Origin of the sequence: Dysosmobacter segnis (assembly GCF_014297285.1) — a bacterium.
Lineage (GTDB): Bacteria > Bacillota > Clostridia > Oscillospirales > Oscillospiraceae > Oscillibacter > Oscillibacter segnis.
Genome location: NZ_JACOQI010000012.1, coordinates 1 through 54,634, shown reverse-complemented (window position 1 = coordinate 54,634; position 54,634 = coordinate 1). Strand labels below are relative to the sequence as shown.

The window sequence follows — 54,634 nt, the reverse complement described above, 5'->3', positions numbered from 1 at the left end:
CGGAAAAGGATTTCGGCGGGAGGATGAGATGCACCTCCGCATGTATCCTGCAGGAGCCATGAATGGCACAGCCGCAGACCTGCTTCTGTTTGCCGAGTGGCTGGCAAAAGCGCCAGGAGAGGAGACACGACTCTTCAAAAGCCCGGAAACAAAGGAGCGGTTGTTTAAAGAGACATGGTGCTCCTATGGGGCAAACGCCGGACTTTCTCATGGCTTCTGGCAGTATGCGAATCATCCCGGAATACTCGGGCATGAGGGTGGAACCTATGGCTTCAAGACGCAGTTTTGGGTGGAACCGGAAGCTGAATGTGCAATCCTAATCCTGACCAATGTGATGGAAACGGATTACTGCTCCGCCATCATGGAGGCAGTCATCGAGCAGGATGCGCGACCGCCGAAGCAGGAAGTAGGGTCACGTGACTTCTCTATGCTATTTGGCGACTATCTTCCGGCACGATCCGCATGGTCATATGCAGGCAAGATACAAGCACGAATGCAAATAATCCAAATCTCAAAAGAGGGAGAAGAAAATCTCCGGCTGAAAACGCCCCTTTCCGATAAGGATTTACTGTACGAGCCTGTGGGAGAATATCAGTTCTACTGTGCCGAGGCGATACCGGAGGAAAGAAGCCTTGCTTTCTCTGTATTGGACGGTAGGGTGACGAGCATGACGTTCCGACTGGCTCATGACTATGTTCCCGCGGGACCTCTAAACGGCTTTGCCGGCAGCTTTCTGTCATTGGGAAGTTATATCCTGCTGATGGTTCTGTGGCTTGCCATTTTGATCATATTGGGCTCAAAGATCGTTTGTAAACGCAGCTCTTTTCAATGGCAAAGGATTATACTTCCCATATGTGGGCTCATTCTTGGTGCGGCGGGGATTGCCGGAATGTTTCATTGGTTTTCTCTTTACACAATTATTTCGACGGAGCTGAACATAGTAGCAGGTATAGGAATTGCAGCGGCCATCTGCGGGATTTTCACGGGATTCAGCTATGTTGTAAAGAGAAAAAATAGAGCATCGGTACTTACGATTGTTTTATTTGCATTGCAAATTATATCTGCGTGGATGCTCGGATTCTTAACAGTAGTATAAATTAACAGAAAACGGAGGAATGGATTTATGGACGAAAAGAAAAAGTGGACGGTTAAGGATGTTATTACAACGGTATTGCTCTCCGCAGTGCTGATCGTGATCCAGTTCGTCGTCAATATGGTCTGCATGGCCAACGACTTTGTCAGCATGGTGCTGTCGGTGGGGATCACCATGTTCCTCTGCGCGCCGGTCTATATGCTCATGGTCAGCCGGATCGGAAAGCGTTTTGTGACGCTGATCTATATGACGATCCTCGGCGTGATTTTCCTGCTGATGGGAAACTGGTTCTTGCTTCCTTATTATGTTCTCGTGGGAATCCTCTGCGAGGCGATTCTCTGGAAGGAAGGCTCCTGCCAAAAACCGAAACGGCTGACCGCCGCCTGGACGGTGGCGAGCCTGCTGTACAACGGGGTCAATCTGCTGCCCATCTGGTTCTTCTGGGACACCTACTACGATTTTGCGCTGGCAAGCGGTATGGAGCAGAGCTACATCGATTCCTATGTGCGTTACTACACCTCTCCCGGCTGGCTGGCCTTTATTCTGCTGTTCACGACACTGATGGGCTTTTTAGGCTGCATGGTGGGCAGCCGGCTGATCCGCAGGCATTTTAAGAAGGCCGGCGTTCTATGAGAGCGGACGCATCCTTTGCGGTGCCGGTCAAGCTATGGGCGCTGCTGTGCGTCTTTGCTGGAGTGACGATCGGCGGGAATGTGCTGCTCACCTGCATCCTGACCGGCGGTGCACTTCTTTATCTCGTCCTACAGCGGAATTTCCGCCTTGCCGCGTCCTATGGCTGCTTTTATCTGCTGCTGGCGCTGCTGCTGTACGGCATCCGCTTCCACGGGCTGCACATGCCGGTCTTTTCGGAATTTTATGTTCTGATGTTCTGGAATCTGTCGCCAATCTTTCTGGTGTCATGGGATCTGATCACCACGCCGCCGGGGATGCTCTCCGCGTTCTTATCCCGCCTCCGTATGCCCACCCCGTTTATTCTCGGGCTTCTTGTGGTCTTTCGCTTCTTCCCTACCATGCGGACGGAGCTGAAAGGCATAGGCAGGTCCATGAAAAACCGAGGGCTGACCGCAGCGGGACAGCTGCTCGCACATCCCGTGCAGAGCATGGAGTATGTGCTGGTTCCGTTTCTTCTTCGGGTGTTGCAGCTTGCGGATCAGCTTTCCGTTTCCGCCGTTGCAAGAGGCGCGGAGCGCCCAGGCGTGCGCGGCAGCTATTATGAGAAAAGGGCCGGGGCGCGGGATCACATCGCGGCAGCCGCATGTGCGATAGTCACGGCTTCCTATTTGGTTTTGGAAAGGAGCATGGCATGATCGAGCTTACACACGCTTCCTTTCAATACGAAAACTCAGACAGAGGCGTGCGGGACATTTCCCTTTCGGTAAAAAGCGGCGAATGCGTCGTGCTGACGGGGCTTTCCGGCTGCGGCAAGACCACCGTGACAAGGCTTGTCAACGGGCTTGCGCCGTCCTATTACCCCGGAGCCTTCAGCGGAAGCGTGAGGATAGACGGCAAGGATATATCAAGGCTTTCCACATGGGAGATCGGGCGTTTGGTGGGAAGCGTTTTTCAGGACCCCAAAAGCCAGTTCTTTTCCTCCGAGCTTGCCGGAGAGGTCGCCTTTCCCTGCGAGAATTACGGCTTATCCACTCAGGAGATACGGGAGAGGACGGACGCTGCCATAGAGGCGTTGAAGCTGTCCCATTTGAAAGACAGGGCAGTTGACATCCTCTCAAGCGGAGAAAAGCAGCGGGCGGCCATTGCGTCTGTATATGCCATGAAGCCAAAGGTCTTTGTGTGTGATGAGCCGACGTCCAACCTCGATACCGCCGGGACAAGGCAGCTTGCGCAGACCCTCCGACAGCTCAAGGAACAGGGCTTTACCCTGCTCCTCGCGGAGCATCGGATCGACTGGCTGATGGGGATCGCAGACCGGTTTTTATATCTGCGGGACGGCAGAATAGCGGCCGAGTATGCGCCGGAGGATTTGCTCCTTCTGCCGGAAGCAGATATATTAGGTATGGGCCTGCGCTCTCCGCACGAGGGAAAGAGCCTTCCCGCTCCCTCCGTATCGGACGAAAGCCCTGCCGTCTTGAGGACAGCAGGGCTCTCGAAAAGAATACGCAGGGAAGTCATTTTCGATGATATTTTCCTCTCCTTTCCGAAAGGCAAAGTGACCGCCATAACGGGACAAAACGGCGCGGGGAAAACCACCCTTGCGCAGATCCTCTGCGGGCTGGCAAGGCAGACAAGGGGACATATCCTGATAGATGGGAAAAAAGCAAGAGCCGCAGTCCGGCGCAGGGAGATCTATTACTGCGGCAACGACACGTCAACGCAGTTTTTTACGGCGAGTGTGGCGGAGGAGCTGCTGCTGAATACCGAATTGACAGAAGAAAGCAAAGACCGTGCCAGACACTTGCTGAAGGAATTTGGCCTTTACGAGTACAGGGACACGCACCCGTCCACCCTGTCCGGCGGACAGAAGCAGCGGCTTGCCATTGCCTGCGCCATCTTTTCCGGCCGCGGGATACTGATTCTCGATGAGCCCACCAGCGGCCTTGACGGGCAGAATATGCGCCTCGTCGCGGAAAGGCTGAGAAGCGAAGCGCGGAACGGCAGAACCATTCTCGTGATCACCCACGACAGGGAACTGATCAAGAGCTGCTGCGATAATGTTGTGGAGGTTGGTACAAAGCCCAGCGAGGTACAGTGAATGCCTTTTGCCAGTGAGCCCAAATGGGTCAAATTCACGAATGTTAATTTGCATTGCTTGCCGCAACGGCGATGTTCCTGCTAAAATATGCGTGAAATCTTTAGAGAAAAAAGGTGTTTCCGTGCTTCATGAAAATCTTCGGTTGAAGCGAAAAGAGCGAGGTCTTTCACAGGAGGAATTGGCATCACGCCTTCATGTTGTCAGACAGACCATTTCAAAATGGGAAAAAGGAATGTCTGTTCCTGATTCTGAACAGTTGATAAAAATTGCCGTCATTCTCGAAACGACCGTAAGCGAGCTTCTTGGAACCCAGGTGGAAAACGAAGAGGAACCGAACCGGTTGGCAAAAGAACTGTCTCGCATCAACACGCAGCTTGCCATCAGAAACCATCGGACGCGGCGTGTGCTGAAAATCATCGCTGTTGCTCTGCTCGTATTTGTAGCTTTGATTTTTGCAATTATGGCGTTGAGTTATGCGCCTATGCCGCAACTGAAATAACGCATTTTCAAAAGGAGTGCAGCTATGGGCAAGAAAAAGAGAATGGTGTTGTTGGTGTTAGGTATAATCATTCTTGGCATAGCTATATACCAATATCCATTACAAAAAGCATTTGCACAAAAAGCCTTCGAAACTTATATAGATAAACAAGGAATAGATCCTGACAATATCGCCATTAAAAAGCCGGTTAAAGACTGGAAGCAAGGAGGATATTTGATAGTTGTCACTTTTAATGATGATATAAACAACAAGTATTATTATCATTATGAGGTATGGACGCACAAAAAAGGTGAACCATTGCGTTTTAATAGAATGACATTGACTATTATTGACGAGAAAAACTCTGTTGTGTTAGAATATCCTTATGATGGTAAGTGTAAGTACCCTCCTATTAAAGAGTGATATACAAGGAGTAAATCATGAAAAAGCTCATGAAACGGAGTCTTATTGCAAGGCTGCTTGCCACTGCCGCTGAGACCGGCCTAATTGCGCTATATCTTCTGAATGTAATAAGCACAGGTACCTTTGTTCCGTTGATAGTAATCGTTTCCCTCCTCTTCTGGAGCTTTGGCGTGAAGAGAAAGCCATAAACCACCAAACGGTTTTGTTGTTACAGGTTGTCAATATGAAAATGAAAAAACTGATATGCGTTATGGCTCTCGTGTGTATCGGAATGCTTCTGGTGTCGTGTGGGTCAAAACGCCTTGACAATCCCAAGGCACAGTTTATTCGGGATTTTGGCTTGAACATTGAAAAGAAAGACTGTGTGCTTGAGGAACTCTTCAATAACTATGAAGGGGTTCCTTATGAGGGAATAGCACTATATAAGCTGACCATTGGGGAGGACGTGCGTCAGGCGTTCCTGCAATGGGAACGCTTTCCCTTCTCCGAAAAGGCTGAGTGCTTTTTGGAGAGCCTTTCCGCCTATGCGGAGCTGCCCCCGATCGCGGACGGCTACTGGAAAATGCGCTCTTGAATTTAATTATCTCTATTCAAGAGAAAAACAAAAAGTAAGACTTTCTAAAGCACAATTCATGCTAACGCTTGCAGACGGAGTTCCGGTACGAGGAAGACACGGAGTATTCCGAGCCGATGGCAAACTGGGTAGAGTTTGAAGTAAAAATGAATCTGCCGTATAAGGAGGCACAGCCCTCCGACCCAATCACCATACCGGAGCTTCAGGTGAATGCCATGTCTGGGGCAATGGGTGAAACAGATGAAATCACGGCTTCCCCCTGCGCCTACTACTGGCAGGCCCCGGAACCGAATGAGGATGGAACCATGAGCTCCATCATTGGATGCGGGCCTGCGATCGGCGAAGAGACTTCTCTGCCGGAGATCACGGCAGCCGCCGAGGGACTGATTTCCCACAGAAAGTCAAACGAAATCTGGTTATATTTCGAGGTGCAGCCGGATACAGTGCGGATACAATGCGTCCCCCAAAACGGCGGTGAGGTTGAGACAATCACAGACATTCTTCCGTATGACGGAGGATGTGCGTTCGATCTGAAAAGCGGCAGCTTTGTTTACCGTGTGATTGCAGAATGGGGCGATGGCAACCGTGTGGAATATGGCTTCATCGGGAAGTGGTTGTGATCCCGCGGCAATCAGAATAAAGGACTGACTATGATAAAGATACTATTGGTAGAAGACGATAAAATTATCGTTGCGAGCTTGAGCGAATATCTGAACAGCGAAGGGTATCTTGTGCGAAGTGTATCCGGGCAGGCGGCGGCCATGAAGCTGCTTGCGGAGGAAAAGGCGGATCTTGTGCTGCTGGATGTGTCTCTGGCGGAGGGCAATGGCTTCGCGGCGTGCAGAGCGATCAAGGCCGAGTTTGATGTCCCCGTTATTTTCCTTACCGCGTCCGGCGACGAGTTCAGCACCGTTACGGGCTTCGACCTGGGCGCCGACGATTACATTCCAAAGCCGTTTCGCCCACGAGAGCTTATCTCCCGCATCCGAAATGTGCTCCGACTCACCGGCAGCATGGGCAAAACGGTGAAGCTCGGTGATGTGGTGGTGGACACCGAAAAGGGCACGGCGGTGAAGAACAGCAGGGACCTGTTCCTCTCAGCACTGGAATACCGGCTTCTGCTGTTTTTCATCAACAATCGGGGAATCGTGCTTACCCGTGAGAGGCTTCTTGACGCCATCTGGGATGTTGCCGGCGAGTATGTCAATGACAATACGCTGACGGTGTACATCAAGCGGCTGCGGGAGAAGATTGAGGACGACCCTGCCGACCCGAAGATCATTCTGACGGTTCGCGGGACAGGATATAAGGTGGACGCATGATCAAGCTGCTGAAAAACAAAGAGGTGCGAAAGGCACTGCTGTGGCAGCTACTGCTCTCCGCAGCCGCCTGCGCCGTCTGCTTTTTCTTCGACATTCGCGCCGGGCTGACAGCCGCAGGGCTTTCTCTGCTCCTCATGCTGGCCTTCTGCATCAGCACTTATAAGAGGTATCAGAGGATTTCTTCCCTTGCGGATGATATCAATCAGGTTCTGCACGGCGACAGTTCGATCGATTTTGACAGCTATTCAGAGGGTGAGCTGAGCATCCTCCACAGTGAGATCTATAAGATGACCATACGCCTGCGTGAGCAGCAGCAAACGCTGACAAGGGAAAAGGCATATCTTGCCGATTCCATCGCGGACATCTCTCACCAGATCCGCACGCCCCTGACCTCTATCAATCTGCTGATTGGACTGCTGTCGGAGCCGAAGCTGACCGACGCGCGCAGGCAGCAGCTTATCCATGAGCTCTACGAGCTGCTCTCCCGCATCGACTGGCTGATCACCACACTTCTGAAGATCTCACGGCTGGACGCCGGCACGGTGCAGTTCAAGCAGGAGCAGGTCAGTCTGGAGGAGCTGCTCAAAAAGTCCTGTGTGACCCTGCTCATTCCCATGGAGCTGCGCGGGCAGGCGCTGCTCATCCATGCGGACGGGGCTTTCCGGGGAGATCTCTCGTGGACGAGCGAAGCCATCGGCAATATCGTGAAGAACTGCATGGAACACACCCCAGAGGGGGGCAGGATCGAAATTGACGCAGCCGAAAACGCCCTGTATTCTGAAATTATAATTAAGGACAACGGCACGGGCATTTCTCCGGAGGATCTGCCGCATATCTTTGAGCGCTTCTATAAGGGCAAGGATTCCGACGGCAAAAGCTTTGGGATCGGGCTTGCGCTGTCGCGCATGATCATAACCGGTCAGGGGGGAACCGTAAAGGCAGAGAACCGCAAGCCCGCAGGAGCCATGTTCACCATCCGATTTTATAAGGGAACCGTCTGACCGGCGGCTCCCTTTTTTATGAAGTGACGGATCCGTCACCTGAAAGTCACCGCCGTGTCACCTTGACAAAATAGAATGGGGATGTAAAAAGTGAAAGGAGTATCCCGATATGGAGATTTTGAGAGTGGAAAACCTGACAAAGGTATATGGCAAGGGCGAGAACGAGGTGCGGGCACTGGACGGCGTTTCCTTTTCGGTGGAGAAGGGGGAGTTTGTCGCCGTGATCGGCCCCTCCGGCTCGGGCAAATCCACACTGCTTCACATCCTCGGCGGCGTAGACCGGCCTACGGGCGGCAAGGTATTTATGGATGGCAAGGATGTGTATGCGCAGAACGAGGAGCAGCTTGCCATCTTCCGCCGCCGTCAGGTGGGACTGATCTATCAGTTTTACAATCTCATTCCGGTGCTCAATGTAACGGAAAACATCACTCTCCCTGTCTTGATGGACGGGCAGAAGGTCAATCAAAATCGACTGGCTGAGCTGATGACCACTCTGAAGCTTACCGGCCGGGAGAACCACCTGCCGAACCAGCTCTCCGGCGGCCAGCAGCAGCGGGTGTCCATCGGCCGGGCTCTGATGAATGCGCCTGCGGTGGTGCTTGCCGATGAGCCCACCGGAAATCTTGACTCCAAAAGCAGCCGGGAGATCGTGGAACTGCTGAAGGTTTCCAACGAAAAATACGGGCAGACCCTCCTTGTCATCACCCACGACGAGAGCATCGCACTGCAGGCGGATCGAATCCTTTCCATTGAGGACGGGAAAATCACCAGAGACGAGGTGATCCGCAGATGAATGTTTTCAACAAGGTAACATTAGAGAGCCTGAAGAAAAACAGGACGAGAACCATCGTCACGATCATCGGCATTATGCTCTCGGCGGCGATGATCTGCGCGTCCACGACCCTTGTCTCCAGTATGCAGAATTTCGTGCTGCGTTGTGCGATCCACATCGACGGGGACTGGTACGGAGCGGTTTATGACGCCGCATATAAGGACTATGAGGACATCCGCAATTCCGACAGGGTTTCCTCCACAGCCTACGCGCAGGTTCTGGGTTACGCGAAGATCGACAGCGCCAACGAGCGCAAGCCCTATCTGTATGTGCTTGGCGGCGATGTGGCCTCCGGCTATTTTAAGACAATGCCGGTGCATCTCATTTTAGGTACGCTGCCGAAGGACTCCACGGAAATTATTCTGCCGGAGCACCTGACATCAAACGGCAAGGTGAATTATAAGCTCGGCGACACCGTCACGCTTGACGTGGGGGACAGGACACTTGACGGCCGGAGGCTGGGACAGGACACGCCCGTATACACCTATGACAGCGAAACGCAGGTGGAGATCATGAGCGGCGAAAGGCTCGAAAACACCGAACCAAGAACCTACACGGTGGTCGGTATCTATGAAAGGCCTACCTTTGAGGACTATTCCGCGCCCGGGTACACAGCGCTTACGGCAGCGGACACCAAATCCGCCGATCAGTCTCCGATTCATTGTTATTTCAAGCTGCACAAGCCCGCCGGGGTGTATGACTTCATGAAGGAAATGGGCTATACGCAAGAGTATCGCTATGCCTACAATACAAAGGTCCTGCTGTATTCCGGCACGGCTCCGTTCGATTCCTTCCTTACCGCGTTTTACAGTCTTGCCGCCATCATCATCGCGCTGATCGTGTTCGGCTCTGTATCGCTCATCTATAACGCATTTTCCATTTCTGTTTCGGAGCGGACAAGGCAATTCGGCCTGCTGTCCTCGGTGGGCGCCACCAGAAAGCAGCTTCGAAGAATGGTGCTGTTTGAGGCGCTGGCGGTCAGCATTGTCGGCATCCCACTGGGCATTCTGGTGGGTATCGGTGGTATCGGCATAACGCTCCTCCTGATCGGAGATAAATTTTTCTCCATTGTCCGTGTGGACATTCCCATGCGGCTCTGTGTTTCGTGGCAGGCTGTCGTCATTGCTGCGGTCATTGCACTTGTCACGGTTCTGATCTCGGCATGGATTCCCTCAAAAAGGGCAACCAGAGTTTCCGCCGTGGAGGCGATCCGCCAGAGCATGGACATCAAGGTAAGCGGCAGACCCGTCCGAACCTCGAAGCTCGCCTACAAGCTGTTCGGACTCCCCGGCGTCCTTGCCGGCAAGCACTATAAGCGCAACCGGAAAAAATACAGAACCACCGTCGTCAGCCTCTTTATGAGCATCGTCCTCTTTGTTTCTGCGGCGGCCTTCACCGACTACATGATGGAATCCGCCGAGGGAGGGCTGGCCTCCGATCAGTTCGACCTGATCTACGCAGCGGAGTCAGACGCTTCCTCCGCCATGACACCCGATGCGCTTCTGGAACTGCTTTTCTCCGAGCAGAATGTCACTGGCGGTACCTATACCAAGAAGCAGTTTTTGCAGGGCGATATCTCCCGCGAATATGTCACGGCAATGTTTGCCGACCGTTTTGCCGACTTCGGCATGGAGCGTGAGGACGCAGCGCCGAAGAATCTCAGCATCTCCGGTTATCTGTACTTCGTTGCGGACGCCGAGTTCAACAGGTTACTGGAAAAGTACAACCTGAAGGAAGCGGATTACTATGACCGGGACAACCCCCTGGGCATTGCCCTGGATCGCAACATTGAGCTTGACCGCCGGCTTGAGAAGTATGTCACGCTGGACACGCTCAAGGGCGATGGGTGCGTGATCGAGGGTCTTTACTATGTAGAGATCGACGGATATTACAGAAAAGACAGCCGGATCGATGAGAACGGCAATAAGGTCGTCCTCTATCAAAACAGAGACAATGAGAACGACATCATCGAGCTGCCCTATGAGGAATCCTTTGCAAAATACACGCTGCGGTCCGAAAAAACCATTGAGGAGGCTCCGTTCTTTGTCAGCCGCAGCACGCCGGTGGCCATCAATATGATCTATCCGTACAGCATGCTGGAGAGTGTGGTTCCCGAGGCGGCGCTGAATCAATTCCGTAATACAGAGTATTTCCTTACCTCGAGCAATCACACCGCAAGCTTTGAAAATCTGGCACCCGTGCTGACGGAAAACGGTCTCAGCAGCCGGCAGCTCTTCGACTATGCCGCAAACGCCGAGACAAACCGGAATGTTGTGACCATTGTCCGGGTATTCGCCTACGGCTTTATCGTGCTGATCTCCCTGATTGCCGCGGCCAATGTGTTCAACACGATCTCCACGAATATCAGCCTGCGCCGCCGGGAGTTTGCCATGCTGAAATCGGTGGGCATGACGCAAAAGGGCTTTCGCAGGATGATGAACTGCGAGTGCCTGCTGTACGGCTCCAAGGCACTGCTTCTCGGCTTGCCGGTGTCCTGCGGCATTACATATCTCATCTACCGCGCAGTCACAACGGCCTATGAAACCTTCTTCCATCTGCCGTGGGCGGCCATCGGCATCGCCGTACTGAGCGTATTTCTGGTCGTATTCGCCACCATGATATACGCAATGAGGAAAGCGAAAAAGGACAATCCCATCGACGCCTTGAAAAACGAGAATCTGTAAGGAGGAAAAGAATATGCACAACAATGAAGCAACCGCACATGGGAAACTCAACTTGAAATCCCTGCCGATCTGCTGGCTGATCATTCTCGGCGGATACCTTTTGATCCGTATGGTCTTTCTTGTATTCGGGCTGCAGCTGCACCTGACCGCTCAGGGCATCTGCCTTGCGCTGCTGCCGTACTGCTTTGGGGCGCTGTATCTATGGAGGTGCTGCAAGAATCGGGAACCGCTGTTTTACGCGCTTGGTATTCTGCTCCCGGCTATTGTCGAGAAGCTGACGCTGTATTTCCTCGGAGCGTATCTATGCGGGGTCAGTCCGTTCCGTGTCACGGCAGTCATGGAGGCAATTGGAACGATTGAGCCGTATGCGGTGCTCTTTACACGGATGCCCATGCGGTATGCAGTCAATCTGCTGTTCTTTAACTGGATATACATTCTTTGCGGCATCGCCTTCTCTGCACTCTGCTTTTTGGGCTTGTCTCTCTTTCAAAAGCGGGTGGGGGATGAACCATAGGCAAGATATAGGGGCGGCAAAATGTTATCAGGGCAATATGCGACCTCTTGCTGTCACAGTGTTTGCGAGTAAGTTAAGAAGGAGTTGTTGATGCGTCCCTTGGTGTCACCCTCGCCAAAGGCCAGAGGAGTACCGGCGATGATACGCCGCCCGGTGGCCAGAGTCAGAAGCGAAGCAGAATAGTCCGCACGAACATCGCCGCCGACTTTGTGGATTACGGCTTCGTCGCAGCTCATTTCCATATCCTTGCTTGCCAGTATAAACGCTGCCCAGACAAGAGGGTTGAACCAATGAATGGCCAAAGCAAAAAACGCCAGTGCTTTCATAACATGGTCGAGTCGTTTGATGTGGTGCTGCTCATGGAGGATGATATACTCCTGCTCCTTGTCGCTCAAATTGCAGGGTAGATAGATTTTCGGACGGAACAGGCCGACCACAAAGGGAGACTTGATATCGTCTGCGATGAATATATTGTCTCGAAGAGGAACAACCACCGACAGTTTACGCCGCAGCCGGATGTAGGAGACAATACTGTAGATTACCATGACCAACACGCCAATCATCCAAACATAGGTAGCAATGGACATTGGAGCTTCGAGCGGGTCGGCAACCAACTGTTCCCGTCCTTGCGGTAATGCCTCGTTGATCGCATCACTGATGCCCGGAACAGGCCGCGCAACAGAGGGATACTCTGTGTGAACAATGTTGCTCGGCACATATTCGATGACGCTGGTAATTGTTCCAGACTCTTGGGCTGGGGCATCGAAAAGATTGTAAACGGAAAAGCTTGAACCAATCGACACCGGACACAGGAGACGAAACAGGACCACGCCCCACAGCGCATAGGAAATGACCTTGGGTGCTTTTTTCAGAAGAAGGCGCAGCAGGATTACAAATACAATAGCCACGCTTGCCGTCAGGCTCATGTTGAATAGCTTGGGCATGAATGTATAAAAGAACATAGGGTCACCTCCTCATTCCATCAATGACCTTCTGCAGCTCGTCGATCTCCTGGTCAGTGAGTTTTTTCCGTGTCCCGAATGCAGCGAGGAACGCAGGCAGAGAACCACCAAAGGTTTCCTCCACATACTGCTCACTATGTCGGGCGTAGTATTCCTCCCGTGAGATCAGCGAAGTAACAGTGCCATCTTCATTCTTAAACAAGCCACGCTCACACAGGCGTCGCAAAACAGTGTGAGAAGTGCTTTTCTTCCAGTTAAATTCTTCTGCGCCGATCTTGGCCATTTGACCGGATGTGATCGGCTCCCGTTCCCAGATAATATCGGCAAACCGGGCCTCGGCAGTTCCCATTTTCAAATCAGACATTAAAGCGCACCTCCGTGTTACAGCTTGTAGCGCCACTTATATACTACAGCTTGTAACACGAAAAGTCAATATGGCAGAGCCAATGTTCATAAAAGCTTCAAAAGTGAAAGTGCGCCGGTTGTCCGACGCACTTTCTTGTTTCTCATACCTTTGATTGCAGTCGCTTCCTGCGGCTCGGCAGTTCCTTGTTATGCAGCCAGTAGATCAAGACGAACAGCAGATAGGCTCCCAGACATACTGCGAATATGTAAATGGGTGTGTTGACATACCAACCGAACCATTCGGAGAACTGTTTGAACACAATGATGGGAGAATTACCAGGGCCAACGAAGAACATATTCATATCTCTGCCGATTCCAAACTGCACGATGCAGTTCAGGGCAAAGGCCACGCCGCAGAGAAGGGTGAAGATCCAAGTCGCAGAAGCATAGTCGCTCTTCTGGTTGCCGCCTCGCTTGGACACGCAGAGGAACAGTCCCACAAACACCAACAGCATGTGCCACACGCAAGAGTGGGCGGTAAGGAACAGGTGGCCATGAAGCAGGCCGGACGGCTCGGTAAAGGCAATGGCTCCTCCCAAGAGATTATACAGCACCATGAAGCTATACAATGCCCGACGCAGTTTTCCCAGCTTCAACCAAGGAACAATCAGGCACAGATACATTGGGATGCTGCACAACTGGAATGGGAACTCGCCCCAGTGATAGGTGCCGTCCGCGATCACATAGTAGCAGAAGAATTGCTTAAATACTTCCGACAGCGTCAATACCAAACCGCAGGCAAACAGGATATGACATGCTGTTTTGTCGCTGACATTCCGCAGCTTCCATGCCGAGAAACCGCAGACAGCAAAGCCAATCAGGGTAAACAGAATATGGAATGCACCGTAGGCCGGTGGCGGCTCCATGGGCCAGGAAATAGATTCAAAAAAGGTTGCTAACATTTGCTTTGGGACATCTTCTTTCTTTGGAAACGCACGGGTGTGGATTGCTTCTTTTTAGCTGATGGTCGGGAACCGCAGAACCACCTTAAACAGATCGCCGTCAGTAGTCAGCTCCATGGTGCCGTTTTGCAGTTCGGTCAGGCTCTTTGCAATAGACAGGCCCAGACCGTTGCCTTCGCTCTTTCTGGAGTTGTCGCCCTGAACGAAGCGCTCCAGCAGCTCGTCAGTAGACAGGTTGAGGGGTTCGCGGGAGATATTCTTAAAGGAGATGATTGCCTCTCCGTTTTTCTCCTCCAGCGTCAGATAAACGCGGGTGGAGCGCTGGGCATACTTGCAGACATTGTTCATCAGGTTATCGAACACGCGCCACAGGCGGCGACCGTCTGCCATAATTTTAATAGGCTGCTCCGGCTGGCTGGTGAACAGAACCAAATCCTTCTCTTGAAGCTTCTGCTCATACTCACCGGCAGTCTGTGTCAGCATCACACCAACTTCACAGGGAGCCAGCAGCACCTCCAGATTACCCGTGGACGCCTTAGAAGCCTCCACGAGATCGTCAATGAGCCGCTTCAGGCGGTCGGACTGACGATGGAGTACACCGGCATATTCTGTAATGGTGGGGTTGTCGCACTGCTCTTTTTCAATCAGATCCGCGTAGTTGATGATAGAAGTCAGCGGAGTCTTGATGTCGTGAGAAACATTGGTGATCAGCTCAGTCTTCATGCGTTCACTTTTCAGACGTTGTTCCACCGCCGCTGTCATGCCAACGCCAATGCTGTTCAGATTCTCGCCGTGGCGCTTGAAATCCCAGAACATTCTCTTGGTGTCCACCTGATATCCAAGATCACCGGTGGCAAGAGCCTTGCCACCTGCCTGGAGCTTTCGGAGCATCAACGCCACATAGAGAACCAGCGGGACAAGCACAAGGTGCTTCACGAACCAGAAGGTCAGCAGAACATCCTCCTCACAGTATGCCCCAGCAATGACAAGGACTTCGATCAAGGCGATTGCAGCCAGGCCAAGAGCGGTCTTCCAAACCAGAGGAATGCCTCTGCAAAGGGATACCATACCGCGGAAACACACACATACGCCGCTCCAAATCTTACGCAGCACGACCAGTGCAATTTTAAGGGCATAGAAGATGATGGTGTTCTTCCACCAGCACCCCAGCTTGATCCGCGTTGCAAAGCTCATGCACCAGCCAAGACAAATGGCCATTAGAGAGATACCTAATGCGATGCCGGCTAACGCTGCTTCGATGTCTGAGGCATAGTAGATTGCTTCCACCATGACCTGTATTATCAGGAACCCGGCAAGCGCAGTCATCCCGGTCAGCAGGTCAAAGGGGATCTTCGTACCCCATCCCGGCTGCGCTGTTGCCAGACCATTTTTCTTACCAGATGCGCACATAAGGAAAACGAAAGCAGCGATAGCAAGAATGGCAGCGCCGATGCCAATCGCATATACCCAGAAACGCATGGCAAAGGCCAAGGAGATCAAAAGGTCGGCATAATAATAAGTATCAGGCTGGGTCAATTCATCCGCAAGACGAATCGTTGCCTCCACCGTACCGATCTGCTCCACATCATATCCGTAGTTGCTATACAGACTGTACCAGTTTTCTACGCCGTCTTTCTCCTTCATATGATACCAGACCGCACTGTACTCCGTGGAGCTTTCCTTCACGCCCCCATCATACCCCCAGTTATTTCGCGGACCTTCTGAGAAAACCATTTCAATAGATGCAATGTTGCGATCTGACAAATAGCGCATGGCATCATCAGCACCAGCATCTAAATTCTCGTTGGTCAAATAATGAATGAGCGTCCGGATATCGCCTTCGGCAATATTTCTCATGGCTTCGTTTTTGTAAGCCCATTCAGATGTCGTATAGAGTTCTTCTTCCACCATGATGAACGCACCAGCTGCAGAGCCGATAACAACAATCACCATGATGATGACCAGCAGGAACGCTACGAACTTGGCTGATGTACGGTGGGTCAGCGGGAGTTTTCTATTAACTGGAGCAACATTCTCCGGTTCTGGTGTCACCGCTTCATACTGCGCATCCTGTACGGTCTGCGCGATTTCCTCCACGATGGGATCTGCGTTTTTCTTCCTAAAGAACGGCTTCATCGTTTTGCTCCTTTCTCCATTTTATACCCTTGTCCCCAGACCACCTTCAGATATCGGGGGTCTGCGGGGTTGATCTCTATTTTTTCACGGAGATGCCGGATATGTACGGCAACGGTATTGTCGCTTCCCAGGGGAGCCTCTTTCCATACCTGCCGATAGATCTCCTTGGGGGAATACACCTTGCCGGGACTCTCCATGAGCAGTTTGAGGATGTCGTATTCGATGGGCGTCAAGGAAATGGGTTCTCCGTCCAAGGTGACTTCCTTGGAGCTGTCATCCAGTTCCACGCCGCCGATGACATATCGTGCCGTAGCCGCAGCTCTGCTGCCCAACTGCATATAGCGGCGCAGTTGAGAACGGACACGGGCCGTCACCTCTACGGGATTAAACGGTTTTGTGATGTAATCGTCCGCTCCGGTGTTCAGGCCGAGGATCTTGTCGGTATCCTCACTTTTGGCCGTCAGCAGTATAATGGGGACATTGCTCTTCTCCCGAATCTTTACCATTGCGGAGATGCCGTCCATTTCAGGCATCATGATATCAAGCAGAATCAGGTGAATGTCCTCCCGCTCCATAACCTCAAGGGCCTGCACTCCGGTGTTGGCCTCGAACAGTTTGAAGTCCGGATTCATCAGATATATTTTCAATGCGTTGACGATATCCTGCTCGTCATCGCAAATCAGAATGTGGTACATGGAACCCCTCCTTTGATGGCTTTATAATAACAATCTTTACATTAAGATGGTAGTGGTAGAAAGATGAAGAATTTGTGAAGATTGCCATTCCAAAAGAACAGCGCAGCTCCCGACCGGAAGCTGCGCTGTTGATGTGGTTGCTTACTCGTCAATCATTTGGAGCAGAAGCCAGATTGCAGGCTGGTTTTCTTTAATCCATTCCATATCGTGCTGTTCGCTGATCCGAATGGCACCCGCTTTCCATTCATCGAAGTATTCCTGGCCAGTTTCAGCGTAGAGTCGGAGCTGTGCTTCCGGCGCAAGATCATCGAGAACGCTTCGCATCAGATGTCCACGCAGTCCTGTCTGACCACCCTCTAAAACTGTGAGAATACATACTGCAATGTATAGCTTCCGTAGTAGGTAAGCTCCCGATACTCAATCGGGTGTGCGTCAATGTAGTCGGCAGGTCTGGAAGATGTGGCCGGAGAGGACTCAATTACCTCAAAAAGATGTTCCACCGCAGAATAGGTATCAACTCCGCCGTAACGGACGGCCTGATCGTAGCACTCCTGCTTCTGGGCGAGGATATACTTCTGAGTATCCAGGGCTTCGTCCTCAATTTCGTCAGGGAACTTATCCCGAATATCCTGAACATAGTAGGAGCCGTCCCGCGGTGTCCAATACTCCTTCAGAACATATTTCCCATCTACAACTTCAAAGGTGATGGCAACAGCGATATGACTGCCGGCAGCATCGTGAAAGCTTCCACCGGAATAACCAAATCCCTGATGAAGCGCCAGTCCGTAGACAGTGACCAGCTTGATGTGGTCGGAGGAACCAACTGCGGGGGTGCCACTGAGTTCCTGTTGATCCAACAAGACAAAGCTGGCGCAATGATACAGACCATCCGGCTTGGAAGGCTTGTTTTCTGCCAGGATTGCTTCATTGATCGCCTTCGCCAACAACACTTCTGAATGATCCGCACCAATGAACTCCGTCACGCCGCCGTCCCGAATGTCGATGCGTGTATCGAGGTCATCCGCCAAAGCCAGATAGATATACATGGGGTCTTCATCTATCCAGCTTCCGCCGATCCAAAGCTCATACATTTCATTGATCTCATAGACGCGGATATACAGGCCGGAGCCGGTTTCAACATACTTGAACTGCTCAAAATCTGCCCATGTTAGCTCGTAGCCTTTCTGGGAAAGCATAATAACATCATTAAGAGAAATGCTCTTGCCTAAATGCTCCCAAGTTGCGTATTCCCAGGACTTTTTATCTTTCGTTCGCACCAGATACCACACGCACGCACCGCTGCTGTCTTTGCTCGTTTCAAAAGTCGAATACACAGTAATGAGTTCTTGACCGTTATTATTCCACCAGTTCATTTGGATATCTGCATAACGGTTCTCGATTTCCTCATCGTAGCGCAACTCAGTTAAAGTGCAATTATCAAATCTTTGATAAAACTCCCTCTCAGCCACATTAAATGCTTCGTTAATTAACTCTTCAGAGTAGAGTGCAGAGTATCCGATTATGCGCCCCGCCTCGATGGTGGCATCTGAAACATCTCCTCCGACGCAGATTCTACTCAAGTAATCCTGGAATTCGCCATCCGCTACAACATACCGTTCTCCGTTCCACTCGATATCCACCATATCATTGTCGGAGAGAGAATAACCGCTGATTCGGATATATGTGCCATCCTCCAAGAGCGCGCTGATTTGATACCCCGGCGTAAATCCGCCATATTCATCGCTCTTTTTCGTGTTCTTGACCCCGGCCAGCCGAGAACTCAACTCGCTGATCTGTGCTGAATTCATCTCAACAGCAACCGCATCACCCGTATTTCGCATATCGAAATGATTTGCGGAAACGATGGTGTGTGTTGCTTCGTCGAATTGGAATCCCATCGGATTTGTCAGGAAGCACACCGCAACGACCACACAGGCGATAACTGCCAGAACGACGACCCAGAAAGCAGGCTTCTTGTAGTTCATCACAGACTTCACACGCTCCTTTACACCGACCTCACCAAAGGCAAGAGGGCAGGCTGCGATCACACGGCGGTTGACACTACAGGCCACAAGCGCCTGGGTATAGTCGGCTCTCTGCTCGTTGCCCAGTACCTTAATGACCTTCTCATCACAGGCCAGCTCAATGTCCCGGCACAGCAGCACATAGGCCAGCCACATCAGAGGATTGAACCAATGGATCGTCAGCAGTAGGAAGCCGAGGAGTTTCCACCAGTGGTCTCTTCGACGAATGTGTGCCTGCTCATGTGCGACCACATGGTTCAGATCCTGTCCGCCCATATTGTAGGGAAGATAGATCTTCGGTCTGAACACGCCCAGCACAAAGGGAGAAGCCACATTCTCGCTCTGGAAGATGTTGTCTCGGAGGATGACTGCCTCGCTGACTTTGCGGCGCAGACGCCAATAGCTGACCACGGTATATAGGAGGAGCGCAGCGATACCGGCAATCCAGAGAATGCTAAAAATCGGAATCCAGATCTGAAGCGGATTTGCGCTCGTCAATACATCCTGCGGTGGAGCGAACGAGGACAGCATAGGGTTGACCATGCTATTGATCACTGGAACACCGCTGTTGATCGTGGGCTGTACTGCCATTTCGATATCCATCGGAACTGTCTCTGCGCTGGGGATCAGACTCAGAGCGCTCTCGATAGAGAACGGAAAAGCCAGACGCACTGCCACAATGCCCCAGAGCAGGACATTGACCCACTTGGGTGCTTTCTTCAAGACAAACCGGAGCAGCAGCACAGCCAGGACAAGCCAGCTTGCTGATATGCTCATGTTTATAATTTTCAAAAACAGGTCGTTCATTATTTGCCTCCTCTCCGGATGCGGTCGATCATGCGCTGTACCTCATCAAGCTCCTCCTCAGAAATATTCTGATGCTTGGTGAAAGCAGCGACAAAAGCAGGCAGTGAGCCTTCAAATGTCTTTTCAACCAGTTCTCCAATTTCATATGCCTGCACAGCGTCCTTGGAAACCAGAGAAGTAATGGTGCCGTTATCGTTCTGCAGAACACCTTTCTCTCCCAGACGCTTGATAACGGTATAGGTAGTGGTGCGTTTCCAACCCAACTGCTCCTGACACAGCTTTACCAACTCCGCAGCCGTGACCGGCTCATGTTCCCACATAATCAGACAAAAACGATATTCGCCCTCGTGAATCTTCGGAATATCCATAAGTCAACCTCCTTGTCTACCGATGTAGACTTCTTGATTATAGTCTACAGCAGTAGACGCAAAAAGTCAATGGAGTTCATATTATCTTTACAAATAAATGCTATTGGGGAGCAGATGGCACATTGACGAAGTGCTTCAAATATTCTACTATTATGTTGCTCGATATATCGCGAGGCATAATAGTTGAGAAAGATGGAATGGACAATGGCGGCACAAGCGCCCATGACTGAAGCCACTTATTACATTCTGCTGGCATTGATGAAACCGGGACACGGGTACGGCATGATGCAGCGCATCAAGGAACTCTCCGGAGGCCGCATCGAAATGGGTCCCGGTACACTGTACGGTGTTCTCACTCGCATGAATAAAGAAGGACTTATCACCCTAACCAGCGAGGAAGGCCGCCGGAAGAATTACGCTATCACAGAAGAAGGAAAAAACGCGCTTCATTTAGAGTATAGACGCTTAAAGCAGCTCGTGACCGATGGAGCAATTCTGGAGGAGGTAGAGGAATGAACTGGAGACATGGTATTCATCCCAATAATTACGCCATAGGTGAAACCGAAAAGTATTATTCCGATATGTCCGAGAAAGGTTGGGAGCTTGTCAAGTGCGGCATAACCTTGAGCCGTTTCCAGAAAACAGAACCCAAGAAAATGCGATACCGGGTCGAGGTTGTAAATCTGAAATCTTTAGAGGACGGGCATCTGCCAGAAGAACAGATTGCAGTCTACGAGGATTGCGGTTGGGAGTATGTCATCAGCCGCGGATACCTGCACATTTTCCGTGCACCGGAAGGAAATGATGCCCCAGAGTTCTATTTGGAACCCGAACAGCAGGCAGCAACCTTAAAGGGGTTGCGAAAACAATACCGTTCTTCTCTGATGGCTCCGTTCATCATTTTGGCATTCCATGCTTTTATGGCTGCGCTTGTTGGCGGTTTATTCAATGGCCGTTGGGCAGCGCAGTTGTACCGAGGATTGGTAGAAGAAACCGCATGGGTGATTGGTTTCTGCCTGTTCCTGCTCTGGGCCGTGTTCAGCGATCTATGGGGTTTTATTTACATCAGCCGCCTGTAACGGCGTATGAAGAAAGGCATTTCTCTGGATCATGCGCCGCGCAGTCGAAAGCTCATTATCATCCCACGAATCATCAGCCTACTGTTGCTCATCTGTATACTTGGATGTGTTGGGTACGACTATCTAAACGACGAACGATATACTATGCCAGATGTATCAGACGGTCCTTATATTTTACTCTCTGACCTTGACATTGAGGGTAAACGCACAACGAACTCTGTCAATGGTGAAGGAAGTATGGTCAAGGCAAATCAGTCTATGTTGGCAGATCACTGGGACACGCAGGAATATGTTGATGTAATCAACGGCAGTTATAGTAGCGAAGAATGGCTGTACCAGGATGTGTACATTCTCAAAAACGAAGACATGGTTGACCGTTTCGTGGAAGTTCTGATGATAGATTCTGTCTTTGCCCAGTCCACCGAGGATTACACACGCATAGAAATCCCCGGCTTGGATCAGGCGTGGGTCACAGAACGGTTGGAGTGCATCGCTGTTAAAGGCACTACCATCAGCATCTTTACTCACCCCTTTGATTCACCGGAAGGAATGAGAGAGGCATTGGAAGTCGTTGCCGAAAAGTGGGGCAAATAGGAGGTCAACTTATGTACAAAGAAGCAGCAGGAACCGTTATCTCTGTAAAAAAACAGTGGTGGCTAAAGGTAAACGCCAAGCGCGTGAGATTACACGCCATGGACGGCGCAATGTTTCCCCACATTGTTAAAGTAGAATACACTGTTGATGGGCAAACCTATACGCAAAGAAAGTGGATTGGAGCAGGTTATCCGACCCCTTCCGTGGGGAGTTCTGTAACGGTTTTATATGACAGAAACAAGCCCTCTCTGGCAAAAGTGGTATAAGCTCGGTGATACAAAGCCTACAGGTATCAAAACCTGCAGGCTTTGCTTCTGTGCTATGAGATTTTATGAAGAATTTTTAGGTTCCTCTTGATTTGTACGTAGCGTATAGCCTTACCCATATCCGCACCCACAACACCGACCTCAAGAACAGGCTGACCGCCTACGCCGTAGCTCACCCTGACCAGGGCCGCCAGACCGACGCAGACCCGGACACGGGCTGCATGGAGTTTGATATTGCAAAGGGGCGTTTCTCTTTCCGTCTGACCGCCCCATACAGCGAGGAACGCCGGAAAGCGGCGCGGCAATATGCCAGAGATAGTAACGCCGCCGACAGGCTGAAATAGCAGGTAGAAATATTCACAGTCTTGTGGCATACTTTATCTGTTGTCAGAGCAACAAATGCGAATTTGATGAGGAAGATTATTTATATAATCTACCGTCTATGGTCTGAAAACGACCCCCTGTCGAGAATCAGTGGAAATCGATTCTCGATTTTCTTATACTGTAACCGTAACAAAGAGGAGGTGAGCAAATGCAAATTGAAATCAAGTTAGATGAGAACTGCAAGGAACCCAAAATCATCGTTGTGACAAACAAAATGACCGACGAAATCAATGAAATCATGAAAAGGCTTTCAGACGAGCAGCCGAAAATGATTGCCGGATTCAAAGATGATATTGTCGAAGTGTTGGAGCCGTTTGATATTTACCGCATTTTTGCTGCAGCGGGCAAAGTGTTTGCCGAAACAAATCACGGTGAGTACACGCTCCGTCTGCGGCTTTACGAAATGGAGCAGCGGCTGGACAGCAACTTTTTTGTCCGAATATCAAACTCGGATATTATCAATCTGAGAAAAGTCAAGGGTTTTGATTTAAGCTTTGCAGGAACAATTTGTGTTACGCTTTCAAATGGGACGGTTACTTATGTTTCAAGGCGTTTTGTCGCCAAGATCAAACAATTATTAGGAATATGAGGTGGTAAAAATGAAAAAAAAGATGATTCAGCGTGGGCTTCTCGGATTCCCTCTCGGCATTGCTATCGGTTTTGTAATAACTGTGATTATATCAATGTGCATAGGAGATGGTTCGTTCTATCCTGTCACCCCTGAGCTGATTGATACAATGAAAAATGAATTAAACGCAGTTATTCTTCAAACAATTCTCTGCGGAATTTTGGGTACAGGCTTCGCAATGGCTTCCGTTATTTGGGAAATTGATTCGTGGAGCCTTGCAAAGCAAAGCGGAATTTACTTTGCCATTGTCTGTGTTACGTTGTTTCCGATTGCCTATATTACGAATTGGATGAAGCATAATGCCATTGGTATTCTTTCATATGTAGGAATATTCGTTGCAATTTCCGTCATCACTTGGCTCATTCAATATTTTGTATGGAAACGCAAAGTGAAAAGAATGAATGACAGAGTTCGAAACAGTAATAACGCAAAATGAGCATAACCTTCACAACGGCAACTTCTCGTTTATCTGGGAGCTGACAAGAACTGAATAACACCGCCACGAGCAGCCATTTCAATTTGAAAACGGCTGCTCTATTTTTATGCCGACGGGCAGAAAGAAGCGACCAACTATGACAAAACCGAGAGAGAAAACCTATGACGAGCTGACCGCCGAGCTTGAGGACGGAAAGAAGAAAATCCGGCAGTTTGAGAACCGGGAAAAGATGTTGCGTCAAAAGCTATCCAAAGAGGAACGCAGAACACGCAGCCACCGCCTTATCGTCCGGGGCGCAGTCTTTGAAAGTATTGTGCCGGAAGCAAAGAACATGACCGACGAGGAAGCCACAGCACTTCTCCGGCTTGCCTTGACGAGTGAACCAGCGCGGGAATATCTGAAAAAACGAGCAGAGGGAGCGACAAGCTGAAAATCCCTTAGGAACTAAGGGCGCACTTATACACCCTTGCGGGCGTGTGCGCTCTGCCGAGGGCTTATCTCCGCACAGGGGACTTCCCCCGCGCTCCGATATATGTGAAATTATGTCACAGTTGTTTGTTCCCGTGGCATTATTTAGCGCATAACCCCCAGTGTTATTACTTTTACAGGAAAAAATTCTTGTCCGTGCACCATTGCTTGGCGAATCAATTCGCCAAGTCTGATCAAGACTGTCTGAGACTCGTGCTTTAATATATACATTGCGTCGCGCAGTTGGTGTGCCATCAGCAGTCATGTAAAGACCTTCGCCACCATGGGATTGAAGAGTATAATTTGCCATGATTTAACCTCCTATTATTTTTATATCTGGGCTCATTCTTTACAACGTCTTTTACAAACGGTAAAATAATGATAAACAATCAAACTTATCTTGATAATCGTATGAAAGGGGCAGCATAAATGAAATCTAAATTGCTTTTGGCAGTTGCCTTTTTGTCAATTGTCTTGACTTCCTGTACAGCAAAAGCTCCTGTCCCGTCCAGCGCGTCCGATCCCGGGGAAACAGCCGTGCCAACCACAGAACATCCTATCCCGTGGTTGGACAGAACACTCGAGTATCTGCCGGAAGTACTCCCTGAGCAATACAGGGAAGTATTGTCTCCTTGGGATCCCTACACGAGAGCGCTTCTAACGGACGGTGTAGTGATCGTTGCGCCGGATATGAAATTTTCCAGTTTGCCTCAGAACTTCCGGGATACCCTGAAATGTATAGATAGCGACCTTCCTTATGGTCAGTACCTGGATGCGGATGTTCAGGAATTTCAAGATGTGCTCTGCTCAGTCTATGAGAACGACGATTTGCAGATCATAACGGCATACTTTGACCCGCTGAAAGAGGACCTCTATTCTGATGCCGGGATCGAATATATTCGGGTTGTTCACGCACGATCGGATCATTTTTGTACATACCAAGGGGTTCGACTGGGTGATTCGGCGGAAACTTATACAAGTCAAGACGCAGGTACATCGATTTCCACCGGGACACCGTATATGACCTATGTGACAGACGATGGCAAGCTGGCGGATCTGTTTTCCAGTTCTTTTGCTGAGATATCTAGTCTCAAGGATAGAGTTGCTGACATTTCTTTTGTAAAAGATTAAAAACTCGACTCCATTAGCACTACTATGTTGGAGTTTCGCTATTTTACTGCATCGAATTTCCTCCTCCTTACTTTCTACAATGGCGAGTTAAAGGATGCATCTACTGCATTGCCTTCATTCATGTATTGATTGGATAAGCCAAAACATTACATGCATAAGGCCATTTGCACAGTATGCGGTCAGGCCTATGGCGGTTTTGCTGCCCATAGTCTGACCAAGACCGAAGCCAAGGCTGCGACTTATACAGAAACCGGCAATAATGAATACTACACCTGCTCTGTTTGCCAGAAGGTCTTTAAGGATGCGGCTGGTACACAGGAAACCACTGTTGAAGCGGAGACGATTGCAAAGCTGACCCGTCCGTCCTCCGGCGGCTCCAGTAGCCATGGGGATCGTGATCCCAGCTATGCAGTGACCGCACCCAGCACCAAGAACGGCGATGTGACCGTCAGCCCCAAGAACGCTTCCAAGGGCGACCGCGTGACCATCACCGTGACCTCAGATAAGGGCTACGAGTTGGACAAGCTCATCGTCAAGGACGCCAGCGGCAATAAGCTCAAGCTCACCGATAAAGGCAACGGCAAGTATACCTTCACTATGCCCGGCAGCAAGGTCACTGTTTCCGCTGAGTTTGTCGAGGAACAGGCGGCTTCCATCTTTGCGGATGTTCCCGCCGATGCGTATTATGCCAAGGCTGTAGAATGGGCTGTGAAGAAGGGCATTACCAACGGCAAGGCTAACGGCCTGTTCGGCTCCAACGATTCCTGCACCCGCGCTCAGATCGTCACCTTCCTGTGGCGCGCCGCCGGTTCTCCTGCTCCCAAGGGTACGGCTAAGGTTCCTGCTGACGTACTCCCTGGCAGCTACTGCTATGACGCAGTGGCATGGGCGCTGGAAAACGGTATCATCAACGGCCTGGCTGACGGCACCTTCGGGGTTAACAACACCTGCACCCGCGGCCAGAGCGTGACCTTCCTGTACCGTGCGATGGGCACCGCTCCCACTACGGTGAACGGATTTACCGATGTGGCGGCTGATTCCTTCTGCGCTGACGCTGTTGCGTGGGCTGTGGAAAACGGTGTGACCAACGGCACATCCGCTACGACGTTCAGCCCCAATAACGGCTGCACCCGTGCCCAGATTGTTACCTTCCTGTATCGCGCCTATCAGGGCAAATAAGGGGCATCAGCCTATATAATGCAAAGCGAGGCCACCGGAAATTATCCGGTGGCCTCATGCTCTGCTCATGAACGGTATTTGGTTGATGCCCCTCTGCGGGGGTGCCTTTCTCTACCCCGCTTCTGTAAACAAGCAATTTATTGTACCGGCTGATTGACTACGCCAACGAACAGTGGCAATCCATCATAGCCAGTGATGGCAAACAGGAACGGACGGTCCAGTACAAAATCCATTTCCTCTTCCGGAGGCGCTGCAGCTCCGGCCATCATCATCACGGTATATGCCGCCGCGGTCACACCCTCTTCGTCGATGGCCACACGAGCCGCATGGTCGGCTTTGGAAAGGAAGATCTCTGCAACTTCCGAAGTCATGGGGCTGAAATCGGCCACTGTGACATCAAATACATCCGTGACACCGAGGGCACGAAGGCCGTCTCCCAGGTCAAAATCAGAGACGACGTCAAATTTGGGAACGGACATATTCACGATCAGGTGCTTGCTGTTCTCCCAGTTTCCATTGCTGTTCAGGAATTCCATCGTTTGCTCATCGGCAAGCAGATCATCCATAGCCACGCCCTCATCAGGCAGGAGGAACCACATTTTGCCGCTGCCCTCCAGGCTCATAGAAACAGCACCAAACTGATCTGCCCAGTAATAGGTGTTGCTGCCGCCCTTGTGCATGAAGTCGCACTCCACGGTTTCTCCGTCAGCGCTGAGCAGGTGGAACAGGCCCTTTTCCGTTCTGCCCTCGTTGAACTCACTGTGCCACTTGGCACGGTAGTAGATGGTAGAGGCCAGAGCCATAACGGTCTCGGGGTCCATGGACAGGCCATCAGCCTGTGCTTCCAGCAGTCCTCCGGTTTGCTCGTTGATCCAGTCCCGCAGAGCCTGATTAAATTCCTCGCTGCCCATCTCGCCACGGAAGGAGGACGCATAGTAATTCTTTGCCAGACTGTCCATGGTGGCCTGGTTGAAATTCACGGACTCATTCAGCCACAGGGAGTTTGCCAGAATGCTTGTCACAGCGCCGTCATTGCTGTAATTGGCGTTCCAAACGCTGGCCGCCTGGGAGCGCAGAGCCTCAATATTCTCACTGCCCAACAGCGTGAGGATCTGCTGTCGGCTCTCTCCGTCCGTCACCTCTGCCAGCATGGCAAGGGCCATGTAGACATTTATGGGAGAGTAGACCTTGTTTGCGCCGTTGGAATTGCTGAGGAACTCCCGGATCGAACTGGCGAAGAACGGTTCCAGACCATCTGCATAACCCTCCGGTTGATTGCGTTGAGCGTTCCTGTCTTCCTTCCATGCGTCATAGACCACATCAAAGCTATCGCTGTCGAACTCGCCGGTCTTTTCATCGAAATACTCCATCTCATTGGGATAGGGAGCCATCTCCGGGTAACTGGCCAGAGCCAGCGCATAGGCCGATGCAGTGTTGTTGGGTTTCTTTTCATCCATATTGGTATCTCCCGCACAGCCTACCAGAGAAATCAGGCAAGCCGCCGTAAGGCACAGTGCTATCAATCTTTTCATGCTGCATTTCCTCCTTAGTCCACGATGGTATCTGTGCAGATAGCTGCTGTTATGATTCCCAAGACCTCGTCGCCGTAGCTGTCCCACCAGTCGGCCACGCCATGAGTCGTTGCCACAAAATTACCCTTGCTGGCCGGATAGCTGATATAGTTCCAGATCTTACCGCCGTCGTAAGTGCCCATGGTGCCATTTCCGAATTCTTTGGTTTCCAATCCGGTACCGCAGACACCGAATGTAGGCCAGTAGTGGAAGTCGATCCATCCATCTTCACCAGAGGGACGGAAGCTAACACCGTAGCTCATGCCATCGGCGCTGTATTCCTCAATCATATATTCCCACCCGGACAGGAGGGGGATACTGACGCCAAATCCGTCGTATTCATAGGCGATACTGTTTGCTGTGGTGCTATCTACGATGTCAAAGCCTGCATAATAGGTTTCCTTATCAAAATCACCGGTGCCGCGGAAATCCATGATCGACTTGCTGATCCGGTAGCTGCCAGCAGGAAGTTCTCCGTACAGGCGGCTCCAGTTCACATCCCATTCGGTATCCTCGTTTGCAGGGATCATCCATGCTTCTGACGTCCAGGCAAGCTCACCCTCCATGGGAAGCAGCTCAACTGCGACCCATTCGCCATCCCGGAGAACCTCGAGGCCATAATAGCTGCCGGTATTCAATTCACCTGTAGGCTCGCCGTCCTGCTGCGTACAAACAATGGTCAAGCCGGACGGGGTGATATTCTTTGCGGTCAGCTTCACGCCCCAGTGGTCCTGATAGGCGTATGTTGCCGGGGTGCGGCTGATGCCCACCAGACCGGACACTGCAGGTGCACGCTCGCTCAATACCCCGTTGACCCACACCTTATCGGTGGGTTTGATTACATCGCCCATCTGCACTTCAAGGAACAGATGCCACTGAGCCATGTCATCAGTCACAACTTCCGGTGCCTTGCTGTCAATCGTAATGGCCCAGCCATCCGATGCGCCATCCTCCAAGCGGTGGCGACGCACATCCGTGATCTCATGGCGGATAGAGCCGCTGCCTTCCTGCAGCACGATCAGCACCAGATTCTGCCGTTCAAAATAGGCATCATCATACTTGTCACAGGCATCCAGAAAACCGATGGAGGTATCGGAGTAAACTACTTCTCTTCTCTCCAAGTCATAGATATCCTTGTATGCCTCATAGTAGGCCTCCAGCTCTGCTTTGGAACTGATCACGGCATGGTAAGGATAGCTTCGGTCATCAGAGTAACCGTCTGTGCGGATGTATTGTGCATCAAAAGCGTATGCTTCCGGCGCGGGGGCTACAACATTGGGATCTGCTTCATTGGCAACTATGGTCCAACCCAGCTCCGCAAGTTCTTCCATAACTTGCTCAGGGATGTCGGCCTGCGTGCCGTCTTCCAGCTTCATATACCAATACGCGCCGGTGCCGCCCGGATAGGACTCCTGAATGCCGTCGTGAAGAAGCAGGATCTTATCGCCCGTCTCCAAGCCAGCGAACATACCTTCTTTGTCCTTGCGGTTACTCATGACAATGGGCGAGTTGCCGTCGATGAACATATACGATCCATTCTCCGCCACCAAACAGCGACCCACCGAGAAATCCAGAGAATGACTGACCATATACCAAAGGAGGCCTGCACAAACCAAAAGCAGTCCTCCAATCACACAAAGAGGAATCATCCATTTCTTTTTCTGCTTCATGCCAGCAGCCTCCTTTTTCTTGTATCAGGCATAAAGCCTTTGTATATATAGACGCAAAAAAACGGCCAAAAGTTCCCAATGGTGAGCAATTCACCATTTTCAATAATATATGCTATAATTATTTCAGAAATAGTGAACCAATCGACCTTCGTCGTTGTATATGTAAGTGAAAGGGGGTGCGGAGAGCTTGATCGATCAATACATTAGGCAATACGGAAAACGGCTGTATGGGCTTTGCCTGTCTCTCTGCGCCAGCACCTTTGAGGCAGACGATCTATACCAAGACACATGGCTCCGGGTAGTCAAGAGCATATCGCAGTACGACCCAAGCCGAGAGTTTGAGCCATGGCTGACGAAGATCTGTGTCAATACATACCGCAACACCCTGCGGCGTATTGCACGAAGTCCCTTGCTGAATTTCCAGACGAACGAGGAAAAGGATGCACTTCTGCAATCAGTCCCGGCACCGGAAAATCCGGACTACGGACCACTCTATGAGGCCGTTGACGGATTACCAGAAAAGCTCCGACTGGCTGTAATCCTGTTTTACTTTGAGGAAATGGACATTGCAGCCACCGCACAGGTACTGGGCATCCCGGAGGGAACCGTGAAATCCCGATTAAGCAAAGCAAGAAAACTATTGAAGGAGGTGCTTGGCCGTGAATCAGATTTACAATTTTGAGCAGCACAAGCCGCCCGTACTGAATGAAAATATGCTCCGTGCTGAACTGGAACGGCGCAGGCTCCGTTGGCAGACGGCATTGGTTGCTGTTGCAGGAACCCTTCTGCTGATCGCAGCGGCGATGCTCGGTTTCCTTGTGCTGGAGGACTATCCGTGGATCACTGCATTGTGTCTGGCCTATGTCCTGTTCTCCGCTACCGGAGGCAGTGTTCTGGCCGTTGTTGTTACTAAAAAAGGAGGTGTTATCCATGAGTAATGTTGTTATTGCAATCCCGCTGTTTATGCTCATGATTATAGTTGCGTTGCTCCCTCTCCTGATTGGTGTCTATGTCTATCGGGATGCTAAAAGGCGTGGGATGAATGCGGCTCTGTGGACACTGATCGCAATTTTAGCCCCCTCACTGATCGGCTTTATCATTTATCTGCTTGTGCGGGGCAACTATTCCAATCTGAAATGTCCACGCTGCGCTGCCACGGTCACAGAGCAATATGTGGTATGCCCCAAATGCGGCGCAAAGCTCAAGCCGAGCTGCCCGAACTGCTCTGCTCCCGTAGAGCCGGATTGGACTGTATGCCCGAAATGTGCGCAGCCACTTCCGACTGTGCAGGAAGATATCGTTACACCCGTGCAGCCCAAGGATAAAACCCTGTGGAAGATCCTGGCGGCCATTATTATAGTTCCTGTTGTTTTACTTCTGGTGTTGGGACTCAGCTTCTCTGCAGCCTCTGGTGGAGGTTCCTCCAGCCTACGGGAAGTCTCCTTCGATGAATATTATGCTGATCAGGAACTTCCCGAAAGCACCAAGGAGTATGTGCGGAATTGGTTGGGAGAAATTAACCCCAGAACCGACCATGTATACGCGCTCCGATATACCTACTGATTCAATCCGAATAGTGAAACCACAGACTATTACTATTTGATTTATGTTCCGGGTGGTGGCGATGTAGATCGCCGTGGCTTTGGTTATTCCACAGGGTTGTTCAGTACGGCTTTCAAGCTGGAACTGGAGGGCACTAATGATCAGGATGGTCTGTACTGTGTTATGACCACTTCCAAGAAAGCTGCCCCGCAGCTTCGCGTTACTTTGAACGGCAAGCGTTTGGAAGATGAAATCACCGTCGTGGACTTCAATCCCACACTCTACACCATTGCATCCGAATCCGATTACAGTATGCTGACCAATGCCGCAGGCGACCTGTATCTGGAGCAGTTGGAAAAGGAAATGGAGCCAGACCTCGTTGCTATTACTGTTGTAGAAGATGGGCAAGGAGTGGCAACCGGCGAATTTGATGCACCTGACTTTCTGCTTAATACCGTTACTGGCATCCATGAGTTGCATTATCTTGAAGAGTACCCCTTTTCTTTGGAGAATTTCCAACTTTCCGACTATTTTACCCTCTCCGTCCACTATGCGGATACCACTGGTGAGGCTCACTACGAAGATACCAGCAACTATTTAATCGTCGAAACGGAAAGCGCATGGTATTTGATTGAAATTGGACCTAATAGCGTGATTGAGAAGATTCTGGAGGAGGGCCAGATTACAAGCAGGGATGATGTACTCGTCTATGAAATAAGCGAAGATGCCTACAGTGAGTTGGCAAATCTATTCGACAAAACAACATAAGGAGGTATGTTTATGGGAAATATGTTATTTGATTTCATTCTTCATCCTGCTTTTGTCGTGTTTGTTTTGATTGCACTTTTCACTGCTGTTGTGGCTTTAGTAATCGCTCATAGACAGAAGCAACTTTCAGCCGGATTGAAGGCGATTCTCATTTCAGTGGTCGTACTGTGCGTCCTATACCTTCTGTTCATGGTAAGCCTTGTCTTCTTGTTTGACAGTTCACCTCCTGCACCCCCTGTTCCGTACACTCCATAAACAATAGTCAAGCCCACAGGATCATCGTAGTTCCTGTGGGCTTGATTTTACTTTGCTCTTTTTTTGAAATAGACCAACACAACTGCGAGGCACTCAATGCAATAAGCTGCTCCGAAAATCACATGACGGACAGCAGCGACTTGCCGAGCCTCTTGAAGATCCTCTTCCGTACATACAGTAATCGGCAAAATCGTTCCATCCTTGGGAGTGTATCGAAGGGAAACTACACTTCTGCGACTGATATATTCGCAGACCACATTGCCGTTCTTATCTTTCAGTCGGCTCTTCAGGGCTTCTTCCTCACTAATCTCATTGCCATACTCATCATAATAAGTCGGCGTTCCTATCTGTTCTTCGGGTGCAGGAACGGCTGCTGATTCTTTAAGGCTGGCATTGTATGAGGGATTGGCAGGGACATCCTGCTCCATATATTCAATGAAGCTGTCGTAGTCCTCGAATGTGGTGCCTTCCATAATGCTATACGGGCCCCAAATGGACGTAGCAAATTGATGACCAATGAAAGTAACTGTCAGTACTACGGCAAGTACAATGGCGCAGGTGCGTTTCAGCTTATGGTTATGCTGATAAATGGTTGACTCCCTCTCGGACAAACTATATGTTCCTTTTTTCAGAAGGGACGCATTGAGGAAATAAAGCACAATAGCATAGATCAGTAGAAATGCCGCAGCGCCCATCGCGCCCCAGATCAGCAGGCTGTCAGAGCCGAGTCCCATATAGGCATCGACTAAAATCAAGGGGAATGTGAAGCCGATAAACGCTACCGTCAATCCAATGGATTTCTCTGCAAGGCCGATGACTTTTCGCTTGAAGTCAGAAAGGATGTCTGCATCCAGACCCGCATCTTCCACGCTGAAAAACGCTTTGTTCACGAACACAGCTTGGCAAACGATACTGGCCGCAAAGAAGATCGCACCCAAAAAGAAGCCAAGAATGGCTTTCAGGAAAGCCAGATTACAGACCAGCGCAACGATCATGCCGACCACAGTACTACCCATTGCAATGTAGGTGTGGTTCTTATATTGAGATAGCGTGGATTTCAATAGACGCTGGCGCTGTTTCTCACCTTTTGGGGTGGTCTCATTCTCCTTTGAAACCACGGTACGTTCTTCAGGTGACTTCCGCTCACCCCGAAGCAGCTCATCACAGGTAACGCCAAAGATTTCCGCGATAGCAGGGATTGCAGCCAGATCCGGCGCACCATCGTCCCGCTCCCAACGGCTGACAGTCTTATCAGATACATTCAGACGCTCCGCCAAATCCTTTTGCGTCATGCCGTTTGCTTTTCGTAATGCGGCGATAAAGCCGCCGATAGTTTTCTTTTCCGTATTGAGTCCTCCTTTGGATGGGTGGTTTGCTTTCTGTGTCTTTATTCTAAGATTGTGGTAGTGAGAAAGCCACCCAATAGACTCAGAATCACTCTCGGAATACGAGAATCACGGCATTTTGCCCTATGAGAGCACTGGTTCCATATCCCCGTCGTTTGTCAGATCACCGTCACCGCTGACCGGAATCACATCGCCCAGATAGGTCGGCTCCGGTTTCAGGATACTCGTCGCAAAATCCTTGTTACGAGCAAGGATCTCACGCAACTCACGGTATGCTTGTCCCACATAGGTATGATAGTCTGCGGCAACACCATACGCCTCCACGCCCAGGGCGTTGGCAACATGAAGCGCACGGTAGAGGTGGTATTCCTGCGTGACAATGATGATCTTGTCAGCGGCAAATACATCTCTTGCCCGGAAAATGCTTTCGTATGTAGAGAAGCCAGCGTGATCCATGAAGATATCCTCGGAGGGGATGCCTTCGTCCATGGCCTCCAACTTCATGGCCTTGACCTCGTTGTAGTCCTTCTGGCCGTGGTCGCCGCTCATGAGCAGTTTCGGAGCTGCACCGGACTGGTACAGTTCAATGCCTCTGCGAAGCCGATCCGCCAGCATATCGCTGGGGCGTCCGCTATCATGGACATAGCAGCCCAACACAAGGATGCAGTCAACATCCGTCAGTGTGGCAGCCTCTTCAGGGGAAAGGATTTGGTCTGCGGTGCTTTTCTTCACATGTCCATTGATGCCCAGGACGGTGACACCGCTGATTAGCGCAAGGCATAATAGTGCAATGAAAAGGCGCTTCCATATTCTCTTTTTCATATAGCACCTCACATATCTCGCTTTAGCGGCGTTTCAGAATAATCCCTTGTTATACTTGATGATCGCATACAGGCTTAGGCCAAGCCCGACAATCACCGCAGGAATCAAAAGCGCTGCACCGATAATCGTATAGACTTCAATTTCCGTTAGGTAGGTAATCAGTGAGAACAGTCCAAAAACGATAATTGCGATGCCAATAATCAATGTCCCTAACCCCACTCTTTTACCGAAAGGCATTACATCATCCGGTGAAACCCGCTGACGATGATACCAATGAAGAGAGGAAATATTTCCCTTCATGTTGGATATGCCAAGAATACTGATGATAATGCCAAGGATAACAGGACCTATAACATCTCCCATTTATTTCGCCTCCTTACAACCGGCTTCCGAATCTACTTCCAAATCGTCCGGTGGTTTGTTCAATCGGATATCGCAGTATCTGCTGGAACACACAAATACCATTCGGTCATATAGAGAACCACAATACCCTCGTCCACCTTTGCATACTTCATTTCCAAATCAGGGTCGTAATACCCAGCTTCGGGTTTGCTTTCGATGTAAGGAACGGCGTGTTCAAGGAATGTCATTGATTCAATCTCTTCGGACTCAAAATAAATCGGATCGCCAACAACATAGTAAACTTCACCATCAATGGTGACTGCAGCCCGGTTGTTGTCATACGCAGAGTCTGTATCTATCTTGACATATTCGATTTTCTCATCGGCAGCATAATATACGATCACATTTGTGCTGTCATCAACCTCCCAGCGATCTCCCCAAAAGCCGGAGAGCATACTGTCAGGTTCGCCCCAGATTTCGCGCAGCTGACCACGGTCATAGCCGATAAGGTCGTTGTTATCAACTGTATAGGCTCCTTCTTCAAAGGCGGAAATCACAGATTCTTTAGAAGGAATATCGTACATGCTTCTCGCGCCCAGATTGCCATGCCAATCTGTAAAAATGGCTGCGGCAACTACCAGCAGTGGGAGTGCCGCCATAAAAACATAACTCCGTGCAGATACAGCATAATCCCGTTTGCGCCATAGCCAATCTGCCACAATACCGATTATGCAGCCAAGAGCAGGTCCGATGCAGAGCAACAGCAAAATAAGGTAACCAAGCGTATCCCAGCCGCTGGCAGCCACACAACCCACGGCTGCTACTATTGCCACGATGGCGACAACCAAAAGCGGGAGAAACTTCACCCATTTTTTCTGAACTGCCTTGCACAAAAGCATCTGTAGAAACAGAAACGGTACGGCAGGAAAATAAAACGCGCAAATCTCGACGGCACCGTAAATCTCAAAGGGGAATGCTACCGCTCGAACAAGGAATAGGCTTATGCTGACTACAAGCGATACTGCAAAAAACACAGTCAGTATCCTGTTGGAATGATTTTTCATAGAAGCACCTCACTTATAGGTCTGTTTTCAAATCAAATCCACATCCACATCGTCCATCAGTTTCTCGCTGAACACAACGCGCCACTCCACATCGTCCACAATCGGCTCAAAAAGCAGAGAAGAACAAGCTGCGTGGAGCTTCGGTGCGCTCTGTCCCATGATAACAGACGTGGGGCCGTCAGCACCGCCGATAACACCGATTACTGCCGCATTACAAAAAGCTACCGGTGCAAATTCGTCGGGGTCACGCTTTTTCTGCCTTGGACGGTCGCCCTCGGTACAGTCCTGAATCATAAAGCCCCGACCTGAAATGTCCGGCTCCAGAGAATAGCTCATCGCAAGGTAATGGCTGGGGTATTCCATATTGGGATCATGGAATGCACGCTCCGGCAACTCCTGTTGCTCCACCTCATGGACGGTCAACGTATATATCTTTCCAGTCATAGGATGAGTCAGGGAAATGCTTTCGCCCACTGTAGGAGTCTGAAAATGCTGTCCTGCGATATTCTCCCTCTGCCGCTCCATACGAACAGTGAGAGACTGAATATCCAGACCGTTTACTTCGCCCCAACGGTAGCTTGACCGCTGCATATACCAAGCAAGGCTAACATCCAGACCATAGTGTTCCATAATCTGTATTGCTTCCGTCTCCCGGCGCAAGCCATCAGCCAAACAGCTTTCCGGAATCCACGGTAATCCGCAGCTGTGGTCACTTTGCAGCTTATACCCATTCAAAGTTACACGCCCCTTAAAGCTGGTGTGTAACGGATGCTCTCGCTCAATTTGTTCCTGTTGCTCTTTGGTATAGTGATTGTTACCTTCATTCAGCAAATCCCATTTATCAATAAATGCTTTTACCTGAACAGGATCAGCCTGTTTACAGTAGTCGATCACAAGGCCTTTATCACAGATATACACGGCAGGGATATACCACTTTTCTTCGCCCCAGCAAAAGGATTTTTGGATAGGGATTTCAATGCCTGCGTTGCCTTCATTTCTCCAAAAACCGCCGTCATAGGTAACTTTCCATTCTTCTGCCCTAACAGGTGCCGCCGCATTCATATCCGGATCGTAGTATTCTTCTGTATAGGGAATCTGAGATAGGTCGAATTCAGCCTGCAGCTTCTTTACATAGGCAAAGGCGTCCTCTAACGGCACCAGCCTAAACTCTGTCCGAAGTACATCCAAAACAGACTGTTGCTCCTCTGTTGCAGGACAGTCGATCAGAAATGCCTTAAACTGCTCCTCATCCCAAGCGTAGCACTGCTCCAGTGCATCCATACTCCCACAGGAAAGCAACAGACGAAGAAGATCCTCGAAGCTGTGTGCAATGGGGTGAACACAATCCCCGAAGTTCATGGGACTGACCGCAAAAATCATCTCACCAAACTCCGGGATGGTGCAGTAGTGGATGCCATCCACACCGGCCCAGCCGATGATCGCGGCATCTCTGGGAGTGCAGTAGTAGGTAACATCGGTATCGCTCTGCTCCAAACCAATAGCAGAGTGCCTGATGTTCAGTTTCTTAAATTTCTGATAAGTGGTCATTGGTGGCCTCCTTGAGGTACTGCTTCAAAAGTTAAAATAAGGATGGTTTCGATATTCGGGTGGGAGTTCTTTCCCAAGACCGGTCCAACCAAGGTTTTTCACCAATACAGACTTCTGCTCTGGGAAAGCAAACTCATTCAGGTAGTCAATGAAATCCGCTTCGTTATAGCAGTAGACTCCCTTAATTCTATAACGCTTTGCGTGAGGACTTGTTTTCATCCACTTGTCGCAAAACTCGATACAATATTTCCTTAGATGGTTAGCCACATCATCGGGCACAGAATATACGACGCTGTCTCCATCGGCACTGATAATTATTTCTTTCATACCAACATCTCCAACCTTAATTCGGGGTTGCTTTCAATTCGATCAGAATAACTTCCGGGCGGTTGTTGAAACGGAACGGCAGAATACTGTTTCCGATGCCTCGGCTGACGATCATATTCGTGTTACCCTCGGTGTATAAACCAGAATCATACTTCGGGAACAAGCCCTGATTGGGGGCCACCAGGCCGCCGACAAAAGGCAGTCGGAATTGCCCTCCATGGGCATGGCCGCTAAGAGCCAGATCCACGCCACAAGCCACATAGGTATCGAACAACTCCGGTCGGTGGGAGAGCAGAACAGCAAACCCATCGTCCTCAGTTGAAATTTCCGCCAGAGTGTTACTGACTACTGATGCGGAATCTCCGAACAGATAATCAGTATTAAAGCTGGGATCGTCCACGCCCAGGATGGTGATGGTCTCGCCGGATAGCTCGATCTCCCCCCGTTCATTTTCCAGCACCACGACCCCGGCAGCTTCCAGACCCGCTTTCAGCTCGGCACACTCAGAAACTCGTGCTTCGTGATTGCCGGTGACATAATAGCAGGGAGCGATTTTCATAGCTTTCTCCGCAAATGCCAGTGCAACCTCAATGTTGGTATTACGGGAGTCAATCAGATCCCCGGTGATGGCGATGATGTCTGGATCGGCCTCCCGGAGCACAGCAAGAAGCTTTTCGTTGCCATCGCCCATCTCAGCATTGTGCAGATCTGAAACATGGGCGATACGGTAGCCGTCAAATGCATCCGGCAGCTCTTTACTGCCAACCGTGTAAGTATTCAGTTCCAACGCTGTATTGCCCCATACTGTCCAAACGACGAGTGCCAGAAGGACAGCAGCAATAGCAAGTATAATTGTTCGTTTCTTCTTGCCAGTCATAGAAATCTCCGCATTATGTGTTCCGGCGCTCACTTTTCCGATACTCATTTAGGTTGTAGACACCGGAGGCAACCCAACCCAAAGCGATGATGATTAGAATGACACGCCAAACCGGAGCCACTTCAACGACAAAACAAAATGCATATAGGGCAATCAGGCTGAGCACCATACAGATAATTGTTGTGATAAGTTTTACTTTGTTACGCGTTTTCATATTTCTCCTTCAATCTGGGAATATCTTCTTTGTCGATCCATTCCTCAGAGTAGCCGCAGGCGCAGCAAACATACCGGTGGACAAGCACAGCGGAGAAATTGCTCCATCCGGTCTGAATGTTATTGCCGACACCGTATGCTCCGGCCTTGCCCGGAACTTTGATGATGTCTGTGCTGTTGCACTTGGGACAAATCTTCCTGTTCTTCATATCGTCGCTCCTTATCCCAATGTCAGTTCCTGGGGGAATGCTTCTTTTCTCATGACTCCCCACATCTTGTCAATGTAGGAAAGGGTGTAAAAGTTTTCGTAGTAGTGATAGTAGAATGCGCCCTTCAGCGTCATACTGTATACGCCATTCTCCTCAGTCACAAAGCCCATTAGCTTTGCCAGCTTCAGTTCCGCACCGTACATCTTCTTCAGCGGCACACCAAAGAACTTCTCAAAACCACCGGCAGCGACCTTGGTGCTGTATGCCGTCCAGAACAGGTAGTAGATCATTCTCTGGCGCAGCGTGAAGCGGAGGGTCAGAGAGGTAGGCAGCTTCTCTTCTGCAATTCGGTTACAGTATTCCTCCACGGAAAAGGTGTTGATTTTGAACTGATCTTTCAACAGAGTGGTTGCCGAGCAGCCGAAGCCGAGGAAGTTATCGCGGGTCATGGAGGAGTATCTGGCGTCGGCCTCGCTGGAAAAAGTCCAGATGGAGCTGCGGGTGTATCCCTGATCCATACAGTATCGGGTGATGGCATCCAGCAGCTCCCGCTTTTCCTTTTTGGGCATCGTGGTCACGGTACTGGGGGTAAAGGTAAAATCAATGAAGGGATAGATCGCCACATGGTTCGCGCCGCTCTGGAATGCGGCATCAACGTCGGCCTTCAGATCCTCAAAAGTCTGATTCGGCAGTGCAAAGATAAAATCCATGGAAACCGTCTCAAAGGGGACCTCGGACAGAGCCTGCTTCATGGCAGAAATATCAACGCTTGTTCTGCCAAGAACACTCTGGAACTTCGTCTGGAAGGACTGGATACCAATGCTGATTTTGGTGACTCCTGCAGTTTTCAGTGTCCGCAGGACATCCGGCGTGACATTATCGGGATGCAGCTCCACGCCAATGCCTTCGGTAATAACAAAGTGTTCCTTGATGGCACCGATGATCTCTCCCAGCCGGTCTGCCGCAAGGGCCGGTGTGCCGCCGCCAAAATACAGGCTGTTCGTTTCCTTTTTACCGCTCTGCTGACCGCCCACAGCGTGGATCTCCCGCAGCAGAGCATCTATGTATCGGTTGCACAGATCCTTGGAATATCTGACCTTGCAGTACGGACAGAAGTTGCAGATGCTCCTGCAAAAAGGGATATGCACATACAGGCCCAGATTGTCGCAGTCCTGGTAAGACAGAACATTGTCGTATTCATTTTTGAAGATGAAAGGCTTTGTCGAACGTGTCAGCCACATTCTGGTCAGCGATGTAATGATACTCATATGGCTCCTATATGTATCTCAGGTAGGTTGTCAGCATCTCAAGTATGATTTTAGGGTTACCCTTAAACAAAAGGGTGTACTCAGCAACGAAGAAATAGCCGCATTCGTCGCAGAGATTAGGTACATCGATACAGCGTCCACAGGTGGATACTTTTCCGTTTTCGATGACCACGCATTGGTGGCAAGGCGTCGGGAAGCTGTTGTTGATCAGGTAAGGGAAAGCGCTCCGCAGATTGAACACCGGCGCACCGGCCTTCATCATCCTTGTGATGACATCGCAGCAATGGGTTTTTTCCTCTCTGGAGAGAGCCAACTCTCTGGTGTCCGGATAGGGCGTGTGGAAATTAAAGGATACTGCCCGGACATTTTTGGTATCTCTGGCCGTAAGGCAAACATGCTCCACAGCATCCTTGTTGATCTGGTTGATGGCCATGTAGAAGCAGATGTTATCGGAGGTGGCATGTTTAATATTCTCCATGATGGTGTCGTAGGTATCGCCACGGACTGCATTATGACGCTCCCGGTCGCCGTCCAGACTGAGCAGAATCAAGTCCGCTTCCGGCAGATCAATCGGGAAGGTACCGTTGGTCACCACATTGACGATGAGAAAGCCCATCTCCTTTGCTTCTACCACCAGATCCCGCAGGGTGCGTTCTCCGTCCCTCCAGAGGAAGGTCTCACCGCCGCAGAAGAACAGGATGCGGATTCCCATGTCGTAGAGTTGCTGCATTTCTCTGCGGATCTGCTCATAGGGATGCACAACGGCGGTGATGTTATTGACGGAACAATGCTTACACTTCAAGTTGCATTTGTCTGTTACAATGACCGTTCCCAGGATAGGCTCCTTCTTGCGGAACAAAACAGTTTTGATACCGAAACCTGCAAAATGCAGAAAGGACGAAAGCTTCATAAGTGTACCTCACAAAATAGCATCGAAACAGACACTGGCAATCTCATCACGGAGCAGCTTGTCTCCAAATCGTGCATTCTCGTATAATGCGTACCATCCGGGGAAAAGCTGCATTTCCTTACTTTCTTCACAGTACAGCGACCAATCGCCATCCTTGTGGCTCACGAAATAATGCAGACCATCGTGGGACAGTTCCATCTCACGGCCTGTTTCCAGAGAGAGGAGCATCAGCCCATCGTTATAGCGCCGCTGCCACTCTTTCCAGAAAGCGGTGTATCCGTTCCGGTCAAACTCATTCTCCGGGATTTCTTTCGTGGTACAGGCATCGTAGAACCGCTTTACGCTTTTTGCAAAATCCAGAACCTCGTACTGATATTCCCGAAGGGTCACGACTTCTTCCTGCCCGGAGGGGAGGATAAACCGGACGGCATTGCCTTCATGGATGGTGGTCCAATCCGTTCCTGTATCGCATCCGCTGATAGCAACTTCAGTCAGGTCATCATTGGCAATAAGAGTATGCCCACAGCAGGGGATCATTTGAATATCATACTCTGCCATCAGCTTGTCGTTGGTGAGCGTTTTCAGCAGATACAGAGCAGTAGCGCTGACAGTACCCGTATCTTCAAGAACGGTATCGCCAAACTGTACCGTAACATGACCATGCAGGCAAAGATCCTGCGGGTCATCAGCTGCGCCACCGATCCACTCAAAGTTGTCGGCTTTTATTCTGAAAACACCCATGTTGATACCCCCTTAACCACAAAGCAGCGGCAACCGATTGCTGCCGCTGCTGTTGCAGCTTAATCGTACTATGGATTTCCAATCAGTTCATGTCGATTGTGTAAACGATAGATTTTTCAAAGAAATCTTAAAGAATACCCGTTACGCTGGGCCACTGCCAACAGGTACCGTTTTTGATACTTGAGCTGCACATAGCGCATGACCTTGTTGTAATAGACGGGATTGGCCGCGCCGCCAAGGATACCCACAAGCGGAAACCCTTGCACGAATTTCAGGAGCAGCATGTCTACCGCAAAAGCACTTCCTGTCTTCTGAATCTGGGCCTGCAGCTCATCCTCGCCAGTTTGCGGCATCTCCTCGATCATGCCATCCACCCGTGCATTCTTCACAGCAAAATCAGGGCCTTTGGTAAGAGCTGTTTCCATCATGCGAAGGATAAAAAGCCGCTCCTCTGGAGTATCATAGGCAAAGCCATAGCTCAGGGCGGTTTCATAAACACCTTTAAGCAACATACCGACAAACACCACGATATCCGGCAGGCCAATGCCCAGTGCCCCAAGGCCGATTCCTTCCACAGTTGTCAGGGCGGTGTTTGTCAGACCAGACCGACCGGCATTTCGCTTGACCTGTTTCAGTTCCTTTCGGCCACCCTTGACCTGGACGGCATAATCCTGAACGGAATGGGTCTCTTCAAGATTCTGACGGTTGTAGGTTTTTTCAATGACCCCGACGCCTTGAGTAAATACCACGGAAAACGCCTTGCTGAAAGCTGTCTCTAAACTGCGGTAAACCTTCTCTGGCACCTTCTTCTCCAGATCCGTTTTCCAGCGGGGTGCTGTCGTTTTCATGGCGCTCTGCTTCAGCTGCGTTTCCTTTTTCAGTACAGAGGCGTACTCCTTTTCCAGCGCAGCACGCTTCTTGTCTTTCTTTATGAAAATCGACATAGATGCTCCTTATAGGCTTAATTACTGGAAACAGAAACACTCACACCGCCCTTTGACTCTGTCACGGCGTCGATGGTCAGCACCACGGCCAGCGCAATGATCTCATCGGCCGGATCCGCGATGTCCAGCTTGAGCTCCGGGCCATCTGCTCCCGCGCCGCCCAGCAAAGAGGCCACAAGGCCCACCACCACGGCGATCAGCCATTTGCCCCGCAGCGCTTCCCGGGCAATATATCTAAAATCAGCGGCGTATTTCATAGCGCACTCCTTTCTTTTGCGGTCAGGATCAAGCATTATTGGAATCGATAGCCGGAGGAGCCCATATGGAACACAGTCTCCATCATCTTGTCATGGTCTGGGAAGATGCGTTCCTCAAAGCCCTCGACTTTTTTGAACGAAATAACAAGGTTATCCTTGTCGATCCAGATGCTGACCGGCTTTCCGTTTTCTCTCTTTGCCCATTGTGCATCATCCGTTTCCTGTGGGGATATAGGGCCGGATGGACATGGCCACACTGCAGATGGGCATGGTCTGGAGCCACACCTTGCCCGGCCCGGTGAGGATCGTGTTAAACAACCCCTCGCCGCCCAGCAATGCGTTCTTCACGCCGGATACCGCCTGAATGTCCATCTGAACGCCTGCGGTAAAACCCGCCACATTGCCGGTGTCCACCACCAGCTGTTCACCGGGGCCAAGCTCATACTCCACCAATTCGCCATCGATCTCCACGAAGGCCATACCCCGGCCGGACAGCTTCTGCATGATGAAGCCCTCGCCGCCGAAAAGCCCCACACCGATTTTCTTCTTGAAGTGGATGGACAGCTCCACCCCGGCCTCAGCGGCAAGGAAGGCGCTCTTCTGCAGGATCATCTCCCGGCCCGGACCGATCTCCACGGCCTTGATTTGGCCGGGGAAGCTGGAGCCGAAGGTGATCATACCCTGGCCCCTGGCCGCATAGATGTTCTGGAACATGCTCTCTCCGGAAAACGCCTTGGCGAACATCTTGCCCAGACCACCGCCCCGGGTATCCATCTGCATATTGGGGGTCATCCAGACCATGGAGCCCTTTTCGGTGATCATCTGCTCGCCGCTCTCCAGCTGACAGACCACGATGGGGAACGAACCACCTTTGATCTCATAACGCATATTCAGTACCTCCTATAATTCTGTGTTTATATCCTGATGCAGGACTTCATAATTCCTGCTGCTATACCGATCATGGCTACGGGAATGATCAGGATGGCGCCGCCCACAAACAGCAGAAAGACAATCAGCATGGGCAGGGCAAGCACGATGAGAATACCTGCAATGATTTTCGCCATGCCCCAGGTGAGCTTCAGCGCCAGACTGATAGCTTTGATCAGCAGCCAGACAAAAACAATAACGGATAGCAACTCAAACATTTCTTTTCCTTTCAATCAGCGCTCAAAGCCCTTATATCGGGTGCCCTGGTGAGTCAGCATACCCCGGTCACCGATTTCCAGCTCTTGATACTCGTACCGCTTGACACGAAGCTCGATCTGCTCACCATCTTGGGTCTCGAATGTAATGTGATAGGAGTGACTATGATGATGGTGTCCGTTGCTGTGGTGATGATGTGTTTTTCTTCGCTTATCCACGATAGTGGCAGATCCCGTCAGAACGGGAGAGTTCTCGTTCTCGATGAACTGGCCGATACCCTTGGCAATGATATAGAAAAACACGACAAACCAAATGATAACGAATATCTGCATTCTGATCCTCCAATGTTCTGTAAAAGGGGCCCCACTTCATCGTGAGGCCCCTATGTCTATGTGAAGTTTTGGCTCAACAGCCTTGATTCCGAGGGCTTCGGCGTAAGCTGGGTTTTTCCTGATCTTATCCAGAAGCCGAATGATCAGGATTCGTTCTCTCGCAATCAAAGGGACCACTTCCTTTGCTTAGATGTGGAAATCTGCCTCCTGCTTATGGCTCTATTGTACCTTTGTGCTGCCCGGAAATAAATGGCTGTGTCAGCAAAATAAGAGGGTATAATTCTTCGTCTGGAGAAAAATAAAGGCTGATCAGACCTGCTTGCCTTTCAGAGCGTTATACTGCTCTATATCAATGACTCCGGTGACCAGCATCTTTTCTGACCACAGCTGCAGCGTCTCCACGGTGATGGAGATGCGCTCCAGCGCCTCCTGTATGTAGATGAAATCCGCCAGTTCATCACCGGAGATACGCCCGTCCGCCGTGATCTCGATAAGCCGCTCCTTTTGCCTGTGCATGGAGTTCAGGGAAGCCAGCATCTCCAGCACAATCTGGGACAGGTCCTTGATCTGAATCTCCGGCACATACTGCTGCCCGATGGGACACTGATTGGCGCAGTAGTAGTTGCAAAGGTTGGGCTGCCGGTATTTCTCCGCCATGGTCAGTACCTCGTCCGGATAGGGCAGGGATCGTTCGTTCTCGATCTTCTCGATACGCTCCGGGGAGATGGTCTCCAGTAGTTCGCTGGCCGACTCTCGGGTGAGCTTCAGGCTCTCTCTGGTCAGCTGGTAGATGTTCTTGTTTTCTTTTGTGGATACTCTGGCCATGTTCAACTTCCTCGCCTTTCATCATGCGTATCATCATTATACGAGTTAGCGACAAAAAACGCAACTGCCACCACGCGAAGAAAACTATATCATTGTAATGCCGTTTTTGGCAATTCTTATCTCCTTTTTGTGTGTGCTTATTGGGCAGTTCTCTTGAAACGCAAAAAATCCCGCACAGCAGCCGTGTAACCTGCCGTGCGGGAAGTTGACCCTTTATTCTGCGATCAGACGATCCGTTTTAATGGCGTAAGCATATGCTTCTGCGCTGACTTTTCTCAGGTAGGCCAGCGGCATGAGCTTGTCCACCGTCAACTTTTCACCGGCAAATGCCGCAGCATCCTCAATTCGCTCATAGTCATTGCCTGTCAGCAGGCACGCCGCCATATACATTACCTTAGTTGCTCTGGTGGCGGCGATCTCCGGGCTGTAGTTTTCTGCGTAGATATGGCCGCGCAGATCACGGATGCCCTTCACATACAGAGGATATTCCTCAGCCTCGGTTTTTCCTCGGGACGCAAGGCAAAGCGCTGCATCGAATGTATCCCGAAGGCAGTCTTCCACACTGGCATCGCTGCCGCGGTATGCAAGTTCTGCCTTGGCAATTTCCGTGTATGTATGGTGCACTTTCGCAGTGTCCTCAAAGATATCAAGCAGAGAGGTCACATCGTAAAACTGTTTCATGACCTCCATATCCTTGCCGTCATTGAGGAGAATACCGGTGGTGTGGGGTGCAAATGCGGTGAGTTTATCCGCCAGGATACAATCTGCGCTGGGGATCTGTACTGCCAGATATTCCGGCTGCGTTTGCAGCAGCTCGTTTCGGATTTCCTTGCTGATAAGCTCAGCATAATGGTTTTCCTCGAACAGGACGTCCAAGAGGATATACAACGGCTTATGGTTTACCGGGGAATCATAGGTAAACTTGAAATGGCGCTTTTCGATATTATTTTTTCCGATGCGTTTTTGTTCTTCCGCACTCTGGAAAGGGAATATCTTGGATGCCTCTTCGATAAAGGCATCCAGATCCGTTCCGGGCTCCACGATGATATCAATGTCAGTGGACAACCGGCGCGGACGGTTCATCAGGAGCATCAGGCAGGTACCGCCCTTGAAAATGAAAGGCATACCCACACGGGCCAGAGCCTCCAGCAGGCCAAAGGCGTAGACCGCACGCTCCAGCAGGACAGGATCTCGCTTACTGGTTTTCTGAAGTTCACGGATATGCTCTTCCGCAAAACTGATTGGCTGTATCATGTCATTACTCCGTTCTTAGCGTAATATTTGTCTTTTCCCGGATCAGCGCCTTCAGCTGTTTCTCGGCACCGCGGCGCTTGGCATAGCGGAACAGGCAGCTCTCGTCGATCACATAACCGGAAAAAGTCCCTTCAAGGATTGCCGGATATTCGCTCTTGCTGATCACTTCCTGCAGCAGAGAGTCAGAAACCAAATCCACCAGCAGCTTTTCAAGCCGGGTGTGCCAGGCCTCCTCAATTCCCCTTGGTGCCTCAGTAACCAGCTTGTTTAATACGATCATGCCATCATACCAATACTGGTGATACAGCTCGGGTGTCGGGTCGAGCAGCACCTTGCCGGGGAATTGCTCCTTGAGCAGGTCAAAAACAAAGTCAATGATATCATCCTCCACGGAGAGGAAAAGAACGTTGTGGGCCAGCTGATGATTGACAAATTCGTTGAGCTGCACCAGTTCAAAAATGGTAAACTCCACCGCAGGGAACGCTTCCCGAAGGGCCTGTGCGACTGTGTTAGCCTCCTCTGAGTATTCATGCCGATAACTGCTCATCTTATTTCCGGAGACACAATACGCATTCCGACCGACGCGAACGACCTCTCCGCTTTTTACCAGGCCACGCAGTCTCTTGCGCATAGCCTCTTCTCCAAGCGGGCAGCCACTGTCCTGATTGGTCATAAAGAAATCTCCAAAACTAAAACTCTTCATGCCGGCCAATGCCGTCAGATGAACCTGATTGAACATGATAATCACCTCGCAAACCGTCCCATTTCGGCAATAAATACTCGTTATTGCCGTTTTGGTACAATTACATTATAGCGCTTTTCCTCGTTTCGTCAATACTATTTCGGCAATAGAGGATGTTTACTGCCGAAATAGTACCGCAAACACGAGAATAGTATTGCCCTTCAAAAGCATTTTATTCGCGAAGCCGGAGTTGGTTGCATCGAAAGGTGAAACCATATTTCACCATACCTGAAGCAAAATGCTTGGAGGATTCTGTTATAATGGTTTTAAGAGGAGGTGCAGCATGTATAGCATATCGGAATTTGCAGGCTTGTTGGTCAAGCAGGCCCGGGAAGAGAAGCAATGGGATCAGCAGTATCTGGCTGATGAGCTGGATATTGATATCCGCACGCTCAAGAAAATAGAAGCAGGCAAATCAGACATATCATTTGACACACTGAGCAGTCTGATCCATCTGCTTGAAATCTCACCGAAAATCCTGTTCTATGCTGATCGCACAGAAACCGGCGTGGAGATGGATAAGATATTTCGTCAGCTGATGCGCTTTTCTCCGGACAATATCCAGATGATCTGCGATTCAGCCCATTACATCCGGGCCTGGAAGGATGCCAACGGTGATGACTACCCTTTGGAACAATAAAGCATGACCGTTAAGAGAGATCCCTGCGCCGGAGAATACCAGCGCAGGGATTTCATTACACTTACCACTTGCTCATGATCTTACCATACATCTGCAGCTTTTCATCTTCGTAGCGGACTTCCCAAACATATCGGAGACTACGGCATCCAACGTCAGATTGCACACAGTGAAAGCGTTCTGGAAACGATTCTTTTCACTGGAACGCATGGATACGAGCTTACTTCGATAGCGGGTGAACTCGCGGAGAATACGGATATCCTTACTTGGAATGTAACTGCTGGGAACTAAGCCCATACGAAACAGATTGCCGACGACGTACAGTTTGAGGTTGTCGGTATCTCTGACATTCGGGAAACCGACGATTACCCCGGCATCCGGGTCGCGCTGAAAGCGAACTATCCGCCGATCAGCGTACCTCTGACGGTGGATGTCACCACGGGCGACATGATAACGCCCCGCGAGGTGGAATACACATTCTCCCTGCTGTTCGATAACCGCACGATCAGTATTCTTGCCTATAACCTTGAAACGGTTTTGGCGAAAAAGCTGGAAACTGTGCTGTCCCGCAACATTGCGAATACCCGTCCGAAAGATTATTACGACGTACATATCCTGTACGCACTGCGCGGCGCGGAGTACGACAAAGCGACGCTGCGCCGGGCGCTGGAACGGACGACGCAGAAACGCGGTAGCGGCATGATCCTGACAGACTACCCGGAAATTATGAAAGAGATCCGCGAAAGCGATACGCTCCGCAAGCTGTGGGAGAAATACAGCCGCGAGTAACCGTGTGCATTTCATGCGGGTTCCTTACAGAGATCCGGGTAGTTTCATGCTCCGTTTGTCAGTTACCTTTGTTCACCCTGGGACACTTGTTAGTGTTGAAAAAAGAACGTTTTTCGGATACTATATAGGTGAGAGCGGCAAAAAAAGCGGTACTTTTATTCGTGCAATAGGGGCGCTGGTATGATAAAAGGAGTTGGCAGCAAGGAGTATCGCTAAAATGAGAGCGTTTCGGTAAACGATCTCGTTGGCATTGACTGCGGGCATATCTCGAATTACACCTATTGCCGAAGCCCGGAAGCGTCCTGCTTTCGCGGACTCGGTATGCTTTCCGCAAACCTGACTATTATAGCGCCCATAGCGGGCCTTGCCCGCGTATGCGCACAGCCATGCCGGCTGTGCGCATTTTTTTATTTCTGCCGAGCCCCTCCGTTTTTGAAAAATGGTTTTACCAAATCTTTCAGAAACGGAGGGTGAAAAATGTACTTTAATCAGGTCAAATTCGGGTGTCGGCTGAGGAATCTGCGGAAACAACGGAGGATGACGCAAGAGGCATTGGCGGGATCGCTCAATATCAGCATAGATCATCTCAGTAAAATCGAACATGGCAAACGCGGTGTGTCCATCGATCTGCTGCTGGATATCTCCGAAGCGTTGGATGTCTCTCTCGATTATCTGCTGAAAGGGACGATACACACCTCGCTTCAGATGAAGGATCTGATTGGACGGATGCAGGAACTCCACGACCAAATGGCGGCAATTTATGAAAACCCGTTCTGACAGTCCGGGTTTTTGCCCCAAAACCCGGACTACCCCGCCATACAAAAATCCTTTTGGCAGAGTTACAATTTACTCAAGCCAAAGACGACGGCTTTTCGTACCTTGAAAAACACTGCCCCCGGCAGTCATATCCGGCGACGAATAACGTCGGCTGACGGCCCCCTGACGAGGGGGAACAGCGATGCGGCGGGTGCGCGAAGACCACCTGCATCGGACAATCGTCCGATGTCAACGAACGGCCTTTAAGGTGCAGAGCGAAACTCATCCAGCCAAAAGCAGATGCGGCGATCTGTCTTGCGATGATCCCGTCAGCCCTGAACAAACAGCCTGTCCAGCCACAGATGCAAGCAATGGGGGCAGCTCGAGAGATCCTCGGGAGGTGAGAGTCCTGTTGGGCGCTGCCAAGCGCCGGTTCGTTCAGCCGCCCACGGTCCGGGGAGTAGTGTCGAATAGGACTGAACAAAGGATTATTTCAAAAGCAGCGGGAGCCGCCAGCATGAAGGGCAATGCAGCATGCTGCCAAAACCATGTGCGGCGGCTTCCGCTTTCATAAATATGAGGAAAGCATTATGAATACCAATATAGACTATCTGGGTCTGCTGGCCCTTCTGCGCCGCTTGCTGGCATTGGAGCTGATCAACGATTCAGAGGCAAAAAAGATCGCCGTGCGGCTGCGCGTGGATATGGGCGCGGACATCGCGGTTTTTCTCTGATTTTTCTCTTTTGGGTATGGATATTTTTGGACTTCAATGATATTGTGTGTTGCTGAACAGGGGGTGACAGTGGAATGAGCGGCAAGGAAAAAGCGAAAGGCTCGCTGGCGCTGGCAGCGCCGAGAGTTATTACGATCCCGGCAAATGTTCCGGAAATTGGACGAAAGCTCCGCGTGGCGGCCTACGCCCGCGTCAGCTCTAATTCCGACGATCAGACGCATTCCTTCGCGGCGCAGAATGCCTACTTCTCCAAGCTCATCGCAGGAAATCCAAATTGGGAATTGGCAGATATCTACGCTGACAAGGGCGTCACCGGCACTTCCATCGACAAGCGGGAGGACTTCTTGCGGATGATGGAGGACTGCAGAAAGGGACGCATCGACCGCATCCTTGTAAAGTCCATCTCCCGCTTCGGTCGCAACACAAGAGAGAGCCTGGAAGCAGTGCGGGAACTGGCGGGGCTCGGCGTCATCGTCCTGTTCGAGGAACAGAAGATCGACACGGCGGAGACCACCGGTGAGATGCTCACCGCTAGTAGTATGCTTCCAACCAAGACAGGAGCGGCCTTCGTTTTTTTATCTCTGAGCTAAGAGGTGCGTTTTCAAAAGCACGTTCTCTAAGGCTCTATGGTCTTCATGTAACTGCCACCAACAGGGCTTCAGAAAGCAGAGAACATTCTCCGCCCATCGATAGTCCTCTGGCTTCAGCGTTTCCAATGCAGCGCTGCGCTGGAATGCCGTGTTGCGCTTCCGCAGGTTGGCATCCACGCTGGCCCGATCCAGATATAAGTTCAGAAAGCCGCAGACGATGGCAGCTTCTTCCGTTGTATAGAACATGCTTTCCCTCCCATTCCGCAAACAGGCATCATTGTAACACGGTGCTCTTGTTTTGAAAATGGGCTGTTTCCACAAGTTTTCTCTCAAAAGTTTGTTGCAAACAGTTGTTCGATTTACGACGGCGTGCTATACTGATAGACACTAAGGACGAGGAGGCGCGCTATGCAGCAGAGCGGACGGACATATATTGCCATTGACTTAAAATCGTATTATGCGTCCGTCGAGTGCATGGAGCGCGGTCTTGACCCGATGACGACCAATCTGGTCGTAGCAGATCTTAGCCGCACGGAGAAAACCATTTGTCTCGCGGTATCGCCTTCTCTGAAGGCATACGGTATTTCCGGCAGAGCACGGCTCTTTGAAGTGGTCGAGCGCGTCAAGGAGGTCAACGCCGAACGTCGGCGCAAAGCAGGCGGCAATCTTTTTGAAAAGAGCTGCGATGCCCATGAGCTGGCAGTTGACCCGTCACGCGCGGTTGGCTATCTTGTCGCGCCGCCGCAGATGGCGAAATACATTCAGATCAGCACGCAGATCTACAATGTCTATCTCAAATACATCGCGCCCGAGGACATCCACGTCTACTCCATCGACGAGGTGATGATGGATGTGACCAGCTACCTCGAGACGTATCATATGACCGCCCGCGAGCTGGCGAAGACCATGATCCTCGATGTGCTGCGCACCACGGGCATCACGGCCACGGCGGGCATCGGCAGCAATCTCTATCTCTGCAAGGTCGCTATGGACATTATGGCGAAGCATGTGCAGCCGGACAAAGATGGCGTCCGCATTGCGGAGCTTGACGAAATGAGCTACCGTGAGCAGCTTTGGGCGCACCGCCCGCTGACAGATTTCTGGCGTGTTGGGCGCGGTTATGCAAAGAAGCTGGAAGCCATCGGCATCTACACCATGGGCGATGTTGCAAGATGCTCCATCGGCAAGCCGAACGAATACTATAATGAAGAACTGCTCTATCGGATGTTCGGCATCAACGCTGAGCTCCTCATCGACCACGCATGGGGCTGGGAGCCGTGCCGTATGCAGGATATCAAGGCATACCGGCCGGAAACGAACAGCGTCTGCTCTGGACAGGTTCTCCAATGCCCGTATTCCTTTGAGAAAGCACGGTTGGTTGTACGGGAGATGGCGGAGGCCGTCGCGCTGGATCTGTTGGAAAAGAAACTGGTAACGGATCAGCTGACCCTGACAGTGGGATACGACATTGAAAACACCGCAGGCGGCAGCTACCACGGCGAGACCGTGACAGACCGCTATGGCAGGAAGATCCCCAAGCACACCCACGGAACAGCAAATCTGCCGAGAAAAACATCTTCGGCCCGGAGCATCACGGACGCCGTTCTTGGCGTTTATGATACAAAGGTCAATCCGAAGCTGTCTATTCGGAGACTTACTATCACCGCCAATCGGCTGGTGGGCGAAGATACGGTACAGCAGGAGTCGGAAGCCCCGGTACAGTTCAACCTGTTCGATAATATCGAGGTACAGGAGCAACGGCTGCGGGAGGAAACGGCTCAGTTGGAGCGGGAGCGTAAAATTCAGGAAGCCATGCTCGACATTAAAAAGAAGTTCGGCAAAAACGCCATTTTGAATGGCGGAAGCTATCTGGATGGTGCCACCGCCAAAGAACGGAATAAGCAGATTGGAGGGCATAAGGCTTGAGCGGAAAATATGAAGACATTATCCATTTGCCCCATCCGGATTCGCCAAAACATCCGCGAATGTCCCTCCATGACCGTGCGGCGCAGTTCTCTCCCTTTGCCGCTTTGACTGGTCACAGCGCCGCCATTGCGGAAACCGGGCGGCTGACGGATCAGCGTGTAGAAATGGACGAATATGAAATGGCGCGAGTGGACGCGGAATTGCAGCGCCTCCAGGAGCTGCTTCCCGGCGGGCCCACTGCGTCCATCACCTACTTTGTGCAGGATGAACGGAAGAACGGCGGCAGCTACCAAACTGTCACCAGATCGGTCAAGCGGATCGATGCAGTCAGCGGTATGATCCAGATGACAGACCGGCAGCTCATTCCCATTGCGGATGTTTTCAGCATTGAGATCATCCCATAAAAAAGAAATATCATAACGAAAACTCCCAAACCCGTTCATTATAGAGCAGGCTTGGGAGTTTTCATTATAACTGAAATCAAATTACAGAAGGAGGAGACAGAATGAATCCAAACGCAGATTATCTCGGCATCGTTACCATGCTTCGCAGCCTGCGGGAGCAGGGACTGGTCAGCGGCAGTGAAGCAAAAAAGATCGCCGCGCGACTGATGGTACAGCTTGGCGCGGACATCATTATTTCTCTTTGATTTTTCACTTTTAGGTATAGCTATTGCGGATGCTTCATGGTATTGTGTGTTGCTGACAGGAGGTGACAGCAAATGAGCGGCAAGGAGAAAACCAACGGTTCTCTGGCCATGGCCCCGCGGGTCATTACGATTCCTGCAGCAAGTCAAGAAAACACCAGAAAGCTCCGCGTGGCGGCATACGCCCGCGTCAGCTCCAACTCCGAGGATCAGAAGCACTCCTTTGCCGCACAGAACGCCTACTACTCCAAGCTCATCACAGGCAACCCCGATTGGGAACTGGCAGACATTTACGCAGATCAGGGCATCACCGGCACATCCATAGACAAGCGGGATGACTTTCTGCGGATGATGGAGGACTGCCGGAAAGGGCGTATTGACCGCATCCTTGTGAAGTCCTCCTCACGTTTTGCTCGCAATACCAAAGAGAGTCTGGAAGCGGTGCGAGAATTGGCTGCGCTGGGCGTCAGCGTCTACTTCGAGGAACAGAACATCGACACCGCGCAGGTATCCGGAGAAGTTCTTATCGCCATGTTCGCAGCATTGGCTCAACGGGAAAGTGAAGCTATCTCCGAGCGAATGCGGTGGAGTTACCGGACTCGAATCGACAAGGGCAGATTTTCCACCAATAAAGCACCGTTTGGTTACATGCTGGCAGATGGACGATTGGAAATCAACACGGAAGAAGCAGAAGTTGTCAAAGAAATTTTTGATATGTCCTTGCAAGGAGAGAGCATCTCGGATATAGCAAAGAGAGTCAGTAAAATGGATATCCCTACGAGAGATAAGACTTCGTATTGGCAGGGGAGTTCTATCCTGTATATTCTCCATAATGAAAAATACGCAGGGGACTGCTTACTGCAAAAAACATATACGGCGCAAGAACTGCCGAGATTTAGAAAACGAAATCTCGGTAAGTATCGGCAGGTCTTTGTAAAGCAATCTCATCCGGCTATTATAGAGCGCGAAAAGTTCGAAAGGGTTCAGGAACTGCTAAAAAGAAAAAGAATAGCATTTGCTGGTGATAGCGTGTCAACACCGTTCAGCAAAAAGATAAAGTGTGCGGAATGCGGTTCCACATTTCGGCTTAAAAAAGTACGAGGGAAGAACTACTGGACATGCATGGCACACGAGAAAGATGTACATAAGTGCAGTATGCTGCCGCTTCCGGAGGAACAGGTATTGCAGGCGTTCCTTCGACTGTACTACAAACTCAAATACTACGGTATAGGAGTACTTACACAACTCATCTCTGACTTCCACGCTGCCAAAACCGGCAGCCTTCTCTGGAGCGAAAACATCGTGGAGATTAACAAACAAATATCAGATATTGCCAGTCAGGAACGACTTTTGACCCAGCTCAAGCAGCAGGGCAGCGTCGATCCTGACATTTTTATATCCCGCGGCAATCTGCTTGCGGAGCGCCGCCGGGAACTAAAGCTCCAAAAGGAACGCATCCTGCGGTCTGAG

At 50.7% G+C, this 54,634-nt stretch carries 69 protein-coding genes and 1 pseudogene (1 of these 70 cut by a window edge); 38 read left to right on the top strand and 32 right to left on the bottom strand.

The features are described from left to right. From H8Z83_RS12260 to H8Z83_RS12195, 14 genes are all read left to right on the top strand, one after another. A protein-coding gene (locus H8Z83_RS12260) for a serine hydrolase domain-containing protein (RefSeq protein WP_187015308.1) crosses the window boundary here: on the top strand, positions 1-1,096 show its 3' portion. The gene continues 740 nt to the left of window position 1, outside the view; the window shows 1,096 of its 1,836 coding nt (coding positions 741-1,836); its start codon lies off the left edge, out of view; it ends in the stop codon at positions 1,094-1,096. A gap of 27 nt (positions 1,097-1,123) precedes the next feature. Beyond that, complete coding sequence (locus tag H8Z83_RS12255) at positions 1,124-1,726, top strand: MptD family putative ECF transporter S component (RefSeq protein ID WP_187015307.1); 603 nt, start codon at positions 1,124-1,126, stop codon at positions 1,724-1,726. Then, on the top strand, positions 1,723-2,421 hold the full coding sequence (locus H8Z83_RS12250) for an energy-coupling factor transporter transmembrane component T family protein (RefSeq protein ID WP_187015306.1): 699 nt from the start codon (positions 1,723-1,725) through the stop codon (positions 2,419-2,421). The genes H8Z83_RS12255 and H8Z83_RS12250 overlap by 4 nt, the downstream gene beginning before the upstream one ends. Next, the gene (locus tag H8Z83_RS12245; protein WP_187015305.1) at positions 2,418-3,824 is read left to right on the top strand and encodes an ABC transporter ATP-binding protein; all 1,407 of its coding nucleotides are present in this window, start codon (positions 2,418-2,420) and stop codon (positions 3,822-3,824) included. Before H8Z83_RS12250 ends, H8Z83_RS12245 begins: the two co-directional genes overlap by 4 nt. A gap of 40 nt (positions 3,825-3,864) precedes the next feature. Further along, positions 3,865-4,323 (top strand): helix-turn-helix domain-containing protein, encoded by a 459-nt coding sequence (locus tag H8Z83_RS12240; RefSeq protein WP_207732054.1) that lies wholly within the window; start codon positions 3,865-3,867, stop codon positions 4,321-4,323. 24 nt (positions 4,324-4,347) lie between these two features. Beyond that, positions 4,348-4,725, top strand: coding sequence for a DUF3139 domain-containing protein (locus tag H8Z83_RS12235; RefSeq protein WP_207732053.1), 378 nt, complete (start codon positions 4,348-4,350; stop codon positions 4,723-4,725). A gap of 17 nt (positions 4,726-4,742) precedes the next feature. Further along, a complete protein-coding gene (locus tag H8Z83_RS12230) occupies positions 4,743-4,913 on the top strand; it encodes a hypothetical protein (RefSeq protein WP_187015304.1) in 171 nt (56 codons plus the stop codon). Between the two features lie 41 nt (positions 4,914-4,954). Next, entirely contained in the window at positions 4,955-5,299 is a 345-nt protein-coding gene (locus tag H8Z83_RS12225) for a hypothetical protein (protein ID WP_187015303.1), read from the top strand. Between the two features lie 116 nt (positions 5,300-5,415). Beyond that, complete coding sequence (locus H8Z83_RS12220; RefSeq protein WP_187015302.1) at positions 5,416-5,919, top strand: hypothetical protein; 504 nt, start codon at positions 5,416-5,418, stop codon at positions 5,917-5,919. Positions 5,920-5,949: 30 nt separating this feature from the next. After that, positions 5,950-6,621 carry a response regulator transcription factor gene (locus tag H8Z83_RS12215; RefSeq protein ID WP_187015301.1) on the top strand — a complete coding sequence of 224 codons (672 nt, stop codon included), beginning with the start codon at positions 5,950-5,952 and terminating at the stop codon, positions 6,619-6,621. Further along, positions 6,618-7,622 carry a sensor histidine kinase gene (locus H8Z83_RS12210; RefSeq protein WP_187015300.1) on the top strand — a complete coding sequence of 335 codons (1,005 nt, stop codon included), beginning with the start codon at positions 6,618-6,620 and terminating at the stop codon, positions 7,620-7,622. Before H8Z83_RS12215 ends, H8Z83_RS12210 begins: the two co-directional genes overlap by 4 nt. 109 nt (positions 7,623-7,731) lie before the next feature. After that, complete coding sequence (locus H8Z83_RS12205; protein ID WP_187015299.1) at positions 7,732-8,415, top strand: ABC transporter ATP-binding protein; 684 nt, start codon at positions 7,732-7,734, stop codon at positions 8,413-8,415. Then, complete coding sequence (locus H8Z83_RS12200; RefSeq protein WP_187015298.1) at positions 8,412-11,138, top strand: ABC transporter permease; 2,727 nt, start codon at positions 8,412-8,414, stop codon at positions 11,136-11,138. Before H8Z83_RS12205 ends, H8Z83_RS12200 begins: the two co-directional genes overlap by 4 nt. Positions 11,139-11,151: 13 nt before the next feature. Then, entirely contained in the window at positions 11,152-11,652 is a 501-nt protein-coding gene (locus tag H8Z83_RS12195) for a hypothetical protein (protein WP_187015297.1), read from the top strand. 53 nt (positions 11,653-11,705) lie between these two features. On the opposite strand, the gene H8Z83_RS12190 is transcribed toward H8Z83_RS12195, so the two are convergent. The 8 genes from H8Z83_RS12190 to H8Z83_RS12155 all read right to left on the bottom strand — a co-directional run bounded on the left by H8Z83_RS12190 (position 11,706) and on the right by H8Z83_RS12155 (position 19,951). Continuing rightward, positions 11,706-12,614 (bottom strand): M56 family metallopeptidase, encoded by a 909-nt coding sequence (locus H8Z83_RS12190; protein WP_187015296.1) that lies wholly within the window; start codon positions 12,612-12,614, stop codon positions 11,706-11,708. Between the two features lie 4 nt (positions 12,615-12,618). Continuing rightward, entirely contained in the window at positions 12,619-12,978 is a 360-nt protein-coding gene (locus H8Z83_RS12185) for a BlaI/MecI/CopY family transcriptional regulator (protein ID WP_187015295.1), read from the bottom strand. Positions 12,979-13,120: 142 nt separating this feature from the next. Then, on the bottom strand, positions 13,121-13,921 hold the full coding sequence (locus tag H8Z83_RS12180; RefSeq protein ID WP_187015294.1) for a TMEM164 family acyltransferase: 801 nt from the start codon (positions 13,919-13,921) through the stop codon (positions 13,121-13,123). A 54-nt stretch (positions 13,922-13,975) separates the two neighbouring features. Continuing rightward, positions 13,976-16,057: a sensor histidine kinase gene (locus H8Z83_RS12175; protein WP_187015293.1), complete on the bottom strand. Its 2,082-nt coding sequence runs from the start codon at positions 16,055-16,057 to the stop codon at positions 13,976-13,978. Then, a complete protein-coding gene (locus H8Z83_RS12170) occupies positions 16,054-16,752 on the bottom strand; it encodes a response regulator transcription factor (protein ID WP_187015292.1) in 699 nt (232 codons plus the stop codon). Before H8Z83_RS12170 ends, H8Z83_RS12175 begins: the two co-directional genes overlap by 4 nt. Positions 16,753-16,893: 141 nt before the next feature. Next, a complete protein-coding gene (locus H8Z83_RS12165) occupies positions 16,894-17,076 on the bottom strand; it encodes a hypothetical protein (protein WP_187015291.1) in 183 nt (60 codons plus the stop codon). Between the two features lie 32 nt (positions 17,077-17,108). Next, on the bottom strand, positions 17,109-19,583 hold the full coding sequence (locus tag H8Z83_RS19645) for a M56 family metallopeptidase (protein ID WP_243184978.1): 2,475 nt from the start codon (positions 19,581-19,583) through the stop codon (positions 17,109-17,111). Continuing rightward, positions 19,583-19,951 carry a BlaI/MecI/CopY family transcriptional regulator gene (locus H8Z83_RS12155; RefSeq protein WP_187015290.1) on the bottom strand — a complete coding sequence of 123 codons (369 nt, stop codon included), beginning with the start codon at positions 19,949-19,951 and terminating at the stop codon, positions 19,583-19,585. The genes H8Z83_RS19645 and H8Z83_RS12155 overlap by 1 nt, the downstream gene beginning before the upstream one ends. A 192-nt stretch (positions 19,952-20,143) precedes the next feature. Between H8Z83_RS12155 and H8Z83_RS12150 the strand changes: the two genes are divergently transcribed. The 10 genes from H8Z83_RS12150 (at position 20,144) to H8Z83_RS12105 (ending at position 26,116) form a co-directional block, all read left to right on the top strand. Next, positions 20,144-20,467 (top strand): PadR family transcriptional regulator, encoded by a 324-nt coding sequence (locus H8Z83_RS12150; protein ID WP_243184989.1) that lies wholly within the window; start codon positions 20,144-20,146, stop codon positions 20,465-20,467. Then, the gene (locus H8Z83_RS12145) at positions 20,464-21,030 is read left to right on the top strand and encodes a DUF2812 domain-containing protein (protein WP_187015289.1); all 567 of its coding nucleotides are present in this window, start codon (positions 20,464-20,466) and stop codon (positions 21,028-21,030) included. The genes H8Z83_RS12150 and H8Z83_RS12145 overlap by 4 nt, the downstream gene beginning before the upstream one ends. Positions 21,031-21,174: 144 nt before the next feature. Beyond that, positions 21,175-21,624, top strand: a complete 450-nt coding sequence (locus H8Z83_RS12140; protein WP_187015288.1) for a hypothetical protein — start codon at positions 21,175-21,177, stop codon at positions 21,622-21,624. An 11-nt stretch (positions 21,625-21,635) separates the two neighbouring features. Continuing rightward, positions 21,636-21,890: a DUF3592 domain-containing protein gene (locus H8Z83_RS12135; protein ID WP_187015287.1), complete on the top strand. Its 255-nt coding sequence runs from the start codon at positions 21,636-21,638 to the stop codon at positions 21,888-21,890. Positions 21,891-21,982: 92 nt separating this feature from the next. Further along, positions 21,983-22,234 (top strand): hypothetical protein, encoded by a 252-nt coding sequence (locus H8Z83_RS12130; RefSeq protein ID WP_187015286.1) that lies wholly within the window; start codon positions 21,983-21,985, stop codon positions 22,232-22,234. A gap of 188 nt (positions 22,235-22,422) precedes the next feature. Continuing rightward, positions 22,423-22,863: a LytTR family DNA-binding domain-containing protein gene (locus H8Z83_RS12125; RefSeq protein WP_093372981.1), complete on the top strand. Its 441-nt coding sequence runs from the start codon at positions 22,423-22,425 to the stop codon at positions 22,861-22,863. 10 nt (positions 22,864-22,873) lie between these two features. Next, on the top strand, positions 22,874-23,338 hold the full coding sequence (locus H8Z83_RS12120) for a DUF3021 domain-containing protein (protein ID WP_093372979.1): 465 nt from the start codon (positions 22,874-22,876) through the stop codon (positions 23,336-23,338). Between the two features lie 136 nt (positions 23,339-23,474). Further along, positions 23,475-23,768, top strand: a complete 294-nt coding sequence (locus tag H8Z83_RS12115) for a DUF3847 domain-containing protein (RefSeq protein ID WP_187015285.1) — start codon at positions 23,475-23,477, stop codon at positions 23,766-23,768. A gap of 467 nt (positions 23,769-24,235) precedes the next feature. Next, a complete protein-coding gene (locus H8Z83_RS12110; protein WP_187015284.1) occupies positions 24,236-24,937 on the top strand; it encodes a hypothetical protein in 702 nt (233 codons plus the stop codon). Between the two features lie 150 nt (positions 24,938-25,087). Then, positions 25,088-26,116: an S-layer homology domain-containing protein gene (locus H8Z83_RS12105; RefSeq protein WP_187015283.1), complete on the top strand. Its 1,029-nt coding sequence runs from the start codon at positions 25,088-25,090 to the stop codon at positions 26,114-26,116. A 137-nt stretch (positions 26,117-26,253) separates the two neighbouring features. Here the strand turns inward: H8Z83_RS12105 and H8Z83_RS12100 are convergent, their stop codons facing one another. Continuing rightward, a complete protein-coding gene (locus H8Z83_RS12100) occupies positions 26,254-27,648 on the bottom strand; it encodes a serpin family protein (protein WP_187015282.1) in 1,395 nt (464 codons plus the stop codon). A 14-nt stretch (positions 27,649-27,662) separates the two neighbouring features. Beyond that, positions 27,663-29,357, bottom strand: coding sequence for an immunoglobulin-like domain-containing protein (locus H8Z83_RS12095; protein ID WP_187015281.1), 1,695 nt, complete (start codon positions 29,355-29,357; stop codon positions 27,663-27,665). A gap of 187 nt (positions 29,358-29,544) precedes the next feature. Between H8Z83_RS12095 and H8Z83_RS12090 the strand changes: the two genes are divergently transcribed. From H8Z83_RS12090 to H8Z83_RS12070, 5 genes are read left to right on the top strand one after another with little or no spacing between them, the layout of a single operon-like run. Beyond that, complete coding sequence (locus H8Z83_RS12090) at positions 29,545-30,039, top strand: RNA polymerase sigma factor (RefSeq protein WP_187015280.1); 495 nt, start codon at positions 29,545-29,547, stop codon at positions 30,037-30,039. Beyond that, complete coding sequence (locus H8Z83_RS12085) at positions 30,017-30,295, top strand: hypothetical protein (protein ID WP_187015279.1); 279 nt, start codon at positions 30,017-30,019, stop codon at positions 30,293-30,295. Before H8Z83_RS12090 ends, H8Z83_RS12085 begins: the two co-directional genes overlap by 23 nt. Then, positions 30,288-30,920, top strand: coding sequence for a double zinc ribbon domain-containing protein (locus tag H8Z83_RS12080; RefSeq protein WP_187015278.1), 633 nt, complete (start codon positions 30,288-30,290; stop codon positions 30,918-30,920). Before H8Z83_RS12085 ends, H8Z83_RS12080 begins: the two co-directional genes overlap by 8 nt. Positions 30,921-30,956: 36 nt before the next feature. Then, complete coding sequence (locus H8Z83_RS12075; protein ID WP_187015277.1) at positions 30,957-31,667, top strand: hypothetical protein; 711 nt, start codon at positions 30,957-30,959, stop codon at positions 31,665-31,667. 12 nt (positions 31,668-31,679) lie between these two features. Further along, positions 31,680-31,922 carry a hypothetical protein gene (locus tag H8Z83_RS12070; protein ID WP_187015276.1) on the top strand — a complete coding sequence of 81 codons (243 nt, stop codon included), beginning with the start codon at positions 31,680-31,682 and terminating at the stop codon, positions 31,920-31,922. A 47-nt stretch (positions 31,923-31,969) separates the two neighbouring features. Here H8Z83_RS12070 and H8Z83_RS12065 read toward each other — a convergent pair whose 3' ends face one another. The 20 genes from H8Z83_RS12065 to H8Z83_RS11970 form a co-directional block, all read right to left on the bottom strand. Then, positions 31,970-33,241 carry a helix-turn-helix domain-containing protein gene (locus tag H8Z83_RS12065; RefSeq protein WP_366464237.1) on the bottom strand — a complete coding sequence of 424 codons (1,272 nt, stop codon included), beginning with the start codon at positions 33,239-33,241 and terminating at the stop codon, positions 31,970-31,972. Between the two features lie 150 nt (positions 33,242-33,391). Beyond that, positions 33,392-34,090 carry a SanA/YdcF family protein gene (locus H8Z83_RS12060; protein ID WP_187015274.1) on the bottom strand — a complete coding sequence of 233 codons (699 nt, stop codon included), beginning with the start codon at positions 34,088-34,090 and terminating at the stop codon, positions 33,392-33,394. Between the two features lie 33 nt (positions 34,091-34,123). Next, positions 34,124-34,453, bottom strand: a complete 330-nt coding sequence (locus tag H8Z83_RS12055) for a hypothetical protein (RefSeq protein ID WP_187015273.1) — start codon at positions 34,451-34,453, stop codon at positions 34,124-34,126. Positions 34,454-34,512: 59 nt separating this feature from the next. Continuing rightward, a complete protein-coding gene (locus H8Z83_RS12050; protein WP_187015272.1) occupies positions 34,513-35,496 on the bottom strand; it encodes a hypothetical protein in 984 nt (327 codons plus the stop codon). Positions 35,497-35,523: 27 nt separating this feature from the next. Beyond that, the gene (locus H8Z83_RS12045) at positions 35,524-37,044 is read right to left on the bottom strand and encodes a hypothetical protein (RefSeq protein WP_187015271.1); all 1,521 of its coding nucleotides are present in this window, start codon (positions 37,042-37,044) and stop codon (positions 35,524-35,526) included. Between the two features lie 24 nt (positions 37,045-37,068). Continuing rightward, the gene (locus H8Z83_RS12040) at positions 37,069-37,371 is read right to left on the bottom strand and encodes a hypothetical protein (RefSeq protein WP_187015270.1); all 303 of its coding nucleotides are present in this window, start codon (positions 37,369-37,371) and stop codon (positions 37,069-37,071) included. Between the two features lie 16 nt (positions 37,372-37,387). Beyond that, on the bottom strand, positions 37,388-38,248 hold the full coding sequence (locus H8Z83_RS12035; RefSeq protein WP_187015269.1) for a metallophosphoesterase: 861 nt from the start codon (positions 38,246-38,248) through the stop codon (positions 37,388-37,390). Between the two features lie 13 nt (positions 38,249-38,261). After that, positions 38,262-38,462, bottom strand: coding sequence for a hypothetical protein (locus tag H8Z83_RS12030; RefSeq protein WP_187015268.1), 201 nt, complete (start codon positions 38,460-38,462; stop codon positions 38,262-38,264). Then, positions 38,449-38,670: a hypothetical protein gene (locus H8Z83_RS12025; RefSeq protein WP_187015267.1), complete on the bottom strand. Its 222-nt coding sequence runs from the start codon at positions 38,668-38,670 to the stop codon at positions 38,449-38,451. Before H8Z83_RS12025 ends, H8Z83_RS12030 begins: the two co-directional genes overlap by 14 nt. An 11-nt stretch (positions 38,671-38,681) precedes the next feature. Continuing rightward, on the bottom strand, positions 38,682-39,938 hold the full coding sequence (locus H8Z83_RS12020; protein WP_187015266.1) for a coproporphyrinogen-III oxidase family protein: 1,257 nt from the start codon (positions 39,936-39,938) through the stop codon (positions 38,682-38,684). A gap of 7 nt (positions 39,939-39,945) precedes the next feature. Further along, positions 39,946-40,848 (bottom strand): radical SAM protein, encoded by a 903-nt coding sequence (locus H8Z83_RS12015; protein ID WP_187015265.1) that lies wholly within the window; start codon positions 40,846-40,848, stop codon positions 39,946-39,948. Positions 40,849-40,857: 9 nt separating this feature from the next. Then, entirely contained in the window at positions 40,858-41,589 is a 732-nt protein-coding gene (locus H8Z83_RS12010) for a hypothetical protein (protein WP_187015264.1), read from the bottom strand. Positions 41,590-41,705: 116 nt separating this feature from the next. After that, positions 41,706-42,533 (bottom strand): EcsC family protein, encoded by an 828-nt coding sequence (locus H8Z83_RS12005; RefSeq protein WP_187015263.1) that lies wholly within the window; start codon positions 42,531-42,533, stop codon positions 41,706-41,708. 17 nt (positions 42,534-42,550) lie between these two features. Beyond that, positions 42,551-42,790 (bottom strand): hypothetical protein, encoded by a 240-nt coding sequence (locus H8Z83_RS12000; protein ID WP_187015262.1) that lies wholly within the window; start codon positions 42,788-42,790, stop codon positions 42,551-42,553. 210 nt (positions 42,791-43,000) lie between these two features. Beyond that, positions 43,001-43,678 (bottom strand): TIGR00266 family protein, encoded by a 678-nt coding sequence (locus H8Z83_RS11995; protein WP_187015261.1) that lies wholly within the window; start codon positions 43,676-43,678, stop codon positions 43,001-43,003. A gap of 26 nt (positions 43,679-43,704) precedes the next feature. After that, positions 43,705-43,950 carry a hypothetical protein gene (locus H8Z83_RS11990; RefSeq protein WP_187015260.1) on the bottom strand — a complete coding sequence of 82 codons (246 nt, stop codon included), beginning with the start codon at positions 43,948-43,950 and terminating at the stop codon, positions 43,705-43,707. After that, on the bottom strand, positions 43,951-44,265 hold the full coding sequence (locus H8Z83_RS11985; protein WP_187015259.1) for a DUF2500 domain-containing protein: 315 nt from the start codon (positions 44,263-44,265) through the stop codon (positions 43,951-43,953). It lies immediately after the preceding gene. Positions 44,266-44,574: 309 nt separating this feature from the next. Then, entirely contained in the window at positions 44,575-45,090 is a 516-nt protein-coding gene (locus tag H8Z83_RS11980) for a helix-turn-helix domain-containing protein (RefSeq protein ID WP_187015258.1), read from the bottom strand. Positions 45,091-45,303: 213 nt separating this feature from the next. Further along, complete coding sequence (locus tag H8Z83_RS11975; protein ID WP_187015257.1) at positions 45,304-46,344, bottom strand: nucleotidyl transferase AbiEii/AbiGii toxin family protein; 1,041 nt, start codon at positions 46,342-46,344, stop codon at positions 45,304-45,306. Positions 46,345-46,348: 4 nt separating this feature from the next. Beyond that, complete coding sequence (locus H8Z83_RS11970) at positions 46,349-47,083, bottom strand: DUF6577 family protein (RefSeq protein WP_187015256.1); 735 nt, start codon at positions 47,081-47,083, stop codon at positions 46,349-46,351. Between the two features lie 286 nt (positions 47,084-47,369). Between H8Z83_RS11970 and H8Z83_RS11965 the strand changes: the two genes are divergently transcribed. Then, the gene (locus tag H8Z83_RS11965) at positions 47,370-47,726 is read left to right on the top strand and encodes a helix-turn-helix domain-containing protein (protein WP_187015255.1); all 357 of its coding nucleotides are present in this window, start codon (positions 47,370-47,372) and stop codon (positions 47,724-47,726) included. Between the two features lie 102 nt (positions 47,727-47,828). Here H8Z83_RS11965 and H8Z83_RS20385 read toward each other — a convergent pair. Continuing rightward, positions 47,829-48,035 (bottom strand): annotated as a pseudogene (locus tag H8Z83_RS20385) (IS110 family RNA-guided transposase); the annotation flags it as partial. On the opposite strand from H8Z83_RS20385, the gene H8Z83_RS11960 reads away from it, so the two are divergent. From H8Z83_RS11960 to H8Z83_RS11945, 4 genes are all read left to right on the top strand, one after another. Then, positions 48,030-48,512: a nucleotidyl transferase AbiEii/AbiGii toxin family protein gene (locus tag H8Z83_RS11960; protein WP_366464235.1), complete on the top strand. Its 483-nt coding sequence runs from the start codon at positions 48,030-48,032 to the stop codon at positions 48,510-48,512. The pseudogene H8Z83_RS20385 and the gene H8Z83_RS11960 overlap by 6 nt on opposite strands. A gap of 477 nt (positions 48,513-48,989) precedes the next feature. Then, positions 48,990-49,289, top strand: a complete 300-nt coding sequence (locus H8Z83_RS11955; RefSeq protein WP_187015254.1) for a helix-turn-helix domain-containing protein — start codon at positions 48,990-48,992, stop codon at positions 49,287-49,289. Between the two features lie 569 nt (positions 49,290-49,858). Next, positions 49,859-50,002: a hypothetical protein gene (locus H8Z83_RS11950; RefSeq protein WP_187015253.1), complete on the top strand. Its 144-nt coding sequence runs from the start codon at positions 49,859-49,861 to the stop codon at positions 50,000-50,002. Between the two features lie 74 nt (positions 50,003-50,076). Beyond that, positions 50,077-50,592 (top strand): recombinase family protein, encoded by a 516-nt coding sequence (locus H8Z83_RS11945; RefSeq protein ID WP_187015252.1) that lies wholly within the window; start codon positions 50,077-50,079, stop codon positions 50,590-50,592. On the opposite strand, the gene H8Z83_RS11940 is transcribed toward H8Z83_RS11945, so the two are convergent. Further along, positions 50,578-50,838 carry a hypothetical protein gene (locus tag H8Z83_RS11940; RefSeq protein WP_187015251.1) on the bottom strand — a complete coding sequence of 87 codons (261 nt, stop codon included), beginning with the start codon at positions 50,836-50,838 and terminating at the stop codon, positions 50,578-50,580. The genes H8Z83_RS11945 and H8Z83_RS11940 overlap by 15 nt on opposite strands. Positions 50,839-51,000: 162 nt before the next feature. Here H8Z83_RS11940 and H8Z83_RS11935 point away from each other — a divergent pair, with 162 nt between their 5' ends. The 4 genes from H8Z83_RS11935 to H8Z83_RS11920 form a co-directional block, all read left to right on the top strand. After that, entirely contained in the window at positions 51,001-52,518 is a 1,518-nt protein-coding gene (locus H8Z83_RS11935; RefSeq protein WP_187015250.1) for a Y-family DNA polymerase, read from the top strand. After that, entirely contained in the window at positions 52,515-52,922 is a 408-nt protein-coding gene (locus H8Z83_RS11930) for a hypothetical protein (protein ID WP_187015249.1), read from the top strand. The genes H8Z83_RS11935 and H8Z83_RS11930 overlap by 4 nt, the downstream gene beginning before the upstream one ends. Positions 52,923-53,023: 101 nt before the next feature. Then, complete coding sequence (locus H8Z83_RS11925; RefSeq protein ID WP_187015248.1) at positions 53,024-53,167, top strand: hypothetical protein; 144 nt, start codon at positions 53,024-53,026, stop codon at positions 53,165-53,167. Positions 53,168-53,239: 72 nt separating this feature from the next. Then, on the top strand, positions 53,240-54,634 hold a 1,395-nt coding region (locus H8Z83_RS11920), incomplete at its 3' end, for a recombinase family protein (RefSeq protein WP_187015247.1).

Coding starts and splice junctions, on each gene's coding strand:
- H8Z83_RS12255 (WP_187015307.1), top strand. CDS start 1,124: ATGGACGAAAAGAAAAAGTGGACGGTTAAGGATGTTATTACAACGGTA.
- H8Z83_RS12250 (WP_187015306.1), top strand. CDS start 1,723: ATGAGAGCGGACGCATCCTTTGCGGTGCCGGTCAAGCTATGGGCGCTG.
- H8Z83_RS12245 (WP_187015305.1), top strand. CDS start 2,418: ATGATCGAGCTTACACACGCTTCCTTTCAATACGAAAACTCAGACAGA.
- H8Z83_RS12240 (WP_207732054.1), top strand. CDS start 3,865: ATGTTAATTTGCATTGCTTGCCGCAACGGCGATGTTCCTGCTAAAATA.
- H8Z83_RS12235 (WP_207732053.1), top strand. CDS start 4,348: ATGGGCAAGAAAAAGAGAATGGTGTTGTTGGTGTTAGGTATAATCATT.
- H8Z83_RS12230 (WP_187015304.1), top strand. CDS start 4,743: ATGAAAAAGCTCATGAAACGGAGTCTTATTGCAAGGCTGCTTGCCACT.
- H8Z83_RS12225 (WP_187015303.1), top strand. CDS start 4,955: ATGAAAAAACTGATATGCGTTATGGCTCTCGTGTGTATCGGAATGCTT.
- H8Z83_RS12220 (WP_187015302.1), top strand. CDS start 5,416: ATGGCAAACTGGGTAGAGTTTGAAGTAAAAATGAATCTGCCGTATAAG.
- H8Z83_RS12215 (WP_187015301.1), top strand. CDS start 5,950: ATGATAAAGATACTATTGGTAGAAGACGATAAAATTATCGTTGCGAGC.
- H8Z83_RS12210 (WP_187015300.1), top strand. CDS start 6,618: ATGATCAAGCTGCTGAAAAACAAAGAGGTGCGAAAGGCACTGCTGTGG.
- H8Z83_RS12205 (WP_187015299.1), top strand. CDS start 7,732: ATGGAGATTTTGAGAGTGGAAAACCTGACAAAGGTATATGGCAAGGGC.
- H8Z83_RS12200 (WP_187015298.1), top strand. CDS start 8,412: ATGAATGTTTTCAACAAGGTAACATTAGAGAGCCTGAAGAAAAACAGG.
- H8Z83_RS12195 (WP_187015297.1), top strand. CDS start 11,152: ATGCACAACAATGAAGCAACCGCACATGGGAAACTCAACTTGAAATCC.
- H8Z83_RS12190 (WP_187015296.1), bottom strand. CDS start 12,614: ATGTTCTTTTATACATTCATGCCCAAGCTATTCAACATGAGCCTGACG.
- H8Z83_RS12185 (WP_187015295.1), bottom strand. CDS start 12,978: ATGTCTGATTTGAAAATGGGAACTGCCGAGGCCCGGTTTGCCGATATT.
- H8Z83_RS12180 (WP_187015294.1), bottom strand. CDS start 13,921: ATGTTAGCAACCTTTTTTGAATCTATTTCCTGGCCCATGGAGCCGCCA.
- H8Z83_RS12175 (WP_187015293.1), bottom strand. CDS start 16,057: ATGAAGCCGTTCTTTAGGAAGAAAAACGCAGATCCCATCGTGGAGGAA.
- H8Z83_RS12170 (WP_187015292.1), bottom strand. CDS start 16,752: ATGTACCACATTCTGATTTGCGATGACGAGCAGGATATCGTCAACGCA.
- H8Z83_RS12165 (WP_187015291.1), bottom strand. CDS start 17,076: ATGCGAAGCGTTCTCGATGATCTTGCGCCGGAAGCACAGCTCCGACTC.
- H8Z83_RS19645 (WP_243184978.1), bottom strand. CDS start 19,583: ATGAACGACCTGTTTTTGAAAATTATAAACATGAGCATATCAGCAAGC.
- H8Z83_RS12155 (WP_187015290.1), bottom strand. CDS start 19,951: ATGGATATTCCGAAGATTCACGAGGGCGAATATCGTTTTTGTCTGATT.
- H8Z83_RS12150 (WP_243184989.1), top strand. CDS start 20,144: ATGGAATGGACAATGGCGGCACAAGCGCCCATGACTGAAGCCACTTAT.
- H8Z83_RS12145 (WP_187015289.1), top strand. CDS start 20,464: ATGAACTGGAGACATGGTATTCATCCCAATAATTACGCCATAGGTGAA.
- H8Z83_RS12140 (WP_187015288.1), top strand. CDS start 21,175: ATGCCAGATGTATCAGACGGTCCTTATATTTTACTCTCTGACCTTGAC.
- H8Z83_RS12135 (WP_187015287.1), top strand. CDS start 21,636: ATGTACAAAGAAGCAGCAGGAACCGTTATCTCTGTAAAAAAACAGTGG.
- H8Z83_RS12125 (WP_093372981.1), top strand. CDS start 22,423: ATGCAAATTGAAATCAAGTTAGATGAGAACTGCAAGGAACCCAAAATC.
- H8Z83_RS12120 (WP_093372979.1), top strand. CDS start 22,874: ATGAAAAAAAAGATGATTCAGCGTGGGCTTCTCGGATTCCCTCTCGGC.
- H8Z83_RS12115 (WP_187015285.1), top strand. CDS start 23,475: ATGACAAAACCGAGAGAGAAAACCTATGACGAGCTGACCGCCGAGCTT.
- H8Z83_RS12110 (WP_187015284.1), top strand. CDS start 24,236: ATGAAATCTAAATTGCTTTTGGCAGTTGCCTTTTTGTCAATTGTCTTG.
- H8Z83_RS12105 (WP_187015283.1), top strand. CDS start 25,088: ATGCATAAGGCCATTTGCACAGTATGCGGTCAGGCCTATGGCGGTTTT.
- H8Z83_RS12100 (WP_187015282.1), bottom strand. CDS start 27,648: ATGAAAAGATTGATAGCACTGTGCCTTACGGCGGCTTGCCTGATTTCT.
- H8Z83_RS12095 (WP_187015281.1), bottom strand. CDS start 29,357: ATGAAGCAGAAAAAGAAATGGATGATTCCTCTTTGTGTGATTGGAGGA.
- H8Z83_RS12080 (WP_187015278.1), top strand. CDS start 30,288: ATGAGTAATGTTGTTATTGCAATCCCGCTGTTTATGCTCATGATTATA.
- H8Z83_RS12070 (WP_187015276.1), top strand. CDS start 31,680: ATGGGAAATATGTTATTTGATTTCATTCTTCATCCTGCTTTTGTCGTG.
- H8Z83_RS12060 (WP_187015274.1), bottom strand. CDS start 34,090: ATGAAAAAGAGAATATGGAAGCGCCTTTTCATTGCACTATTATGCCTT.
- H8Z83_RS12055 (WP_187015273.1), bottom strand. CDS start 34,453: ATGGGAGATGTTATAGGTCCTGTTATCCTTGGCATTATCATCAGTATT.
- H8Z83_RS12050 (WP_187015272.1), bottom strand. CDS start 35,496: ATGAAAAATCATTCCAACAGGATACTGACTGTGTTTTTTGCAGTATCG.
- H8Z83_RS12045 (WP_187015271.1), bottom strand. CDS start 37,044: ATGACCACTTATCAGAAATTTAAGAAACTGAACATCAGGCACTCTGCT.
- H8Z83_RS12040 (WP_187015270.1), bottom strand. CDS start 37,371: ATGAAAGAAATAATTATCAGTGCCGATGGAGACAGCGTCGTATATTCT.
- H8Z83_RS12035 (WP_187015269.1), bottom strand. CDS start 38,248: ATGACTGGCAAGAAGAAACGAACAATTATACTTGCTATTGCTGCTGTC.
- H8Z83_RS12030 (WP_187015268.1), bottom strand. CDS start 38,462: ATGAAAACGCGTAACAAAGTAAAACTTATCACAACAATTATCTGTATG.
- H8Z83_RS12025 (WP_187015267.1), bottom strand. CDS start 38,670: ATGAAGAACAGGAAGATTTGTCCCAAGTGCAACAGCACAGACATCATC.
- H8Z83_RS12020 (WP_187015266.1), bottom strand. CDS start 39,938: ATGAGTATCATTACATCGCTGACCAGAATGTGGCTGACACGTTCGACA.
- H8Z83_RS12015 (WP_187015265.1), bottom strand. CDS start 40,848: ATGAAGCTTTCGTCCTTTCTGCATTTTGCAGGTTTCGGTATCAAAACT.
- H8Z83_RS12010 (WP_187015264.1), bottom strand. CDS start 41,589: ATGGGTGTTTTCAGAATAAAAGCCGACAACTTTGAGTGGATCGGTGGC.
- H8Z83_RS12005 (WP_187015263.1), bottom strand. CDS start 42,533: ATGTCGATTTTCATAAAGAAAGACAAGAAGCGTGCTGCGCTGGAAAAG.
- H8Z83_RS12000 (WP_187015262.1), bottom strand. CDS start 42,790: ATGAAATACGCCGCTGATTTTAGATATATTGCCCGGGAAGCGCTGCGG.
- H8Z83_RS11995 (WP_187015261.1), bottom strand. CDS start 43,678: ATGCGTTATGAGATCAAAGGTGGTTCGTTCCCCATCGTGGTCTGTCAG.
- H8Z83_RS11985 (WP_187015259.1), bottom strand. CDS start 44,265: ATGCAGATATTCGTTATCATTTGGTTTGTCGTGTTTTTCTATATCATT.
- H8Z83_RS11980 (WP_187015258.1), bottom strand. CDS start 45,090: ATGGCCAGAGTATCCACAAAAGAAAACAAGAACATCTACCAGCTGACC.
- H8Z83_RS11975 (WP_187015257.1), bottom strand. CDS start 46,344: ATGATACAGCCAATCAGTTTTGCGGAAGAGCATATCCGTGAACTTCAG.
- H8Z83_RS11970 (WP_187015256.1), bottom strand. CDS start 47,083: ATGTTCAATCAGGTTCATCTGACGGCATTGGCCGGCATGAAGAGTTTT.
- H8Z83_RS11965 (WP_187015255.1), top strand. CDS start 47,370: ATGTATAGCATATCGGAATTTGCAGGCTTGTTGGTCAAGCAGGCCCGG.
- H8Z83_RS11955 (WP_187015254.1), top strand. CDS start 48,990: ATGTACTTTAATCAGGTCAAATTCGGGTGTCGGCTGAGGAATCTGCGG.
- H8Z83_RS11950 (WP_187015253.1), top strand. CDS start 49,859: ATGAATACCAATATAGACTATCTGGGTCTGCTGGCCCTTCTGCGCCGC.
- H8Z83_RS11945 (WP_187015252.1), top strand. CDS start 50,077: ATGAGCGGCAAGGAAAAAGCGAAAGGCTCGCTGGCGCTGGCAGCGCCG.
- H8Z83_RS11940 (WP_187015251.1), bottom strand. CDS start 50,838: ATGTTCTATACAACGGAAGAAGCTGCCATCGTCTGCGGCTTTCTGAAC.
- H8Z83_RS11935 (WP_187015250.1), top strand. CDS start 51,001: ATGCAGCAGAGCGGACGGACATATATTGCCATTGACTTAAAATCGTAT.
- H8Z83_RS11925 (WP_187015248.1), top strand. CDS start 53,024: ATGAATCCAAACGCAGATTATCTCGGCATCGTTACCATGCTTCGCAGC.